This window comes from Prevotella lacticifex, from assembly GCF_019973375.1.
GTDB lineage: Bacteria > Bacteroidota > Bacteroidia > Bacteroidales > Bacteroidaceae > Prevotella > Prevotella lacticifex.
Genome location: NZ_BPTV01000003.1, coordinates 1 through 57,671, shown reverse-complemented (window position 1 = coordinate 57,671; position 57,671 = coordinate 1). Strand labels below are relative to the sequence as shown.

The 57,671-nt window shown below is 44.5% G+C and carries 55 protein-coding genes and 2 pseudogenes (1 of these 57 running past the window's edge); 26 read left to right on the top strand and 31 right to left on the bottom strand.

Annotation, left to right across the window (positions count from 1 at the left end):
* A protein-coding gene (locus LDN30_RS14135; RefSeq protein WP_223929992.1) for a mannitol dehydrogenase family protein crosses the window boundary here: on the bottom strand, positions 1-895 show its 5' portion. 692 nt of this gene lie to the left of the window's left edge; 895 of the gene's 1,587 nt are visible here — the first part of the coding sequence; the start codon lies at positions 893-895; its stop codon lies beyond the left edge, outside the window.
* A gap of 104 nt (positions 896-999) precedes the next feature.
* The gene (gene uxuA, locus LDN30_RS14130; protein WP_223928207.1) at positions 1,000-2,265 is read right to left on the bottom strand and encodes a mannonate dehydratase; all 1,266 of its coding nucleotides are present in this window, start codon (positions 2,263-2,265) and stop codon (positions 1,000-1,002) included.
* An 829-nt stretch (positions 2,266-3,094) separates the two neighbouring features.
* On the opposite strand from uxuA, the gene LDN30_RS14125 reads away from it, so the two are divergent.
* From LDN30_RS14125 to mnmE, 6 genes are all read left to right on the top strand, one after another.
* Positions 3,095-3,799 carry a glycoside hydrolase family 25 protein gene (locus tag LDN30_RS14125; protein ID WP_223929990.1) on the top strand — a complete coding sequence of 235 codons (705 nt, stop codon included), beginning with the start codon at positions 3,095-3,097 and terminating at the stop codon, positions 3,797-3,799.
* A 50-nt stretch (positions 3,800-3,849) separates the two neighbouring features.
* Positions 3,850-5,373, top strand: coding sequence for a zinc ribbon domain-containing protein (locus tag LDN30_RS14120; protein ID WP_223929988.1), 1,524 nt, complete (start codon positions 3,850-3,852; stop codon positions 5,371-5,373).
* A 30-nt stretch (positions 5,374-5,403) separates the two neighbouring features.
* Positions 5,404-6,693, top strand: a complete 1,290-nt coding sequence (gene serS / locus LDN30_RS14115) for a serine--tRNA ligase (RefSeq protein WP_223928204.1) — start codon at positions 5,404-5,406, stop codon at positions 6,691-6,693.
* Positions 6,694-6,924: 231 nt separating this feature from the next.
* Positions 6,925-9,276, top strand: a complete 2,352-nt coding sequence (locus LDN30_RS14110) for a bifunctional dihydroorotate dehydrogenase B NAD binding subunit/NADPH-dependent glutamate synthase (protein WP_223928203.1) — start codon at positions 6,925-6,927, stop codon at positions 9,274-9,276.
* A gap of 83 nt (positions 9,277-9,359) precedes the next feature.
* On the top strand, positions 9,360-10,232 hold the full coding sequence (locus tag LDN30_RS14105; RefSeq protein WP_223928202.1) for a nucleoside phosphorylase: 873 nt from the start codon (positions 9,360-9,362) through the stop codon (positions 10,230-10,232).
* Between the two features lie 262 nt (positions 10,233-10,494).
* Entirely contained in the window at positions 10,495-11,871 is a 1,377-nt protein-coding gene (gene mnmE, locus LDN30_RS14100) for a tRNA uridine-5-carboxymethylaminomethyl(34) synthesis GTPase MnmE (protein WP_223929986.1), read from the top strand.
* Positions 11,872-12,078: 207 nt separating this feature from the next.
* Here mnmE and LDN30_RS14095 read toward each other — a convergent pair whose 3' ends face one another.
* The 3 genes from LDN30_RS14095 to LDN30_RS14085 form a co-directional block, all read right to left on the bottom strand.
* Entirely contained in the window at positions 12,079-12,564 is a 486-nt protein-coding gene (locus tag LDN30_RS14095; protein ID WP_223929983.1) for a hypothetical protein, read from the bottom strand.
* Positions 12,565-12,776: 212 nt separating this feature from the next.
* Complete coding sequence (locus tag LDN30_RS14090; RefSeq protein ID WP_223929981.1) at positions 12,777-13,391, bottom strand: radical SAM protein; 615 nt, start codon at positions 13,389-13,391, stop codon at positions 12,777-12,779.
* Positions 13,392-13,394: 3 nt separating this feature from the next.
* Positions 13,395-14,351 carry a carboxypeptidase-like regulatory domain-containing protein gene (locus LDN30_RS14085; RefSeq protein ID WP_223929979.1) on the bottom strand — a complete coding sequence of 319 codons (957 nt, stop codon included), beginning with the start codon at positions 14,349-14,351 and terminating at the stop codon, positions 13,395-13,397.
* Between the two features lie 303 nt (positions 14,352-14,654).
* Here LDN30_RS14085 and LDN30_RS14080 point away from each other — a divergent pair, with 303 nt between their 5' ends.
* Both LDN30_RS14080 and LDN30_RS14075 read left to right on the top strand, forming a co-directional pair.
* On the top strand, positions 14,655-14,828 hold the full coding sequence (locus LDN30_RS14080) for a hypothetical protein (protein WP_223929977.1): 174 nt from the start codon (positions 14,655-14,657) through the stop codon (positions 14,826-14,828).
* 133 nt (positions 14,829-14,961) lie between these two features.
* Positions 14,962-15,360, top strand: coding sequence for a hypothetical protein (locus LDN30_RS14075; protein WP_223929975.1), 399 nt, complete (start codon positions 14,962-14,964; stop codon positions 15,358-15,360).
* On the opposite strand, the gene LDN30_RS14070 is transcribed toward LDN30_RS14075, so the two are convergent.
* Complete coding sequence (locus tag LDN30_RS14070; protein WP_223925404.1) at positions 15,322-16,539, bottom strand: ISL3 family transposase; 1,218 nt, start codon at positions 16,537-16,539, stop codon at positions 15,322-15,324. The two genes, LDN30_RS14075 and LDN30_RS14070, sit on opposite strands and share 39 nt — an antisense overlap.
* Positions 16,540-16,987: 448 nt before the next feature.
* Between LDN30_RS14070 and LDN30_RS14065 the strand changes: the two genes are divergently transcribed.
* Positions 16,988-18,010 carry an agmatine deiminase family protein gene (locus LDN30_RS14065; protein ID WP_223929973.1) on the top strand — a complete coding sequence of 341 codons (1,023 nt, stop codon included), beginning with the start codon at positions 16,988-16,990 and terminating at the stop codon, positions 18,008-18,010.
* 614 nt (positions 18,011-18,624) lie between these two features.
* Here the strand turns inward: LDN30_RS14065 and LDN30_RS14060 are convergent.
* Positions 18,625-20,529, bottom strand: coding sequence for an IS1634 family transposase (locus tag LDN30_RS14060; protein WP_223925324.1), 1,905 nt, complete (start codon positions 20,527-20,529; stop codon positions 18,625-18,627).
* A 110-nt stretch (positions 20,530-20,639) separates the two neighbouring features.
* Positions 20,640-21,089, bottom strand: a complete 450-nt coding sequence (locus LDN30_RS14055; RefSeq protein WP_223929972.1) for a hypothetical protein — start codon at positions 21,087-21,089, stop codon at positions 20,640-20,642.
* A 225-nt stretch (positions 21,090-21,314) separates the two neighbouring features.
* Between LDN30_RS14055 and LDN30_RS14050 the strand changes: the two genes are divergently transcribed.
* Both LDN30_RS14050 and LDN30_RS14045 read left to right on the top strand, forming a co-directional pair.
* The gene (locus tag LDN30_RS14050) at positions 21,315-21,734 is read left to right on the top strand and encodes a hypothetical protein (protein WP_223929970.1); all 420 of its coding nucleotides are present in this window, start codon (positions 21,315-21,317) and stop codon (positions 21,732-21,734) included.
* A 230-nt stretch (positions 21,735-21,964) separates the two neighbouring features.
* On the top strand, positions 21,965-22,336 hold the full coding sequence (locus tag LDN30_RS14045; protein WP_223929968.1) for a DUF2493 domain-containing protein: 372 nt from the start codon (positions 21,965-21,967) through the stop codon (positions 22,334-22,336).
* A 50-nt stretch (positions 22,337-22,386) separates the two neighbouring features.
* Here LDN30_RS14045 and LDN30_RS14040 read toward each other — a convergent pair whose 3' ends face one another.
* From LDN30_RS14040 to LDN30_RS14030, 3 genes are all read right to left on the bottom strand, one after another.
* Positions 22,387-23,250 (bottom strand): hypothetical protein, encoded by an 864-nt coding sequence (locus LDN30_RS14040; RefSeq protein WP_223929966.1) that lies wholly within the window; start codon positions 23,248-23,250, stop codon positions 22,387-22,389.
* Between the two features lie 275 nt (positions 23,251-23,525).
* Positions 23,526-24,830, bottom strand: a complete 1,305-nt coding sequence (locus LDN30_RS14035) for an IS1380 family transposase (RefSeq protein WP_223929696.1) — start codon at positions 24,828-24,830, stop codon at positions 23,526-23,528.
* Positions 24,831-25,114: 284 nt separating this feature from the next.
* Positions 25,115-26,017, bottom strand: coding sequence for a TolB family protein (locus LDN30_RS14030; protein ID WP_223929964.1), 903 nt, complete (start codon positions 26,015-26,017; stop codon positions 25,115-25,117).
* 239 nt (positions 26,018-26,256) lie between these two features.
* Between LDN30_RS14030 and LDN30_RS14025 the strand changes: the two are divergent.
* The 3 genes and pseudogenes from LDN30_RS14025 to LDN30_RS14015 all read left to right on the top strand — a co-directional run.
* Positions 26,257-27,318, top strand: a pseudogene (locus tag LDN30_RS14025) (IS1380-like element IS942 family transposase); the annotation flags it as partial.
* Between the two features lie 218 nt (positions 27,319-27,536).
* Positions 27,537-28,955 carry a transposase gene (locus tag LDN30_RS14020; protein WP_223925700.1) on the top strand — a complete coding sequence of 473 codons (1,419 nt, stop codon included), beginning with the start codon at positions 27,537-27,539 and terminating at the stop codon, positions 28,953-28,955.
* Between the two features lie 24 nt (positions 28,956-28,979).
* A pseudogene (locus LDN30_RS14015) lies at positions 28,980-29,210 on the top strand (hypothetical protein); the annotation flags it as partial.
* A gap of 227 nt (positions 29,211-29,437) precedes the next feature.
* On the opposite strand, the gene LDN30_RS14010 reads toward LDN30_RS14015, so the two are convergent.
* The gene (locus LDN30_RS14010) at positions 29,438-29,926 is read right to left on the bottom strand and encodes an exonuclease domain-containing protein (RefSeq protein ID WP_223929962.1); all 489 of its coding nucleotides are present in this window, start codon (positions 29,924-29,926) and stop codon (positions 29,438-29,440) included.
* Positions 29,927-30,116: 190 nt separating this feature from the next.
* Here LDN30_RS14010 and LDN30_RS14005 point away from each other — a divergent pair, with 190 nt between their 5' ends.
* The gene (locus LDN30_RS14005; RefSeq protein ID WP_223929960.1) at positions 30,117-30,698 is read left to right on the top strand and encodes a hypothetical protein; all 582 of its coding nucleotides are present in this window, start codon (positions 30,117-30,119) and stop codon (positions 30,696-30,698) included.
* A 304-nt stretch (positions 30,699-31,002) separates the two neighbouring features.
* Here the strand turns inward: LDN30_RS14005 and LDN30_RS14000 are convergent, their stop codons facing one another.
* Positions 31,003-32,778 (bottom strand): IS1634 family transposase, encoded by a 1,776-nt coding sequence (locus tag LDN30_RS14000; RefSeq protein ID WP_223928554.1) that lies wholly within the window; start codon positions 32,776-32,778, stop codon positions 31,003-31,005.
* A gap of 173 nt (positions 32,779-32,951) precedes the next feature.
* On the opposite strand from LDN30_RS14000, the gene LDN30_RS13995 reads away from it, so the two are divergent.
* From LDN30_RS13995 to LDN30_RS13985, 3 genes are read left to right on the top strand one after another with little or no spacing between them, the layout of a single operon-like run.
* On the top strand, positions 32,952-33,806 hold the full coding sequence (locus tag LDN30_RS13995; protein ID WP_223929958.1) for a helix-turn-helix transcriptional regulator: 855 nt from the start codon (positions 32,952-32,954) through the stop codon (positions 33,804-33,806).
* 12 nt (positions 33,807-33,818) lie between these two features.
* On the top strand, positions 33,819-34,550 hold the full coding sequence (locus LDN30_RS13990) for a hypothetical protein (RefSeq protein ID WP_223929956.1): 732 nt from the start codon (positions 33,819-33,821) through the stop codon (positions 34,548-34,550).
* A gap of 7 nt (positions 34,551-34,557) precedes the next feature.
* Positions 34,558-34,875, top strand: coding sequence for a hypothetical protein (locus LDN30_RS13985; protein WP_223929954.1), 318 nt, complete (start codon positions 34,558-34,560; stop codon positions 34,873-34,875).
* On the opposite strand, the gene LDN30_RS13980 is transcribed toward LDN30_RS13985, so the two are convergent.
* A complete protein-coding gene (locus LDN30_RS13980) occupies positions 34,872-35,603 on the bottom strand; it encodes a hypothetical protein (RefSeq protein WP_223929952.1) in 732 nt (243 codons plus the stop codon). The genes LDN30_RS13985 and LDN30_RS13980 overlap by 4 nt on opposite strands.
* Before the next feature lie 49 nt (positions 35,604-35,652).
* Positions 35,653-36,651, bottom strand: coding sequence for a virulence RhuM family protein/type II toxin-antitoxin system death-on-curing family toxin (locus tag LDN30_RS13975; protein ID WP_373316565.1), 999 nt, complete (start codon positions 36,649-36,651; stop codon positions 35,653-35,655).
* Positions 36,652-37,239: 588 nt separating this feature from the next.
* Between LDN30_RS13975 and LDN30_RS13970 the strand changes: the two genes are divergently transcribed.
* The 3 genes from LDN30_RS13970 to LDN30_RS13960 all read left to right on the top strand — a co-directional run bounded on the left by LDN30_RS13970 (position 37,240) and on the right by LDN30_RS13960 (position 39,153).
* On the top strand, positions 37,240-37,632 hold the full coding sequence (locus LDN30_RS13970; RefSeq protein WP_223928171.1) for a hypothetical protein: 393 nt from the start codon (positions 37,240-37,242) through the stop codon (positions 37,630-37,632).
* An 88-nt stretch (positions 37,633-37,720) separates the two neighbouring features.
* Positions 37,721-38,152 carry a hypothetical protein gene (locus tag LDN30_RS13965; protein ID WP_223928170.1) on the top strand — a complete coding sequence of 144 codons (432 nt, stop codon included), beginning with the start codon at positions 37,721-37,723 and terminating at the stop codon, positions 38,150-38,152.
* A 77-nt stretch (positions 38,153-38,229) separates the two neighbouring features.
* Entirely contained in the window at positions 38,230-39,153 is a 924-nt protein-coding gene (locus tag LDN30_RS13960; protein WP_223928169.1) for a helix-turn-helix transcriptional regulator, read from the top strand.
* Between the two features lie 4 nt (positions 39,154-39,157).
* On the opposite strand, the gene LDN30_RS13955 is transcribed toward LDN30_RS13960, so the two are convergent.
* From LDN30_RS13955 to LDN30_RS13905, 11 genes are all read right to left on the bottom strand, one after another.
* A complete protein-coding gene (locus tag LDN30_RS13955; protein WP_223928168.1) occupies positions 39,158-39,817 on the bottom strand; it encodes a hypothetical protein in 660 nt (219 codons plus the stop codon).
* Positions 39,818-39,853: 36 nt separating this feature from the next.
* Positions 39,854-41,509 carry an ATP-binding protein gene (locus LDN30_RS13950; protein WP_223929951.1) on the bottom strand — a complete coding sequence of 552 codons (1,656 nt, stop codon included), beginning with the start codon at positions 41,507-41,509 and terminating at the stop codon, positions 39,854-39,856.
* 107 nt (positions 41,510-41,616) lie between these two features.
* The gene (locus tag LDN30_RS13945) at positions 41,617-42,237 is read right to left on the bottom strand and encodes a hypothetical protein (RefSeq protein WP_223928166.1); all 621 of its coding nucleotides are present in this window, start codon (positions 42,235-42,237) and stop codon (positions 41,617-41,619) included.
* Positions 42,238-42,241: 4 nt separating this feature from the next.
* Positions 42,242-42,754: a hypothetical protein gene (locus tag LDN30_RS13940; RefSeq protein ID WP_223929949.1), complete on the bottom strand. Its 513-nt coding sequence runs from the start codon at positions 42,752-42,754 to the stop codon at positions 42,242-42,244.
* Positions 42,755-42,861: 107 nt separating this feature from the next.
* Complete coding sequence (locus LDN30_RS13935; RefSeq protein WP_223928164.1) at positions 42,862-43,233, bottom strand: hypothetical protein; 372 nt, start codon at positions 43,231-43,233, stop codon at positions 42,862-42,864.
* A gap of 69 nt (positions 43,234-43,302) precedes the next feature.
* Positions 43,303-43,824 carry a hypothetical protein gene (locus LDN30_RS13930; RefSeq protein ID WP_223928163.1) on the bottom strand — a complete coding sequence of 174 codons (522 nt, stop codon included), beginning with the start codon at positions 43,822-43,824 and terminating at the stop codon, positions 43,303-43,305.
* Between the two features lie 163 nt (positions 43,825-43,987).
* Positions 43,988-44,557, bottom strand: a complete 570-nt coding sequence (locus tag LDN30_RS13925) for a hypothetical protein (RefSeq protein ID WP_223928162.1) — start codon at positions 44,555-44,557, stop codon at positions 43,988-43,990.
* Positions 44,558-44,563: 6 nt separating this feature from the next.
* A complete protein-coding gene (locus tag LDN30_RS13920; RefSeq protein WP_223928161.1) occupies positions 44,564-44,782 on the bottom strand; it encodes a hypothetical protein in 219 nt (72 codons plus the stop codon).
* A 131-nt stretch (positions 44,783-44,913) separates the two neighbouring features.
* Positions 44,914-45,282 (bottom strand): DNA-processing protein DprA, encoded by a 369-nt coding sequence (locus LDN30_RS13915; protein ID WP_223928160.1) that lies wholly within the window; start codon positions 45,280-45,282, stop codon positions 44,914-44,916.
* Positions 45,283-45,800: 518 nt separating this feature from the next.
* Positions 45,801-46,547: a metallophosphoesterase gene (locus LDN30_RS13910; protein ID WP_223929947.1), complete on the bottom strand. Its 747-nt coding sequence runs from the start codon at positions 46,545-46,547 to the stop codon at positions 45,801-45,803.
* A gap of 13 nt (positions 46,548-46,560) precedes the next feature.
* The gene (locus LDN30_RS13905; RefSeq protein WP_223929946.1) at positions 46,561-47,175 is read right to left on the bottom strand and encodes a metallophosphatase domain-containing protein; all 615 of its coding nucleotides are present in this window, start codon (positions 47,173-47,175) and stop codon (positions 46,561-46,563) included.
* Positions 47,176-47,470: 295 nt separating this feature from the next.
* Between LDN30_RS13905 and LDN30_RS13900 the strand changes: the two genes are divergently transcribed.
* Positions 47,471-49,375 carry an IS1634 family transposase gene (locus LDN30_RS13900; protein ID WP_223929945.1) on the top strand — a complete coding sequence of 635 codons (1,905 nt, stop codon included), beginning with the start codon at positions 47,471-47,473 and terminating at the stop codon, positions 49,373-49,375.
* 37 nt (positions 49,376-49,412) lie between these two features.
* On the opposite strand, the gene LDN30_RS13895 is transcribed toward LDN30_RS13900, so the two are convergent.
* A complete protein-coding gene (locus LDN30_RS13895; RefSeq protein ID WP_223929944.1) occupies positions 49,413-49,952 on the bottom strand; it encodes a hypothetical protein in 540 nt (179 codons plus the stop codon).
* A 120-nt stretch (positions 49,953-50,072) separates the two neighbouring features.
* On the opposite strand from LDN30_RS13895, the gene LDN30_RS13890 reads away from it, so the two are divergent.
* Together LDN30_RS13890 and LDN30_RS13885 are read left to right on the top strand one after the other, a co-directional pair.
* On the top strand, positions 50,073-50,513 hold the full coding sequence (locus tag LDN30_RS13890; protein ID WP_223925203.1) for an ISAon1 family transposase N-terminal region protein: 441 nt from the start codon (positions 50,073-50,075) through the stop codon (positions 50,511-50,513).
* Positions 50,491-51,543, top strand: coding sequence for a transposase (locus LDN30_RS13885; protein WP_223925205.1), 1,053 nt, complete (start codon positions 50,491-50,493; stop codon positions 51,541-51,543). Before LDN30_RS13890 ends, LDN30_RS13885 begins: the two co-directional genes overlap by 23 nt.
* A gap of 69 nt (positions 51,544-51,612) precedes the next feature.
* Here the strand turns inward: LDN30_RS13885 and LDN30_RS13880 are convergent, their stop codons facing one another.
* The 4 genes from LDN30_RS13880 to LDN30_RS13865 form a co-directional block, all read right to left on the bottom strand.
* Complete coding sequence (locus tag LDN30_RS13880) at positions 51,613-52,974, bottom strand: MBL fold metallo-hydrolase (RefSeq protein WP_223929943.1); 1,362 nt, start codon at positions 52,972-52,974, stop codon at positions 51,613-51,615.
* Between the two features lie 2 nt (positions 52,975-52,976).
* Positions 52,977-53,510 (bottom strand): hypothetical protein, encoded by a 534-nt coding sequence (locus LDN30_RS13875; protein WP_223929942.1) that lies wholly within the window; start codon positions 53,508-53,510, stop codon positions 52,977-52,979.
* Positions 53,511-53,576: 66 nt separating this feature from the next.
* A complete protein-coding gene (locus LDN30_RS13870; protein WP_223929941.1) occupies positions 53,577-54,614 on the bottom strand; it encodes a hypothetical protein in 1,038 nt (345 codons plus the stop codon).
* Positions 54,595-55,515, bottom strand: a complete 921-nt coding sequence (locus LDN30_RS13865) for a helix-turn-helix transcriptional regulator (RefSeq protein ID WP_223929940.1) — start codon at positions 55,513-55,515, stop codon at positions 54,595-54,597. Before LDN30_RS13865 ends, LDN30_RS13870 begins: the two co-directional genes overlap by 20 nt.
* A gap of 643 nt (positions 55,516-56,158) precedes the next feature.
* Between LDN30_RS13865 and LDN30_RS13860 the strand changes: the two genes are divergently transcribed.
* Together LDN30_RS13860 and LDN30_RS13855 are read left to right on the top strand one after the other, a co-directional pair.
* Entirely contained in the window at positions 56,159-56,599 is a 441-nt protein-coding gene (locus tag LDN30_RS13860; RefSeq protein WP_223925203.1) for an ISAon1 family transposase N-terminal region protein, read from the top strand.
* Positions 56,577-57,629, top strand: a complete 1,053-nt coding sequence (locus LDN30_RS13855; protein WP_223925205.1) for a transposase — start codon at positions 56,577-56,579, stop codon at positions 57,627-57,629. The genes LDN30_RS13860 and LDN30_RS13855 overlap by 23 nt, the downstream gene beginning before the upstream one ends.
* Positions 57,630-57,671 lie beyond the last annotated feature (42 nt).

Here is a 57,671-nt window from a genome sequence, read left to right as displayed (position 1 = left end):
CGAGATTGAGTGGCGGACGCCCGTTGGTGTAGTGATCCTCGACGACGAGATACTGTGTCTCCTCTGAGTTGACGAATGGTGCTGTGAAAGTGTGACGGGCAGTCTCAATATAGTTGTTGTCGTCAAACCCGTCGGCGGCGAGCAACTCCTTGACTTTCTCATGTGGACGTGGCGTAATTTTGTCTATCATCGACCAAGGGAAGGTTATCTTGCTCTCATCTTTGAGATAGTCCAGAAAGGCCGCAGGCACCAGGCCGTCGTTGGCCCACCTCCCGGCATAGGCCATAACCCCGGCTTTCACCTTATCGCCATTGTGGGAGCAGTTGTCCATGCTCTGAACGGTTAACGGCAGTTGTCCGGCCTTGAAACGCTCGTAAAGAAGAGCACACACCTTGCCCATTGCGAAGACGGGCTCCATGCCACGGGCGAGGTCGGCATCGTTGTAACTGTAGCCTTTCTCGGTGATAGTGAAGGAAATCATCTCAAGCGAGGGATTGCGGAATATCTCGACGAGACGGCTCCAGTCGTCTGATTGCATGTCGGCTTTCAGCGATTCAGTGACCGATGCTATTACTTTCTTCTCTACTGTTCCCGCCGACTGCAGGCTTACCAGCAGCGACAGGTTGTCGTAGGGACGGTAGGCTTTGTCGATAACCTCATAGTCGAATGTCTCGGCCACGATAACACCACGGTCGTATTTTCCGGTGTTCAGCACGTCCTGCAATATGGCAGCCGGAAAGGCGCGGAAGATGTTTCCGCCACCAAAGTGTACCCATGTGGGATTATCGTGCGTCTTCTGACGTACTGCGGCAATGTCGAACTTAGGAAGTTCATAGCCTTTGGTCTCCCACTCTGCCCTATTGAAATCTTTTTTCAGTATGTCTGTAAGTTTCATTTTTTTCTATGTGTAAGTTATATTATGTGCCCAAAGGAATGCTTATTCTATATATTCATGATGTAACTATATTATGCTTTCCATAAGGCAGTTACCGGTTTTCGTTAATCAAAGAATCCAGGCTGATGGAACGGCTTTCCCAACTCGCGGTCTACGGTAGCTATGATTCCCTGTACCTGTCCCATAGCGAACATACGTCCGAGGAAAGAGTATCCTGCGTTGTAGCCTCTGGCCTCGTCGCCGAGCATTGTCATTCCATGGTCAACACGCATCGGGAGATGCTCGATAACTGGATCTTCGGCTCGTCTCATCTCTTCCTTTTCGAAGATTCGTGCCAGTTCGATGATATCGGCACGTCCACCGAGATGGCTTGCTTCGGTGAAATCGCCGTTGTCGAAAACGTGGCATGAGCGCAGGTGCACAAACCATGTGCGTGAAGCGTACTTGCGTGCCAGTTCCACGACGTTGTTCTGAGCCCCTGCCGACAGACTTCCAGCGCAGAAAGTGAGACCGTTGTGGGGATCGTCGACGGCATGGAGGAACCAGTCGATATCGGCATCGCTTGTTACGATGCGCGGCAATCCGAGAATCTGGAATGGAGGATCGTCGGGATGGACACACATATACATGCTGCACTCGTTGCACACCGGCATAATTGCCTCGAGGAAGTACTTCATGTTGGCCCGCAGTTCATCGCGGCCGATACCTTTATATAATGCGAGGAGCTGACGGAAGAGTTCTATTGGGTGCTCATCGTCCTCACGGAAGTTGCCGCTGACAAATCCCTGAGTCTTAATGACAATATTCTCGACAAGCTGGTGCTCAGCCTCGGGAGTCATCGTCTCACGTAGTTTGTCGACCTCCTTGAGAATGTCGCGTCCGTTGGGTTTGCCGTCGGGACCGAGCACCTGGAACTTCGCCCAGTCGTCGCGCGCGCCGTCACGTTTTAGGATATAGATGTCGAAATAGGCGAACTCCGGGATACTGAAGTAGAGGTTGTAGGTGCCGTTGGGGTTGAGATGAAGCAGATCGGTGCGAGCCCAGTCGAGTACCGGCATGAAATTGTAGCATACGGTGTGAATTCCCTCAGCAGCGAGGTTGCGCAGACTCTGCTTGTAAATTTCAATCTGGCTGTCGCGGTCAGGACCACCATATTTTATTGTTTCCGTCACCGGCAGCGACTCGACAACAGACCAGCGCATACCGTAGCCCTCGATATACGTTTTAAGATCGTGAATTTTCTCGCGTGTCCACACCTCCCCGAGCGGGACATCGTGAAGAGCTGTAACGATGCCTTCAACTCCGATTTGTTTCAGCATGGCAAGTGTAATCTTATCGTTCTTGCCAAACCATCTCCATGTCTTTTCCATTGATTTATTGATTAGTTTTGTTCTTGATTTATCAGCCTTTTAGTTTAGCTATTGCAAAGATAGTAATAATGATATACTATGTGTGACTAAATGAATTAAAAAAACTAAAATGACACAAATGAAAACATATTTGAAAGGGTCGTGTCAATTTTCAAAGCCATGTCTCATGTTTTTTGTGGTGTGCTTAATCTTTTTGTGGGTTGTGGCGACATCAAGGCACTTGTCATCAATATGATTCTTCAATAGCGAACACTATTTTTGGAGAAGCGAGGAGCGACAATAGAATGGTGAAATATAATGTAAAAGTAATTCATATTTTACCGGTCCTTCATTTGTCTTTGTATATCATTGATTCTCAGACGGTTACTAATACATGCTATTTTGCGTTGTAAAACGGTTCGTTTTAGGACGCGAAACGGTCCATTTGGCGAGCCGAAATGGACCGTTTGGGAAGCCCAAATGGACCGTTTGGGAATCGTGTAAATATATTTCAATATTGGTTTGTTGTAGCGTTGCTGTTACTGAGTCATGAGGATGGCTGATAGAGCGCCATGCCATCGATTAATCTATGCATCCATAGAATTCGCCAAGAGGCCTTCAACCGGAGAGATATATGGGAAGTACCTAAACCTGATCCATCATCTTTAGGTAGCGGTTAGTTTGTTGGCTATCAGAAGATTACAATAAATAAACTTCCTCGTGAAAAGCCTATATTTTGCGTCCATTATGCCATGACAGTCAATAATTAAATGAAAGAGCTGTAAATCTTCAACTTAAAAAATGTTTTTTTATTTTGTTTTGTCTGCATTTTGCAGTACCTTTGCAAATTATGAAAACGAACATTAGAAGAATATTTTCAGCTATAATATTATTCGTGTCCTGCGCGCTCAGTGCAAGTGCGCAGTATTACATACAATGTGAGGATACCTGCAACCATATCCACGGCCTTGATATGAGCCATTATCAGGGCAACGTGTGGTGGGAGACTGTAGGTGCCAACAGTAAGATGTACTATGTATACCTCAAGGCCAGTGAGGGTGGTGATAATATCGACAGGCGTTATCTTGAGAACATTACCCTGGCGCGCCGTTATGGGCTGAAGGTCGGTTCCTACCACTTCTACCGTCCCACGAAGCCACAGGCTGAGCAAGTGCGCAACTTCCGCACCCAATGCCGTCCGCAGGATCAGGACCTCGTGCCGATGGTCGATATCGAGACGACCGGAGGACTGGGCCGTGCCGAGCTCTGCGACTCGCTCCATAAATTTCTGCGTCTGCTCGAGAGGGAGTACAGGCAGAAACCTCTTATATACACCTATGAGAGTTTCTACAATAGTTATCTGACCAATCAGTTGGGAGGATATAAACTCTTCATTGCCAAGTATAACAGTCAAAAACCGGTGCTCCGTGACGGTCGCGATGTCTTTGCGTGGCAGTACACATCGAAAGGACGTATCAATGGTGTCACCGGCTACGTTGACAAGTCGCGTCTTATGGGCCGGCATAGTATGAGGGAGATAAGATTCCGACATTGAAGTCGGTGGGATGAAAAATTTTTGAGAATCGAATAATATAATTAAGCACCATGATAATCAAATGTCCTGAATGTGGTCATCAGATTTCCGACAAGGCTCCGGTATGTCCGAGCTGCGGAGTGGAGATAGCAGGGAAGATTGTCCGCTGCCCTAATTGTGGCGAGATTCACTTTATCAGTGATGGCATCTGTCCCAACTGTCATCATAGCTTGCTTGCCACGGTTAATGACAGCAGGTCGTCTGTCGCACATGAGCCGTCTTCGGCCGACAGCAGTGAGGATGCTCTTGCTGAGGAGCAGGCCATCGCGGAGGAAGAGAATGAGATTGCCGCGAAGGAGAGCAGGCAGAAAACGCAAGAGGTTTCGGCCGAGCCCGTGATGCCCGGTGACTCTGCTGACGAAGAGCCTATCAGTGCTGTGCCCCTGACGAATGCCACGAGCGGTGACAAAGAGCCGGTGCGTCCGCTGACCGACAGCGGCATGGCTGAGGCACATCCTTTAGACAGCAATAAGGCTGGTGATAGCCCCAAAAAGCCCGCTGGTACTTCAAAGGTCAACCGTCGGTCTCTGATAATTTCGCTCATCGTAGCTGCTGTTATCTGTCTTGTAGTTCTTTTTCTATACAGTAACGCCAAGCAGGACAATGAAAACAGTGAGTATCTGCAGGCTATAGAGAGCAGGGATCCGAATATCCTTAAATCGTATCTTGACACCTACAGTGATGCACCGCAGGAACATCGCGACTCAGTGATGGCTCTACTCAATGCGATTGCGGCATCAGATCCTGAATGGGAGAAAGTAAAATCGTCGAACGACGCTAATGCGCTGCGCCAGTATCTCGCTCAGAACCCGAAGTCGGAGCACCGGCAGGAGGCTATGGCGATGATTGACGAACTCGACTGGAAAGCCGCTCTGCAGACCCATGATTTCGCCAATTATCTGTCGTTGCACCAGAACGGCCGGCATGCGCCCGAAGCTGTCGACTCGGTTAAGATGACTATGGACATGCCGGCATCAGGCGATGATAAGCGGAAGGCTGTCAGTGCCATACGCTCTTTCCTCGTAGCCATCAATGCGCATAATGCCGACAGGGTCAAGAACTGTTTCGCGTCGCATCTCGAATTCTTTAATGAGAAATCGTCGGTCGACAACAGTGAGGCCGTGAACTATATGGCAATTATTTACAAAAACGCCGAGCGCCTTAACTGGCACGTCGATGATGCCGATGCTGCCAAGGTTACGAAAGTGGGCAACGGTGCATCAGCAAAATACTCACTGACAATGCCGGCCCGCTTGTCGGTTAACTACACATCGGGCAATAATGTCCAGGCCGGGTATAACATTCAGGCCAAAATCGACGGTTCAGGGCACATCACAGCCATAAGACTTATAAAGCAGGCCGACGGAGTGAGCGCCATTGAGAAGAAACCCGCAGCTACCGAAAAGAAATCGGAGAGCACGGACAAGAAACCTGCTAAAGACGTGAAGAAATCGTCGACGAAAGAGAAGAAATCGACGGCGACGAACAAGAAAAAGTCGAATTCGGATACGAAGAGTTCGGGAAAGAAAAAATAATAAAAACAACATAATAAAAAATCATCGGTTATGCTTACACTAAAGCAAATCAGTGAGGACACTGAAAAGGTAATTAAGGGACTGGAGAAGAAACACTTCGCCGGTGCCCGCGAGGCAATTGAGAAAGTACTGGAGTACGATAAGATTCGCCGTGAGTCGCAGCAGAAACTCGACGCCAATAAAGCCGAGCAGAACCGCCTCTCCAAGCAGATTGGCGGACTAATGAAAGAGGGCAAGCGCGATGAGGCTGCTAAGGTGAAAGACCAGGTGGCTGAACTGAAGGCCGCCGACAAGGCTCTGACGGAGGTCATGGACAAGGCTCAGAGCGATATGACAAACGAGTTGCTCGATATTCCAAATATTCCTAACGACAAAGTTCCGGAGGGTAAGGATGCGTCGAGCAATGTGGTTATTAAGGAAGATGTCACCAATCTGCCTAAGTTGGGCGATGATGCTCTTTGTCACTGGGATCTGTTGAAGAAGTTCAACCTCGTCGATTTCGACCTTGGCGTGAAGATTACCGGTGCAGGCTTCCCTGTATATATAGGTAAGATGGCCCGATTCCAGCGCGCTCTTGAGGCTTTCTTCCTCGATGAGGCACGAAAGGCTGGCTATACAGAGATTCAGCCTCCTTACGTCGTTAATCAGGCCTCGGGCTATGGCACCGGACAGCTCCCCGACAAAGAGGGACAGATGTACCACGCTAATGTCGACGACCTTTATCTTATCCCTACTGCCGAGGTGCCGGTAACGAACTTGTTCCGCAATGAAATCCTCGACGAGAAACAGCTCCCGCTGAAGTATTGCGCATATTCGGCTTGCTTCCGCCGTGAGGCTGGTTCGTACGGAAAGGATGTACGTGGACTGAACCGTCTGCATCAGTTCGATAAAGTCGAAATCGTACGTGTCGACACTCCGGAGCACTCCTATGCTTCTTGGCACGAAATGCTCGACCATGTGGAGGGACTCTTGAAGAAGTTGGAGCTGCCTTACCATCTACTGCTGCTCTGTGGCGGCGATATGAGCTTTACGTCGTCTATCTGTGTCGACTTCGAGACATACTCAGCAGCTCAGAAACGCTGGCTTGAGGTCTCGTCGGTATCCAACTTCGAGAGCTATCAGGCCAATCGTCTGCACTGCCGTTTCCGTCGTAACGATACTAAGAAGATTGAACTCTGCCACACCCTCAACGGCTCTGCTCTTGCTCTGCCGCGTATTGTGGCCACTATTATCGAGAACAACCAGACACCTGAGGGCATCCGTGTGCCTAAGGTGCTCGTACCGTATTGCGGTTTCGAGATGCTCGACGACAAGATGTAAACAAACAATCGACAATATGCAGCACAGTACTTTAGCAGCTACTGTGCCGCATATTCCCCTTTGTTTATGCGATTCCTCTTTGTCAGCTGCACCTGCGAACTACATATCTTTGCGGTCACAAACAAACAGTAAGACAAGAAGAGACAAGCTCTGCCCCACCCTCTTTATACAAATGCTGACGCTGCCATGCGGCGCTGCTCTTTTTTTAACCTAACCAAGAACTGCCAAACAATGAACAAGATTCTATCAAAACAACAATTCTCCGAGAAAGTCTTTTGCCTCACGGTGGAAGCACCTCTCATCGCCCGTAGCTGTCGTCCGGGACAGTTCATCATCGTACGTGTAGACAAAAACAGTGAGCGGGTGCCATATACTATTGCCAAGAGCGATACCGTGAAGGGTACTCTAACACTTGTTGTCCAGGAAGTCGGGCTTTCATCGACGAAACTCTGCCGCTTGGATGCGGGCGATTATGTGCTCGACATCGTCGGACCACTTGGCAATCCGTCACCAATAGAGAAATTCGGAACTGTAGTATGCGCAGGTGGTGGTATAGGTATTGCTGCTATTCTGCCAATACTCACAGCACTGAAGAAAGCCGGTAATAAAGTGGTATCGGTGCTTGCGGGAAGAACGAAGGAACTGATTATAATGGAGGATGATGTCCGGCAGAACTCCGATGAGGTGATAATCATGACCGACGACGGCTCTTATGGCAGTAAGGGCGTAGTCACGGTAGGAGTTGAACAGGTTATAAAACGCGAGCATGTTGACCGGGTCATTGCCATCGGTCCCCCAATGATGATGAAGTTTACTTCACTTCTGGCTCAGAAATACGGAATCGCCAATACGGTGTCGCTCAACACGATTATGGTTGACGGTACCGGTATGTGTGGTGCCTGCCGTCTAACTATCGGTGGAAAAACACGTTTCGTATGCATCGACGGACCGGAATTCAACGGTGATCTTGTCGACTGGGACGAGATGCTCAAGCGAATGAGCACATTTAAAAGATGTGAAAAGGAGGAAATTGAACACTATGCTGAACATATTCCTGCCGATGAAGGACAGAAACCGGCAACTGCTGATGTTAAGTCTGCCGACAGCGAGTCAGCTCCTGAGGAGGTTTCCGCTGACGACCTCACTGACCGCAACGCTCCATGGCGCGTAGAATTGCGCAAGGCAATGAAACCTAAGGAGCGGACAGCTATTGAAAGGGTTAAGATGCCGGAACTCGACCCTGTTTATAGAGCAACGACACGTACTGAGGAGGTGAATAAAGGACTCACACCGGAGATGGCTGTGCGTGAGGCTCACCGTTGCCTCGACTGTGCAAAACCGTCTTGTGTTGAGGGCTGTCCGGTTAATATCCACATCCCAGACTTTATAAAGAATATTGAACGGGGCAATTTCTTGGGAGCTGCTGAGGTGCTCAAGATGACATCGGCACTGCCGGCTGTCTGCGGGCGTGTATGTCCACAGGAAAAACAGTGCGAGAGCAAGTGCATCCACCTGAAGATGAATGAACCTGCTGTGGCTATCGGCTATCTCGAACGTTTCGCCGCCGACTATGAGCGTGAGAGCGGTAAGGCGGTTCTTCCAAAGGTGGCACCGGGCAACGGCATCAAGGTCGCTGTAGTAGGATCGGGACCTTCTGGACTTTCTTTCGCCGGCGACATGGTGAAGAAAGGATACGAAGTGTATGTCTTTGAGGCTCTCCACGAGATTGGCGGTGTGCTTAAATACGGAATACCCGAATTCAGGCTTCCAAATAAGATTGTCGACGTTGAAGTTGATAACCTCCGCCGCATGGGTGTCCATTTCCTTACCGATACCATTGTCGGAAAGACAATATCTGTAAGTCAGCTTGAGGAAAAGGGATTTAAGGGCATATTCGTCGGCTCCGGAGCCGGACTGCCTAACTTCATGAATATTCCTGGAGAGAACTTTATCAACGTGATGTCGTCCAACGAGTATCTCACTCGTGTAAATCTCATGGACGCCGCCAATCCTGCCACCGATACACCTATTAATATAGGTAAGAAAGTCGTAGTCGTGGGTGGCGGCAATACTGCCATGGACTCTTGTCGTACAGCAAAACGCCTTGGTGCCGATGTCACTCTCGTGTACCGTCGCTCTGAGGCTGAGATGCCGGCACGACTTGAAGAGGTGAAACATGCCAAGGAGGAGGAAATTCGCTTCCTTACTCTTCACAATCCGAAAGAGTATCTTGCTGACGATGAAGGACGCGTACGTGCGGCAGTGCTCGATGTCATGGAGCTCGGCGAGCCCGACAGCAGTGGAAGACGGCGTCCGGTGGCCACAGGAAAAACGGAAACCGTAGAATGCGATCAAGTCATCGTTGCCATAGGCGTGTCGCCAAATCCTCTCGTACCAAAGAGTATAAAAGGCCTCGAGCTTGGAAGAAAGAACACCATCGTTGTCGACGACAACATGCAGAGTTCACAGCCGGATATCTTTGCCGGAGGCGACATCGTTCGTGGAGGCGCAACCGTAATCCTCGCTATGGGCGACGGACGGAGAGCAGCAGCCGCTATGGATGCAAAACTGTCTTCAAAGTGATTCATTAATCAGTCCCGGCGATGCCGACTCATGGACGGCTTCGTCGGGAAATATAATATCTTACCAATAAATATCTGAATGACATGGCACAACAATTTCCACCTTCTGAACTGATAATCAACGACGATGGCTCTATTTTCCATCTTCATGTAAAACCAAAGCATCTGGCCGATAAAATTATTCTTGTTGGAGACCCGGGGAGAGTAGCCCTTGTTGCCTCTCATTTCGACTCTGTCGAGAGTGAGGTTCAGAGCCGCGAGTTCCACTCTATCACAGGCAAATACCGGGGAAAGCGCATTATGGCTCAATCGACGGGCATTGGATGCGATAATATCGATATCGTCATGAACGAACTCGATGCCTTGGCAAATATTGACTTCGAAACACGTACTGAGAAAGCCGAACATCGTAAGCTTACACTCGTACGTGTAGGTACATGTGGTGGGCTGCAGCCTGAGACACCGGAAGGAACATACATAGCCAGCGTAAAGAGCATAGGATTCGACGGTCTGCTCAACTTCTACGCAGGGCGCAACGAAGCGTCTGACCTTGACTTCGAAAAAGAATTTAAACGACAGGTAGAATGGAATCCGCAGTTGGGCAATCCTTACGTGGCTACCGAGGACCCGGTTCTCACCGACCGTATTGCCGGTAACGATATGGTGAGGGGCGTGACCATTGCTTGTGGAGGATTCTTCGGACCACAAGGACGACAGCTACGTTTGCCATTGGCTGATCCAAACCTTAATCAAAAGATTGAGAACTTTGAGTATAAAGGGCTGAAAATAACCAATTTCGAAATGGAATCGTCTGCACTCGCCGGACTCGCTACGCTTATGGGACATTCTGCAACCACGTGTTGTATGGTCATCGCCAACCGTAGGGCTCATCGGGCAAATACCGGCTATAAGTCGACAATTGACGGTCTGATTCGGATGGTTCTTGACAGAATTTAATTCTTGATAAAGTGGCTTAAATCGTTTGTCCCGCTTTTTCCAGGGTCATGGTTTTGGCCGACAATATTTTAGTGTAGGTGTTGGGGCGCTATGCCCCACCCTGCACTCTGTCGATTAACAATCAACCAGCCTTGAGACGCATTACTAATGTTGTCATGGTGGAAATAAATTCTATAATGGAAATGGATTTCTTCCATACTAAAGACTGGATGTTCTGAAATTAATTAACAATAAGTCTCGTAGTAGATTTAATCTCTGATAAATGAAGAAAGATACTATTTCAGCTCTCGCGACTCCAGTAGGCGGAGCTATTTGCGTAATAAGGCTCAGTGGTCCTGACGCAATATCTATTGCTGACACAATATTCTCACGGGATATTGCCACAGCAAAGGCTAACACTCTCCACTATGGTGAGATTATGGATGATGACCGTTGCGTAGTTGATGACGTCATTATTGCTGTATATCGAGCTCCCCATAGTTACACTGGCGAAGATAGTATCGAAATATCTTGTCATGGTTCAGCCTATATCGTCCAGCAGATTCTGATACTTCTCGAGGCTCATGGTGCGCGTCCAGCAGAACCTGGTGAATATACTCGGCGAGCATATCTTAATGGGAAAATGGACTTGTCGCAGGCTGAGGCTGTCGCTGACCTTATCGCTTCTACGAATAAGGCGCAGCACGATTTGGCTATAAGTCAGCTGAAAGGGCATTTTAGTAAAGAACTTGACAATCTCAGGGAGCAACTCTTGAAACTAACATCTCTGCTTGAGCTTGAACTCGATTTCTCCGACCATGAAGAGCTGGAGTTTGCCGACAGAAGGGAGCTCGACACTTTGGCACACGAAATCGACAACCACATCCTTAACCTTGCCGACAGCTTCAAGACGGGAAACGCCGTGAAAAACGGAATACCCGTGGCTATCGTCGGAAAGACGAATGTCGGAAAGTCGACACTGCTCAACGCATTGCTACATGAAGACAGGGCGATAGTCTCAGACGTACATGGCACGACAAGGGACATCATAGAAGACACTACGACCATCAACGGGCTGCTCTTCCGTTTCATTGATACCGCAGGGCTGAGGAAGACCGACGACACCATAGAGCGCATTGGCATCGACCGGGCATTATCTACAATTAACAGGGCAATGGTTGTCCTGTGGGTCATCGACGGAATGCCGACACCGGAGGAACTCAACGACATACAAAATCGATGCAAAGACAAACACCTCATAATAGTCGTCAACAAGACTGATATCGATAAAGACGCATCGCAAGCCACATGCTCCTTCATAGCATCTTCCACACCAACTACAACGATAATAAAAATATCTGCAAAGAAAGGCAACGGCATCCAACAATTGGAGGATGCCATTTACAATAGCCTCAGCCTGGCAGAGACCACATCTGCCGACGTTGTCGTCTCAAGCGCACGCCACTATACTATCCTCATGAAGGCTCACGACCACCTGTCGGCAGTCATCGACAAACTTTCTGCCGGCATATCAGCCGATTTGCTGGCAGAGGACCTCAAGCTTGTCATTGACGACCTCGCCTCCATCACAGGGCAGGACAGAATAGAAAGTCAGGAAACCCTGAATTTCATATTCAAAAATTTTTGCATAGGCAAATAGCTTCTCTTTGGCTTTAATGTACGAAAAAAGGGATTGTCGCTTAGACAATCCCTATCAGTTCCTTTTATAGTGCAGTCTGACCTTGCCATCAATGCAGTGCGGATACTGGAAAATCGTATCTGCTTATCTCCCTATAATATCTGTGTTCAGCGTCCTTGCAATAATACAGGCCGATGTTGTCTATCGTGATTGTGATGTTGAAGTACTTCACTTTTGTCTTGATGCTTTCAAAGTCTTCACGCGAGAGCTTCCTCTTGAGGCGTTTGGTGATGGTAAAGTGTATCCTCGCCGGATTGATGGTGGTGTCGTCTTGCCCTCAAGTGGTTTGCCGATGACATCATAGAGCATGGTGCAAAGATCTGTCAGGGCTGGCGGCATGACCGACGGCTTGGACTTCTTCTTGTCCTCTTTCGAAAGGTCACCATCGTTCATAAGAAAGTCTCTGAAATCGGCCGGAATGGGCTCAACCTTTTTCTCAACGCTTACATCAGTGATGTTGTAGTCGGCACGATGGATGAAGTCAAGAATGTACTTCTTTATTCTGACATCTACCATCATCTTGCGCCCCGCATAGTTGGACATCAGTGTCCTTGGGTCTATCAAGGGCATCGTGTGGCGGCGCATCCAGTCTCGCGCCTCATCGATTGGTCCCAACGAGCAGTTCACCATGTTCCTGGCTGCGAAAAAAGACATATTTGGCAGACACTTGATCGTGATCTCGTCAACGACAGTGCTGCTCACTTTTAACACGGCAAGGTTGAACTTGCGTACTTTTTTCTTAACGAGCAAATGTTTGAGGTCGTTTTCTTAGAAGAATCAATCTCGTTATATAATGAAAAATCAAAGTGTGAAAATGCTTCCATACTGCGAAAGTACGGAAGCATTTGTATGGGGAAAAGCCAAGATTATTTTATAACATAACGGAAGATGTCAAAGCGAGAAAAGCCAATGCTTTCGAGAATTTCCCTGCTTTTGATTTGATTGCTTCTATTGTTGTAGTTTTTTATGAGCGGAATTCTGATAATGGTCTTATCTGCATACCCATTGTCTACAAGCCATTTGAGATTGGCTAATACAAAAGAGTTGTCCTTGCCTGTGTATTGCTTGTAAATAAACTCGTCCATATCTTTGATGTCAATCACTAAAAGGTCAGCAAATTGAGCAACTTTAAAGATATTTTTGTTCGGTACATTCAATGAAGATTCTATGGTGATTTTCCATTCCTCTGGCATTTTTCGAGTAAACTCACTTATAAAATCAGCGTACAGCAGTGGCTCACCACCACCAAAAGTAACTCCTCCACCCGTAGCCAAAAAATAAATATTGTCAGGCATCAAGCGTTCTATCAGTTTATCAACAGTAAGCTTACATTCTGGAGATTCTTTGAAGCATTGGGCGTTTATGCAATATGCACATCTAAGTGGACATTCATGAAATGCAACGAGAGTAGTGATGCCTTCACCGTCTGTAGCCAAGCGGTGACGGTCAATTCCTATCAATGGTGCTTCTAATGGTGGCATAAGTTACTTTAGCATAATATCTATTGGTATCATAATTTTCGCACATGTCGGCTTGCCGTCTTTTAAGGCTGGCTTCCATTTAGGCATCGCTTTTACAAGTCGTAACACTTCCTCTTTCATCTCTTGAGGACAAATTGTTATGACTTTAACATCGGCAAGACTGCCATCACCCAACACATAGAAAGAAACATTTATGCGCTGCTGATATGCTCCTTGTAAAGTTTCAGGTACACATAAATTTTGTTCTACAAAATGTAGCAGGGCACTGTTGCCGCCAGGATAGAATGGCCCTGTGTCAAAATCTTTATTTTCAACAACCATTTTTCCTTCCTGTTTTTTCTTGCGACGCTTCTTTGTTTTAGACTTTTGTGGTGTAACTACAACCATTTCTCCTAAAAGATTATCGTCTTCTTCCGTTAGGCAAAGCGTGTTAAAGCCTTTCAAGTCCAGTTCGCTGAATGAATAGACCTTGTTTTTATAACCAATATATTCCAATCGTAGCGTGGAATCCCTTGGAAAGGTAACAGAAAAGTTTCCGTCAATGTCTGTAATGCTGCCGGGGCGTTTGTTTCCTACAACAATAATTACACCAGCAATAGGGGTTCCGTCAGCATCTTTCACACATCCATTGATTGTAACTTGTGCTCTTGTTGGCAGAGAGTCTGCTGCGATTACTTCATTATCAATAGGTACAGACGGTGACGGAGTTTGGGCATATACATTGTATGGGGTCGCCAAAATGCCAATGGCAACACCTGTAACACAAACAGCCTCTCCCATGCGTTTGCGTAAAGACAATTCCGACTCTATATATTTTCTTTCAGTCTCGCATGCTGGACATGATCCACTGCAATGTCCTTTGAAGTGACAAACTCTTGGCTCGTATGCGATGCCATTCATGTCAGCAATCTTTTTTCTGACAGCTTTCAGTACGTCGCAAATTTTTCTACCCCTATCCATACTAATTATTATTAGTCAATGGCAAAGATAACAATTTTTCTTAGAAAAAGTAGCCTCCAGCTTGCTTTTTATTTTTATAACCATGGTCTTCAAAGAATTTGACAGTTTCTGAGTTTTTCCATTCAGCGAATCCGTTGCCTTTTGCTAAACGTATGCTGTTGACAATGTCGATGATGCTTGGTATCGGATATTCACCGATGCGGAGGATGGAGAACTCTATGGCGAAGATGCGTTGGTAGAGGCGACGGTAACGGTCGGAGTTGTCGAGGGAATCCCATGCGGAGAGGATGTTGGCGGTGTGAGATGAGGCTGGAGAACGGCACGTCCGGCATCATCCGCTTTCCCTTTGAGCGCATTGCGGCGGAATATCCCCACACAGCCCTCGTGCGCTTCAACCGCCAGTCCATGCCCCTCGTGACGGGCATCAAGGACCTCACCGTGTTTGACGGATGCGAGGAGATCATGAAACTGAGGTGAGACACAATGCGGATAATTCGAATGATTTTTCTTTGGCGCTTAATTTTTGATTTCAAAAAGTTGGCTAAAGATTTGGAAACTCAAAATCCTTTTCATACCTTTATCGACGATATTAATAATAAGACTTTAAATTATGCCAAATTATGAATTAGCTACTACAACAGAGCAACTGCGAGAGTTCCTTTCGAAAGTTGTGCCTAAATGTGATGATGTTGATTGTAATGAGTTGTTCAAAGTTATAGCGAACAGCCTTATAAAGAACTTTGCCGTAAAGAAAGGTTCTGAACTTTATCGTTTTACCGATATTGAGTTCTATTACTATGATTCTCAGATAGATGATTATAGGGATGATAACGAGAACAAAAAGGTTACATATCCACGTACTTGTAAACAAGGTCAATGGTTCTTTCATAATAGCGGAATTGATCTGACTTTTAATAGTGATGCCGATAAAGGTGGTTCTTCCGCTTTTCCCGTTGGTAGGTATGCCTGTCTATTCAGTTTTGACTGTCTCGTCTTTCATGCCAAGTAATAGTAATTTGAAGTATTCGTCATCTCTGTAACCAAACGCTTTCCTCTTCAACACTTTCACCTTGTTGTTTGTCCCCTCAAGAACCGCATTGGTCATTTTGCAGTCATACCATGCGAGTATTCCAGTTCTTTTCGCCAGTAGCGTATTAGCCACTTTAATCATAGCCGTCAGTTTGCTTTCTCTTGCTCTGGCGCACCAGTACTCAAGTTGCTCTTCTCCTTCAGCCTTGCTTTTCTGCATCCATATTTGGCATAAGTCCTCCTTCAGATAGTATGCCTCAAAGAGAGGCTTGTTCGTATTCAGAATATTGTCAAAACGTTTTCTTGACTCCTCATCGAACTTGTCCAATGACTTTGACAGCAGCATCCATCTCGTGCCCTTTATTAGCTTTCTCTTCTCTATGTCATTTTCCTGATTCCATACGCTGCGGCGAACTTTGTCAACAGCGTCGTTGACGAGTTCTACGACATGGAACTTGTCATATACATGCTTGGCCTGAGGAGCATTCTGTGCCACAGATGAAATGTAGGCGGCAGACATGTCAGAGGTAACGAGTTCTATCTTGATATTATTGCGCTTAACCTTTTTCCAAAACGCTGTAAGAGAGTCACTTCCTTTGCCGTCACCCACATGTATTATCCGTCCTGTATCAAGGTCTACGACGATGGTCTTATATACATGACCCTTCCTGACGGCAAACTCATCTATTCCAATCTTCGTTACTTTTGATATGTCAGGATGGGAATATTTCTTTTTGAGATAATCCTTGTGTATGTCCTTTACCATATCCCAGCCAACGCCAAGATGCTTCGCAACGTCTGTAATGGTGCCACCAAGCCTTAGCAAGTCCAATACATAACGCTGAAATCTGTATGTATAACTGACATTTCCGCGGGTGAAAGGTATGTCTGACTGATGAACCTTTCCACACGCCTTACACTGGTATCTCTGGACTGTAAGATAAAGGAACGTCCTCTTGCTGCCTATAGGAAGGTTGTGTATCATGCGGTGAATAACACCATACCGTATAACTTCAGTACAACCACAATGAGGGCAAGTCACTTTTTTTATTGGAATACTTTTGAGTTTTAGAATAATTGAGTTATCTTTGTACTCAGTAGCGTGGTAATGATAACTGCGGTCTATACCGAAACCATGATATAAGAAGCTTAGTTCCATGTGCTATATATTTGATTTGTGGTGAATACAAATATATAAACGGAATTAGGCTTCTTTTTGTATTTAGGACCTACAAAAATCGGTCCTACCAACGAGAAAAGCGGAAGAACCATAAAGGTTATGGTGGTGGTATTTTGATTCGCGGATTACGGAAAGAGGAAGCTAATAAGACTCTTAATGGCCCGAAGAACTGCTATAATGAACTCTATGAAGTATATGAGGATGCATTTTCTCCATCGGCACCTTACATTGTGGCTTCTAATCATATTGAATATTCCGTAAAGTCGGATAAACGATACAATCTTAACGACCGTAATAATCGTTTGTGGAGATTTCATGTAGTAAATAAGTAATTAAACGTTGTATGCAAGTCAATTTCAATTCAAATAAAGTTTATTTCTCTCCATACTTAAGGGCTTACAAGTGCTGGAAAAATATTAAGAAGACATTGGACGATAACAACGTCCCTTATGGTTTGTTGCCTGGCACAAAAGATGTTTGGGTTAGAGACTTTATGCCTATTGAAATGGCTGACAACTCTTTCGTATCTTACTTATACAGACCTGATTATCTTAAGAATGATAAGGGATATATCACTTCTGATGTTGATGGTTGTTATGATTTTACTGACTCGACAGTCCGTAAGACTCCTATCGCAATTGATGGTGGTAATGTCATCCGTTGTGGAGACAAGATAATCATGACCGATAAGATATTCAAGGAGAATGGCTGTACTTCGCCGAAGATGTTGCCGAAGATGTTAGAAGAGGCTTTTCAGGCAGAACTGATACTTATACCATGGGATACGGGTGAGAAATTCGGACATGCTGATGGTATGGTTCGTTATGTAGGACATGACCATATACTCTTGAATGATTATAAGGATGTTGATGAGGCTTTTCGTCAGCAACTGCTGTCTTTATTGTTACCGCACTTCAAAACTATAGATGAGCTTTGTTATGGTAAGTCATATCGCAGCTATAGTTGGGCTCACTTAAACTTCTTGCAAGTTGGCAATCATATCTTTGTTCCTCTTGTCGACAAGCATAGTGATGATCTTGCTATAGAGCAGATTCAGAATGTCTACGGCGAGGATTATGACGTTAAGGGAATAGAGACGACTGGAATTGTCCGTAAAGGCGGTGCTCTTAATTGTGTGTCATGGAATATCCATGAGGATAAGACTCCAATATATGAAAGTCTTTACGATAGACAGGCACATGAAGTTTATAACTGGTTGTTAAAGCAGAGTGAATATATAGGTTCTGTAGCCGACTTATACAAGAAAGTAATCCTTGGTGATGATATGGTCGTTGCCACAGATGAATACTCGGAACATTGCATTGTTATGCTATACGAAAGGCTCTTTGATTTGATAAATAAAGGGCATGAAATAAAAATAGTTGATGATTCTGAAAAAGGACGATGGGGTATATTTTACAATTTAGATTTTCACTTTAAGGTAAAATAGAATTCTTCTTTGTAATTAGAATCTTAGGATAAAAAATGTCCGCATTAGAGTCACCTTTGAAACTCTAATGCGGACATAATGTATTATTAACCTAGTCAATTATACTTTTTGCCAAGTGTGTAGCCAGTAAATATTACGGATAAGGACGAACGGAGAGTCGTAACCATACGCCCTCCGTTTAAAACTTTATCTTGTGGTAATAATTCATTTATATTGCGTGCCAAATGGAAAAATGCCGTCAAATTACTATATCTGATGTTTAAAGATCCTTTATAATGATGTCAATTGCCTTTATCATCGGATAATATTGATGTCGTCTCTGTATTGCTCCGGGATGATTGATTCGATATGATAGAGGAATATTGTTATCGTTGAAGTTCAATTTATCAAAACAGATGTTCGCAGGATTATTCAAGAAAGAAAACTCTTCCTTGTCCAGGCAGTTCTCTTTAGAGAAACTTCCTAAATTGTACTCTATCTTGTCATCATAATTAGGACCAGTTAGGAAGATTATAAGATCTGGCTTCAAGATGTTCACTTCTTCCTTAACCCAACTTTGACATCGTATTTTGCTTAGTTGTTCTGTATCAGCAATTTAGTGTTTTTAAAAAGTCCTACTGTGTTCTACAGATTTTTATTTTTTTAAATGGCACTTTACTGATTTTCAACAACTCGTAGATTTCAGCTGCACTATCTGTAGGCACACTGCACAGTCTGGTCTCGACAGCCTCTCCAAGCGCATTTACTGCTGTGGTAGTAACTGCTTTTTGAGTCTTCATGATCCGCATGATCTCCGACCAGTACGGTGTCGAACGCTCCCGCCCATGCTCATCCTTGCCTTGCTTTCGCCGGGCAACCTTCATCTGATGGCGCACGGTGTTTACTATCCAGTAAGCCAGCAGCCCTAAGAAAAGGTGTGCGTCTGCCCTATTGTCAGTCTGGTGGTATATGGGCCTGAGGCTGAGGTCGGTTTTGAGCTGCCGGTTGGAGCATTCTATTTCACGTATAAGATTATAGTAGTTCCAGGTCGTTTCCTCATCTAATTTCTTCACATTGGTTCTGAGGAAGTATGTTCCGTATTCCACCTTGTCCGGGATGTTGACCTCCCATGTCATAGAAGCGACTTTGTCGTGTCCGTCATCCTCAACTTTTATATTGTAATATCGGCTTATAGAGGGATATTTTCCTTGCAGGGCACCGATCCTGTTTTGTACCTTGCCGTAGTTTTTTATCCCGTGTTTTGATTGGGTACTCTTTCTGATTTTTTTCAACCCTTCCTCAAAACGCTCACGGAATTTGCGGTTCATGGATTCTTCCTTCAACGCTTTTGCAGGAGAGTCTATTTTGAGGTAACAGTCGTCATTCTTGGCCGTTGTTACGCGTTGAAGCGTTATCTCGCGCTTCAAGCAATCGCAAACTGTGACTTTGGGAGCATTCTCGGGGGTGGTGTATTCGGTAAGAGCTTTGCGGGATACACAAAGATAGTTGTATCCTTTGTCCCTTATAGTCTTGAGGTTATCTTCAGTTGAGATACCTGCGTCAATGACTACAAGCACTCCCTCGTTATCGGGACATTTGGCCGGATTCTCAGCAATAAGCTCGTCCACCATGTTGGGAAGTGACTTTGGATCGGCGGTATTGCCTTCCAGTACCGCACTGTAACGTATGAAGCCGTCAGTATTGATGCATAGCGCGAGGACAAGCAGCTTGCAGTCGCTGCGTTTCTCCTTTGAACGGCCAAAGGCAGCCTTCTTGCTGCCGGTCTTGCGTCCCTCAAAATAAAAGTTGGTGAGATCGAAGAGCATAATGCGGTTGGTCGGTTTGAAGAGGTCATCGGTCTTGTGGCAAAGATACTTCTCAAGCTTATCCTTTATGGAATAAAGGTCATCGGCAACTCGATATATCCTCCTTGGAGTTATTTTGGCCATAGGAAGGTCAAGGAGTTCGCACACTGCAGAGTTCTCTTTTATAATGGATATTGACTTTAATTCGGACGGAGTATAGGCCGCCCTCGTAATAAGATGGGCCAAAGTGACCTTCACCTTGTCCTCAGACCATCCCAAAGAACGGAGAAATGTATCCAGACCAAGTTTACGAATCGTTTGCAGGCATAGCCATTCGCAGCCGACTTCCCTTGCGTCTGTATGCCTCATAGTGTCAACATCTATCCGTTTCCTGGCCTTGGACTTGCTTCTCTCGTAGGCGTTGCCCACAATATCAAGTTTTTCCTCCTCGACAAGTCTGGCCCAGTACGCATGCACTCTGTCACGAACCACTTCCGAGTAACCTTGCAGTTTCTCATCCCAAAGTTGGACATCCTTCTGGTGATTGTACAGATACGTCAGTCCACGCGCAACATCTCTTATCTGCTCTGGGGATAGGTCATGTATAAACCCGACATTGAGCAATATCAAAGTACATACCCTACCGCTGGCATCGCGATAGGACTCCTTCAGACGGTAATACTTCTCGTCTTTACACGTCTGTGGGTTGTAACGTATTTGGGACGTAAAATTCATGCCGCAAAGATAAGCAATCCCTACGACATTGCTGTGTTCTACATTGCGATTTTGAGCAGTTTGACCACGCAAACCCCTATAAACACTGGAAAAAATTCTGAAAAAAAACATTAGAGCGTCAAACTTGGGTTAAAGACAGGGAAATACTTATGAGCTTCTTCATCTATCACTCTATTATAGCCTTTTCTTCTTTTCTTTCCTATTTTTACTATATTGTTAACAATGAATCCTTTATTAGCATTTTGTGTTGCTAGACGATTTATGAAATTCCAAAAAGGACTATTATATCCCATCCTTTTCTCCTTATTTACAAAATCATTGTAGCATTTGGTTATAGTTCCTACCGTAGAACGTTTAACCAGCTCTGGATCGTAATTATGAGTTTCTTTTCCATTCCAGCAATTCGTTTCTTGACCACAGAACATTACTTTTTTAGTGGCATTCTCATACCGTTTACTTACACTTATCATAAATGGAAAAGCAGAATCTTTCCCAATTACGATTTCATCACGAGTCTTGTCCCAATGCTGTTGATACAGCCCCTTTAATTGTTCATTCATACTCATGGTTATAAATCTTAGTTTTAATTGTTTAAGAGGAAAGAATTATGCCTCTGTAAAAGCATATCTTCCCAATTTCAAATACGTTCTAGTTGTTGGCTACAAATTTAGGCGTTTCTCTTGTAAAATACAAATATATCATTCTTTTTTCTAATATTTTTGAGTTGGGTAGCGTTTTGTTACATCCTACGGTTACCTTTGCATCTCAATTTAAATGATTAAGCTATGAACAAGAAAGATGTAAGCAACAAGATTGTTGGTAAAGATGAGGTTGAAAGGCTGATTTCGGACTATGAGCATAAGGATGCGGGCATGACGGGTAAACTTAGTTATCTGAGGGATGCTGGTACTATAGCCAAGGTGAGGATTTTTTCGTTTCCGGAGGATGGGGAGTCGCGTGTAAGTGCTATTGAAAGACAGTACAAGGAGTACGCTCTGATGAAGCCGGGAAATTATACTCGTTTTACTTTCTGCATTGAGTATGCGATGAGCCATCCGCTTATGATGGATGAGGAACAGAGGCTGAGGAATTTCTGTGGAAGTATTATTTCTGATGGTAGTCGTTTGTCAGTTTACACTGCAGTGAATGAAAGTTTGGAGGATAAGACCTCCTTACCATTATTGCCAGTAAATAGAGACATGTGATGAGCAGAAGTAGAAAGAAGGTGATATGCATCACTTGGGTTGGCTGTAAATCTCAGAAACGAGGGAAGCGGAAGAGTAATCGGCGGTTCAGACGAAAGGAACATCAATGCATGACGAGCCAGTCGTTTGACAATTTGCCAGTGCGTCCAATAGAACTTATGGATACCTGGGATTTGGGTGGCGATGGGAAGGTAAAAACTTTTGTTTTTGTAAAATAAATCCAGATTCTTATGGACAAGGAAATTTATGGAATTATTATAGCTGGAGGTAGAGACTTTGACGATTATAGCCTCTTGCAATCAAAATGTCTTCCGATTATCGAAAGGCAGATGGTTAATCACGACGTCATTATTATGTCTGGGCATGCAAAAGGTGCAGACATGCTTGGCGAAAGGTTTGCTGAAGAACATGGACTTAAGCTTGAAGTTTATCCGGCAGACTGGAAAGCACACTATCGTAGTGCCGGATTCCGTCGTAATGAGCAAATGGGTGACATTGCCAATGGTCTCATTGCCTTTTGGGATGGTGAAAGCCATGGAACCAAGCACATGATAGAATATGCCAAGAGTAAAGGTCTTGATGTTAATGTTGTTAGATATTAAGTTGCTCTTAAATAAGGGACATGCGACTGATTATCACATGCCCCTCAAAATTATTTATTCCTATGCGATATTAGAAATTCTGGATGATCAATCAAAAATTTATGATAGGTCTCAACGTCCTGATCGTATAATTCCTGATCAGACACACCAGTATAGCTTAAATGGTATGAATCGATAGCCAACTTATTCCTTTTAGCATCGTAATACAGATCGCTATATTTAGAACCTAAATACTCGAAATTATATCCATGATTCTGCAAAAAATCTAAGGAATAGTTTGCTTTGTCTTTATGATACCCAGCCTGAGTTGATCCGCAACATACGAAAATGTCAGCGTCAACATTTTCAATTTGTTGTTCAAGGAATTTCTCATACTCCTTTAAAGCATTCTGAAACAGTTCATCTGGGCATGAAGCAGAACCGCCTTCCTTCTTACAATTAATGTGAGCAAGAGGGAACGAGTCAAGGAATTTAACTACATCTGACTCATGGCTCTGAATAAAATTCAAGGCGACATCTTTGTCGTCTGTCGTATTAGCCAATCCATATGCAATATAGGCCATGCGTTTGCCAAACGAATTATGGTATTTTGATAAGACATGGTCTTCTTTGTCGCTATTCTTCTCTCTGAAAGAATTAATGCGACTATCCCATGCTCCGCCGTCTCCGACATTCTGGTCCTTAGTTAGAAACAGAATTCTTATGGGAGCATTATCCCATAATTCATTCTCTACAGTGTCATTGTCGCTCTCTTTTCTGACCCAATTGTCAGATCCTCCTTCACGGTAAACTTCGCCTTTAAAAAGGATACCGTCCCATGAAAAATTGTCGGCATTGCCACCATTCTTTTCGAAAGCCTTTTGCCATTCGTCAAGAATTCTTTGGTTTTCAGCCATGTAATTTTTTGTACTCATATTATTTGTTTATATACCACAAAAATATCGCTATGGAAGTCATAAAAACTTGCTTAGTAATATTGAGATCTATGTTTTAATAAGTTATCGGTTGTAAATTTACCCTCAATTCCGCAACCCTACTAATAGTCTCAGGCCATTGCGGTCAAAACCGCCCAGAATGCAATTTCTCTTGTTCAAACTGGCTTTTTGCCATATCCTAACTGATATGAGCGCATAAAGCCCCCTTGCCCCCATTAGGGATATTAAATTGTTAACCCTCCAAAACGTTTGGCTCATCCGTAGCTGGCGTTGAAAATTGTCCAGTAGTGCAACCATCTGTTCTTAGTGTAGATATTCAGAGTCCATTGCCTGGCGACACGGACCCATTTAGCCGGAACAACAATGAAGGCAAAGACAAAGCGCTTAAGGCGACTTTTCATGTCTATGCCGGGGAAAATGGCGCTGACCTTTGACAACAAGTACTGATAGAAATTCTTCAGCATGGCGGTAAAGAGAAGGAACACCGTGTTGTCCTCCATGGTTGAGAACGGAAGATGTGCCCAACCGAAGTCGTTATTCTGAACGTCGAAATTCTTTTCACAAGCGCCTCGTTGATTGTACTTGTCAATGACCTGCTCTTCGGTGCTGTTATGGTCGCTGGTCAGTATGGCGCGGTACATATATTCCATGCCGGGCAGGAACCGCTCTCCCTGTTCTGCGTCCATCTTGGTGCGCTGCACTACAAGCCGTAAATGCCAGTCGGAAAGGAATTCGGTGAATTCAAATGATGCGACGTCCATATCCTGGCCATTTACCGACGTGTGACGCCAATCCTTGCACTGTTCATACATCTGCCTGCGGTCAGCACAGCTGCTGGCACGGAGGTAAAACGTCTCTGTCCGAAGAAAGAGCTCCTCAACAAGTTCCTTGATGAACGAGCCGCAATCGGCACGGAACATGCGCACATAAAGTCCGTGAGCCTCGATATTGTCCAGCATGCGTGTCAGCTCTTCCACTTGCTCAAACTTGACATTCGAGTTGCCCTGCCTGTTTTCAATGCCGATTATCAGCGGACCGGATGTCATCACGCCCGGGAAGTAGCCGCGCTGTTTTTTATAGGAATACAGCGCGTCGCTTTTCTCAGCGGGGATGAACTCGTTGTCAAAGTCGACATCAATGCCCTGCCCCTTTTTCAGAAGGCCAAGCAGCAATGCCATGTCAAGCATCAAGGAGTTTAGTTTCATGGCAGGATCATGCGCATATACATTGCCAGCTTTACTCGTATAGGCTATACTCATGGCGCTCAGCTCCTTCAGCCCACGGGCGATGGTGTCAGAACTTGGTATCCTCGCATCTGGGGCAGTGCTCAGATACTTGTTCAATATGGTTGTAATATCCTCTATGTGGTCACCGCCGCAGAGATATATGCAGAATAGCGCAAGCATAATATCGCTGTACTGGTAGCCATAGTTCGCACAGCGGAGATTAAGCCGCCCGTCTACCAGTTTGTCCAGTCCTGCGCGTTTAAATTCGTTCATAGCATAAAAAATTCCGCCGTAGGGGACTATGTTATCATATTTTATTGCTACTTTTGCCATGTCATTTAGAATTGAACTATTTTTGTTTTGAGACCATAAAGTTAGTGAAAATTCTGCAAATGGCAAAACTCTGGGGAACTTATTGTTCCTCAGAGACTTATAAAAAATATTAATAAAGAATTGCGCAATTAGTTGCGGAATTAAGGGTGCAAAGATAATGGAAACATACGGATTGGCAAAGAAAAGGGAATGTTTTTTATTCGGAAAAGCCCCGCAGCTTTTGTGTTTGACACCTAAAGCTACGGGGCTTATCCTTGTATTCTCGAATTAAAGAAAAGAAAAGATTATTCATACTTGAATCGCCAGATCTGATAATTGCCAGCCTCATTACCACGGTCGGAAACGAAATAGATGTAGCCGTCAGTAGTCCAGTAAGGCTGTCCGTCATAAGAGTTATTGATGGTGAGCTGTGTAAGATTGTTGCCGTCGGTATCAACCACATAGAGGTCGGCATCCTTCTTGTCCTTCTTCGCCGACTGGAAGATAAGCCGCTTGCCGTCAGGACTCCATCTAGGATTGAGCGCGAAGCCCTTCTTTGCATCGGTTATCTGTACCTGCTCACTACCATCTATTTTCATAACCCAGATACTTGTACTCTTGGCATCGCTCGAATATTTGACGTAAGCTATGCTCTTTCCGTCAGGCGAGAAGCATGGTGAATATCCATTTCCGAGCAGAGTTGTTTCACCGGTTTTGAGATTCTTCATCCAGATCTCACTGTTCTCAACAACAACGGTATTTCCACCGAACCCGAAGAGGAATGTAGCCCAGTTTGCCTTACGGTAATACGTGTAGGCAATCTTGTCATAAACTATCAAGTCGCCTTCCTTGTTGAAACTCGGACTGCTCTCGTAAGCATCACTGCTTTCTGTAACCTGCGAGAGAGCCTTGCCCTTGTTGTCGAACATAGTATAGATGTCCGATGTGTAAGCTCCGTCCTGCTGGCAGCTGAATGCGAGCTTGTCAGTGTTCTTGTTGTAGCAAGGATAGCGGTTGTTGTTCTTGCCGCTAGTCTTCTGTGACATACTGGCTGAGAAAGGATTCTCCTTCTTATAGATGTTGTAGTACCTCTTATTCTCACGCACAGAGAAGTACAGCGGAGAGCCGTCGTCACCACCGAATGGATCAAGACAAGGTTCCTGATTGTCAGTAACCTGAGTAAGGGTTGCCAGATTTTCTCCGGTCATAGTAATAGCGAACCGCTTTTTTGCTTGAGTTGTCAGTGCAACACTAACAAGCATAATCATTAATAGAGCCTTTTTCATGTTAGTCTTTCAGTTAGAATTAATCCTTAATTCCGCAACACTATAGTTTAACATTATTTATAAGTGCCTGAGCAACAAAAAGTTGCCCAGGATTTTGCCATGTCAGAATTTTCACTTACCTTAGTGTTGCGAAAAGAAGACAAGCAAAACTCTAATATGACATGGCAAAGATACAAATAAAATCTGAGAAACTCACTCCTTTTGGAGGAATTTTTTCTATTATGGAGCAATTTGATGCTCTTTTAGCTCAAACCATAGATTCCACCTTGGGATTGAGATGCACTATGTTTGGTTATCAATATAGCGAAATTCTACGCTCTCTGATGTGCGTATATCTTTGTGGCGGCTCATGTATTGAGGATGTTACAACTCACTTGATGAAACATTTGTCTCTTCATCCAACTCTTCGCACTTGCAGCGCAGACACCATATTGCGTGCTATCGAAGAACTGACTTGTAAGAACATCACCTATAAATCTGCTTCTGGCAACTCCTATGATTTCAATACTGCAGACAAGATGAACTGCTTATTGATCAAAGCCCTGCTTGCTACTGGTCAATTGAAATCCGGTCAAGAGTATGATTTTGACTTTGACCATCAGTTCATTGAAACAGAGAAGCATGATGCAAAACCAACCTACAAGAAGTTCCTGGGCTATAGTCCAGGTGTGGCAGTCATTAACGACATGATTGTCGGTATTGAAAATAGAGACGGCAACACAAACGTGCGCTTCAACCAAAGAGAGACTTTGGAAAGAATCTTCAAGCGACTGGAGGCATCAGAAGTATATATATCCCGTGCCCGCATGGATTGCGGCTCATGCTCGGAGGAAATCGTAGATATGGTAGAGGCTCATTGCAGGCATTTTTATATTCGTGCCAACAGATGCTCTTCCTTCTACGATTCCATGTTTGCCTTGACTGGATGGAAAACTGTTGAAATCAACGGTATTGAATTTGAGCTGAATTCCATCCTTGTTGAGAAATGGAAAGGAAAACCGTATCGTCTTGTCATACAGAGACAAAGGCGAATAGATGGAGACCTTGACATTTGGGAAGGCGAATATACCTACAGATGTATACTGACTAACGATTACAAGTCGAGTGCAAGAGACATCGTGGAATTCTACAATCTTCGTGGTGGCAAGGAACGCATCTTCGATGACATGAACAATGGCTTTGGCTGGAATCGATTGCCAAAATCGTTCATGGCACAGAATACTAAAGAAACCTCCATTTGAGACACTATACAATTTGGCCCTTGCTTTGCCGTTTCTGGCTTAGCAAGGGCTTTCTTTCGTAGAAAGCCCGTTTAAACTTCCCCTTGTTTTAGTCTCTGCATAATTATTTTTGCCAATATTATTGGTAATTTCTTGCAGATATGGCCATTTATTTGTACCTTTGTATAGTTCTTTTAATTATATAGATACTATACATATTTATGGCTATTCCAGAAGAGATATTGTCAGTCGCCCGCCCCAAAAGTACGATAGTCCGACAGAGAGGCAGTCGTTTTGTCGTCATAAAAAGGACGAGCAAAAGAATTAACGGGAAGCCTGTCCCCGTAGACATAGGAACGGTAGGAGAAATTGTAAACGGAAAGTTTGTCGAGGGCTCGTATATGCGCAAGAAAAATCGAGTGGATATAAAAGATTATGGAGAGGTGGCTCTCTGTGACAAGTACGGCAGTGGACTTCTTCAAGAACTCGCCAAGGTTTGGAATCTCGACGATGCGAAGTGCCTCTATATCATAGCCTTGCTCCGTGCTTCATATGGAGACATCATGAACCGTGACTTGCAGGTACAGTACCTCTGCTCATTTGCATCAGAGATGTATCCGGGAGTGCATTTGTCTGAGACGGCAGTGTCCGGATTCCTTATGGAGATAGGCAAGGCATACTCCCTTATCTGTGAGTTCATGCGCAATAGAGTGAATACATTTACCGGCGGTAACATGGTCATTGACGGCATGCTCAAGGACTACAATGCCAAGACGGGGAGCCTCTCGGAGTTCTCGCGCAAGGGGGCTAAGAAGGGCTCCAAGGACATCAGCCTGCTGTATGCCTTCAACCCATTGACGCGTGAGCCCATCGCGGCAAAACCTTACGCAGGCAACATGCTGGATCAGACGGCGATAGACGACTTTGTAGCGGAGTATGAGATTAAGAACGGTCTGATGGTCTTCGACAAGGGCTTCTACAACAACAAGTTGTTTGAGAAAGTCGATAAGATGGAAGGACTGGCATACCTGATACCATTGAAGCAGAACTCGGCGTTCATAAAGAATTACAAGATGGATGAGCCGACAATGCCATTGAAAGACTATAAGGACGGCACGATTCTCTACAAGAAGCAAAAAATGTCAAATGGCAAGTACCTCTACTCTTTCCGCGACCCGAAAGCTGCTTCCGAACAGGAGATCGGATATGTGCAGAATGCCAACAAGAAAGATAATTTCAAGGCAGAAAGCTATGCCGAGAAGAAAGGCCTTTTCGGCCTGATTGTCTTCAAGTCAAAAGCTGACCTTGACCCATTGACCGTCTATTTGGCCTATTCCCAGCGATGGTCTGTGGAGACTCTGTTCTGGCTATACAAGAATATCGTTGACCGTGACACGGTAAACGTGCATTCCGACTACAGCGTATATGCCACTGAACTGATAAATTTCCTTTCCGTCGTCATAACGACAAGGGTTAAGAATGAGTTTGTCAAGCTGGGACTAAACAAGAAATATTCTTACAAGGCTATATTCAGATACCTTTCAAAATACAAGAAGGTGAGAACCAAAGATGGCGGAAAATGGGGTACGGCAACCATGCTTAAATATATAGAAGAGTTAGTGGCTATGCTTGGTGTATAGTGTCTCAAATGGAGGTTTCTTTAGAATACTGTATTCCTGCTTATGACAGCTCTCATCAGAAACTTCTACAAAGCTATTATGCAGAGATTGAAAACCCATGAATTTGGATTGCGTGCCACCAGCAGAATCAAGACCTTTGTTTTCAAGTTCATCTCTGTTCCTGCGAAATGGATTAAGACATCACGTAGGCATGTATTGAATATTTACTCAGACAACAATGCTTATGCCAACCTGTTCAAGACAGACTTTGGTTAAAGACCATGCTTTTCTGGTTAAACCAGCGTATTACCTCAAGTCGCTTTATGGGGTAAGGGGATTTTGTGTCTGCGACATTTCTGTTGTGCAAGAAATATGTACAATAAAATGAATTTTGTCGCTTTGCAAGCAAAATCCCACTAAACCCTATAGGTTGCGGATTTGAGGTTTACATAGTAAATTTTATTCTACCAAATGTTTTGAGAAATATTTTATGTTTTTCAGATTTACAGAATCTTTAATGCTATGGCAGCGCACGCTTCTGCATCGGCAAGGGCGTGATGATGGTTCTTAAGGTCGTAACCGCAACGCTCGGCGATAATGTCGAGGTTATGATGACCACCCGGCCATACCTGGCGAGATTTTATAAGGGTGCAGTAGAACGGATAGTCGGGATAGTCCATCTGATACATTCGGAAGACAGCCTTGAGGCATGTCTCGTCGAAAGCCTTGTTATGGGCTACAAGCGGCAGTCCTTCTATCTTAGGCTCAATCTGTTTCCAGACATCGGGGAAGATTGGAGCTTCCTCAGTATCTTCACGGCAGAGTCCATTGACACTGGAACATACATAATTATAATAGTCCGGTTCGGGATGGATAAGAGAGTAGAACTGGTCTACTTTCTTGCCATCCCGGACAATTACCACGCCAACTGAGCAGACGCTTGTCCGCTCAAAGTTGGCTGTCTCGAAGTCGATTGCTGCAAAATCTTTCATTTCTTCTTTGTCGTTCGTATGCTGCAAAGATACAAGTATATTATTACAAAACGGGTTACAGTAAAAAAATATTTTTCAAAAGAAGGAAATTATTTTGTTGTGAGTAGAGATTTGTTACAGTCGGCGGTTAACTTTGCTGCCGATGTTGGAAGTGATAACTTGATAAAGAAAATTCTTAAATGTCACGTTTATGAAGAGGATAAAATGGAACGAACCTGAATTTATCAAGCCGCTGGATACTCTTCTCTCGGCAGAGATTACAGGTCCTGACAAACTCGTATTGCAAAAGGAGGAACAGAGTCTTCCCAATCCTTTTACAATAGAAGTTCTGAAGCATGACACAGACTACAAAAAGATTGATGAGTTGTCTTATAGGTTTGCGTATGGCTCTCAGACTATTCATATATCAAGAGACGATGTCCTTTCTTTCTTTTCACAGTTGTCGGTTGTCATTGATACTATTTCTGATAAAGGCGTTGAGAAGAAAGAACGTGTGACGAATTTACTTTTGAAAATGGTTCAATTTCAGGAGCCAATACATTCGTTCAGCAATGCCATTATCCTTGTACAGACATCCTCGGCAGATGCAATAGGAATGGAGGAACTTGACTCGATTATGAACTTTATTGTTGGCAATCTTGCCAAATCTGCATCAGTGAAATATGGAATAGGCACAAGAGATTATCTCAATCAACGGATACGTCTTTTGATAGCTTTAAACAAGCCAATTAAAATGCCGAAAATGTTTATGTACCATAAAAATAATTCTTAGCTGTAACCAGAAATGTAACTATCTCTTTGTAACTTTGCGGCAAAAACTTAAGAAATGATGAAATATCAATGGCTTTCTCGCTTAATGGCGCGTTCAGTAATATTACTGATAAATATGTATGCAGTTGTCCTTTGTATATACTATTTTTGGAGGCACCCGTCGGATGGTGTACATTTTTATAGGGGAAACAAGGAGAAACGTAGAAATCAATTGTTGAGTTTGTATGGACAATTATTAAAAGCATAAACTATTATGGCAGCAAACTTGATTTCTGAATTTTCAATTAATTTGTAGCGATAATCTTCTAAGACTCGTTTTTCTTTGGCCTTCCTCTTTTTCTACCTACCTTTTTCGACTTGTATCCCGGTTCACACCCGGCTGGGATGTCAAGCCCAAAAGCCTTCGCAATCTCTACCTGCTTCCCGACAAAAGGTGTTATCTTGGTGGTATGCCCCTGTCGCTCGATACATCTTATGTTCCTCATCTCGTCAAGCATGTCCAGTGAAGAGGCGAACATGCTGTGAAGGCCTGTCGTCTTCCAGATGTGTCTAATATATGATCCTATGACTAATCCGACGAACAAGATGAACAGCCTGCCGGTCTTACCGTCCTCGCTCCAATTTCTTTGTCTGTCAGAGCACATCTCCGTCTTCATCTGCTGGAAGTACTTTTCCTGCTCGTCTCTCAATTTGTAGTGAGCCAGAGCTTGTGGCGCTGTCAAATCCAGCCCGAGCGTTACAATGGCGACAAACCCTAAAAGTCTGAGTGAGTCGTTGTACTTCTTCTCGTTCTTCTCAAACGACACGACATGCCTTTTCTTGTCCAGTTTTACGTCAAACATGCAGAAGTCCCTTTTGAGTGTCTCATCGTCAGGGGCTTCCTCTTTGCCATCAATCATCTGCTGAAGACTGCTTCTCTGCCCTTCGACTTTCATGTCTATGTTGATTTGCCCCTCGCTTCTCCACGAGGGATTGAAGAACAGATTCAGGCGCATCTTGCTTGCTGTCTTTTCGGACTTGCCCTTTCCATGTACCTTGTAGTCAATGTCGTACTGTTTGTAATACAGCTTGCTGTCAAGGTCTATCTCCATTCCGTCCGGACGGACATTGAAGTCTCCAAGGCTGTCTATTTTGTCGCTGATAAACTTGTGGCCGGTCTTCATACACATTATAGCGGGCTGGTCATGAAGAATGTTGTCCTCAAGGATTTGCACTGTCCCATAGCCCCTGTCCGTTATCATTACGTAATTCGTAAAACCGGCACAGCGCAGGTCAGACTGGATGACACCCATAGTGCGTGAGTCAGGGATGTTACCGGGAAACGACCTGTAATAGATGGGCATGTGGTTGCTGAGAGTATAGACTACAACTTCATTCGTCTGCGCCAAGGCAATGTTCTCCTTGTTGTGCCCCCAGCGTATGTCGGCCAGACTGCTCCCGTAAGCCGACCTGCTTGTGGAGTCAACAGCACAGAGCTCCATCTTTCCAATTCTTTCTGAACGAAGGCGCAACAAGGCCTGGCGGTCTTTCTCAGTGATTGACTGCGTAAGACGGGTGATGTCTCCCGGAGACATTTCGCGCGCGGACGGAGTCTTGGTGTATCTCTGCCAGCGAGCGAGCCTGCTGTAAGAATAGCTGGAAATATAGGGGAACATGGCAAGCGTCATGATGTCATCCACTTTCTCCTTGTTTCCCTCGAACACTTTCTCCAGATCCTCGCGTATCTTAGTCTTCTCCGCAACTCTTTCCATAAGCCACACGTCGCCATACAGACGGTTCTGCGCATCTCCATTGTAGGTGGGTCTCCCTGCTTTCCTCGTACTTGGCAAAGAGTCCAGTTCACTCAAATCCCATTCCTGTGGGAATAACAATTTCTTTCGCTCAGCAGGCGACATGTAGAGGTACACCTTGCCCGGAATGAACTTCAGGCTTTCGGTCACTGTGCCTAAATGAATGCTTTTGTTCATGCGCTTACCGGTTGCCTCGTTCGTCACACGTGGACGTAGTGTAGCATATCTATATCCGTTATTGATGTGAAGCGTCACCTTGTGAGCAGTCTCATCGCTTATAGGTCTTGCCATTATACTATATCATTGATTACCGCTACAAATGTAACAATAATAAGTGAAATGGCAAAACATAACAAACTAAATATTTACTGATTTATAGATAATTAGCTTTAGAGTGGGTATTATCGCTACAAATTAATCGAAAATTCAGATTGATTGGACGATACATTTGGGAAATAAGTGAGTTGAGGCGCTCGCACCATGGACTTACGCTAAATGAACTTAATGAGCGTTGGGAAAGAAGCAGCCTCTATGACGGCAGGGAGATTATCCGGAAGACTTGGTACTCACATCGCGAGCAGATTGCATCGCAGTTAGGCATTATCATAGAATGTGATAAGCGGACTAACCGTTATTACATTGCCTACGAAGATACTATTGGCAGGCCGGATATTCAGAACTGGCTGCTCAACAGCTTTGCGGTAGGAAACATGCTCATGCAGGGCAAAGACTTGAAAGGGCGTATCTCATACGAACGAATTCCTTCTGGCTATGATTATCTCACGGATATAATTGAGGCGATGCGGGAGAATCGGATTATCAGCATCTCCTATCAGAGCTATTGGAAGGATGAGCCGTCGGAGTTCGAACTTATGCCGTACGCACTCAAGGTGTTCAAGCAACGTTGGTATCTCGTCGGGGCTAATGTGGCTTTTGAAGGCATCCGTATCTATGGGCTTGACCGTATCAAGAACATAGAGATAACTCAGCAGAAGTTCAAGATGCCGAAGAGCTTTGATGTCGAGGAACTCTTCGAGCCTTACTATGGCGTATCGCTTGTTGATGGAGAGGTGGAAAAAGTCCGCATCAAGGTCTATGACAATCAGGCGAAGTACTTCCGCTCTCTGAAACTTCATGAGTCGCAGGAAGAGATAAAGACGACACCTGAGTATTCAATTTTCGAGTATCACATCAAACCGACGTTTGAGTTTGAGCAGGAGTTGCTGTCTCATGGTGAGAGCGTTGAAGTGCTAGAGCCCGCATATCTGCGTGAACGTATCAAGAAGAGATTGGAATGGTCGTTAGAGCATTATAAATAATATCTTGGTATTATGACCGTTGAAGAAATATTTAAGTTGCCGGACATTATAGATATTGAGAAGCAAATCCTTGATGCACAAAGAGATATTGAAACTGGATGTGGCAATGAAGATTGCCATGCTGCTGTGATCAGGGAACTTATTCGCTTAAGGAAGAAGTTTTTGGACAGAGAGTTCGTAATGAATGGTAATTATAAATCTCTGCTGGCTGATTTCAATAACGCTTTGAGAGATGCGCTAGTCAGCATACGCAAGAAGGCCATCAAAATCTATAATGGTGTCAAACTTGCTGATACAGATGACAGTTTCGCTGTTATAGGTAAGTGCTTCTTGGGCTATCAATATTCTTCTATCCATCCGGTGCAGTCTATTCGAGCAAAGAAGATATGGGCAGTGCTGAATAATTCTCTTGACGATTATAATTTTCATTACGAAGATGGAGTAACTGGAATTAGTGGTTGGAAATATCCTGAGGGTGACAATTTTGATACAGAGAATTACATGCTCTATCTAAATAACGATGCAGACAACTGGAATGACTGGTTTGTAGATAAGGATGCGACAAAAGACATGAATTTAATTCATCCTGTCCATTTCCTTTTGGACCATACACGCTTTTCTATTTTTGATTTGCTATGGGTCCGTGACTTTAATGTTGAGATAACGGTAGAGACTGATTACGATACCTACAGCGAATATTCAGAATACGATGATCTTGACTGGACCAAGTGCGACTATTTATAACAGAGGTATGGGTAAACTGAAGAAAAAATTTACAGAAGAACAAGAGTGGAGCTATAAGCATGACTTTCCATTTGAGGAAGTGTGCGGAACGTATCATGTCTTGGCTAAACTCATAGCGCCAAGACTAAGGCGCTTCAAGGCTCTTGATAAACATGGGAATGCTCCTGGATTCAAAGGCATAGCTGAGTGGAATAATGGTATCCAGAAAATGACAGATGCCTTTGAATTGCTTGAGGACACAAAGGCTTTGTCTGATGAAGAAAACAAAAAAGTTGCGGAAGGACTTACCTTATTCTGCAAGTACTTCCGCTATCTATGGGATTAATATTTCAGTGGCTCAAAATGCAGCATTGCAACATATGATTCACTCTTCGGCAATTCTCTGGCGAGGATAGAAAGATGCGTCTCTGTATTTACATCTAACATGGTGTCCATCTTGTTAATGGGCTTCATGACTTTTGCCAGGAGCTGCCCTTTGATGGAATGAGAGCCTATTGTCAGAACATTTTTGCCATTCAAGAGGAATTTGCGTGGTATTTTCTTGATCCTGCGCCTTAAGTCGGAATCCAGTTTGATTTTGCAGATAGACAGCTCATTCCTGCCTCTGACGCTGATCTTCCAGTCGTTGTAATCAAAGCATACGAGACCATTCCCCGACAAAATATCATGATAGTACAATTGGAAGAGATTCTTCAGCGTGGTGTACTGATATTTTTGAGGGATCCATAGGTACGAGAAGACACCTTCCCATTTATTTGGGGCTGGCTTTGCGCCAATATCGAAGACAAATATGTTTTCGCGAGGCATTTTTTCATCTGAATATTCCTTGGGCAAGTTGGATATATCAACGTTGTCATCGGCCAGGACAAGCAGGTACTTTACTTTCTCGTATCCTTTTTCGATGGTCAGCAAATCTTCTGCGAACCAATTTCCAAGGTCCAGTTTCAGATGCTTCAATACACGATTTGCCTTTTCGCCAAGTGCTATCAGATGGTGGAAAGTATCTTTTTCCACTTGATCATCGAAATTGAAAACAACATTTGAATCTTCCATAGTCTTTTGATTTTGAATGGTGTAATGTTTAACTTTGAGAGTCTTGCTATTAGATACTGGTATGTCCTATCAGGTTGACTACCACTTTAACCATTGTGTCCTTCTCCTCCGGTCGGCTTTCTGCTATCAGTAATGTGAGAGCAACGAGTGTGGCATCATCAATGCGCTTGTTATGCATGTCGTCATAGAGAATGCCGTTCTCATTCATAAACCAAAGGAACAGAGTGGCGGCAATACGCTTATTGCCGTCACTGAAGCTGTGGTTCTTGGTAATGAGATAAAGGAGCATGGCCGCCTTCTCCTCTACTGTTGGATAGAGTTCCTGACCGCCGAAGGTCTGATATATCTGTCCGATGCTGCTCTTGAAACTGTCGTCCTTCTGATTGGCGAACAGGTCGTTACCACCGAACTTTTCACGGAGCTCTTCAAGGACTTTCATGGCTCCTTCATAAGTGGCATGGAACTTCTCTTCCGTAGAACTCTCCGGAATTGTTAGTCGTTGGTAGTCATAATCGTCAAGACGGTCAAGGGCATAAGTGTAATCGACAACGACATCAAGAAGTGCATTGCGGACATCTGTGGTGAGGTCTTCAAGTTTGACGGTTCTTGCCATAGAACGAACTAGCTGAACCATCTGCTGATAGTTCTTCTCACGAATGCGCTGGTTGATGGCATAGCCTTTGATGAGGTAGTCCTTTAAAACGCTGTTTGCCCAACGTCTAAATTCAACACCGCGTTTACTCTTTACACGGTAACCAACGGAAATAATCACATCAAGATTATAATATTCGACGTTTCGAGTTACTTGGCGAGTGCCCTCTTTTTGAACTGTCGCAAATTTTGCGACAGTTGCAATTCCGTCATTTAGTTCTTCCTTTAAGGCATTATTTATATGCTTGCCAATAGTTTTGACGTCGCGGTCAAATAGCTCTGCTAATTGCTGGCGGTTCAACCATACCGTTTCACCTTCCAGCTTTACGTCAAGTTGGGTATGTCCATCTTTTGATTGGTATATGACAATTTTGTTGTTGAGTTCGTTTGTTTCCATATTTGTCATTATGAGTTCGAATGCAAAGGTACAACGAGAACGTTACAAATTGGGTTACACTGCTATAAAAATTTGCTTGATACTAAAGAAATTTCTTCCAAGCATCAAAAGTATGAGATTTCAAACTGCTCAGAAACTTTTACATAATCGACGAAACTGTCGCCATTGTATTCTATACGCAGACCTTCGTAATCTTTAGGGACGTATAGCTTTCCAGTAACAAAGTTCCATTTGGGCTTACCGTAATCGTATGACTTGCCGGATAGAAGCAACTTCATTGATATTGGGTCAACTTCCCCAAAAGCCACCACCGATACAGGTGTCGTTTGGCAACAGCAAGTCTTTATGCATCTGTACGCTGCCAATGCGCAGATGACCATCGAGTGTAAGTATGAATTTTGGTTCCATCAGAATTGTATTTTGTCTTGTGGGATAATGTCTTTCTCTGTAATCTTTCTTCCAAAGTGTGCGTACTTTCTTTTTGTCTTTATGTAAAGCTTAAAAGTAAAGTGGCTCTGTAACTGACTGGTTTACAATACCACTTTACTTGCGACTTTACATAACGTGTGGCTTTCCATAAAATACGTTATGTTACATAACGTATTCAGAGTCCTTAAAAACGATCTGGATATCAGACCGGTATACCACAAAAGCGACGAAGGCATCAAGGCCCATCTTCATCTGGCCATCCTCGCCTATTGGGTCGTATCCACTGCAAGATACATGTTGCGCAGGGGAGGTATCAAGGCGGAATGGTGGTCTCTGCGGCCTGTCATGAACAAGCAGATAGTAGCCACCAGCACAGCCAGTCTGAGCAACGGAGAAAAGATTGCAGTAAGAAAATGCAGTGAGCCGGAAGATGATTTACTACAGATATACGACACGCTCAAGGTCGGCCACATTCCGATAAAGGCAAGAAAATTTGTGTGGACCCAAAAAGCGGATTTCAAAAAAAGCGAATCTTGGAAATCAGGGGGTTAGCTGAAATATAGCTGCAATGTGGGTTGAGGTGTGCAGTTTTTTGTTACTACCTGCCGCTATCTTTGCGGTCGTTTTTAATAATGGAATTATGATGGATAATAAAAACAAGAAGTTCGATGTCAGCAATAAGATTGTTGGCAGGGATGAAGTGGAACGACTTATAGAGGATTACGGGCATAAAGGCTCAGGGCTGAGTATGGAAGAGAAGCTTGGTTACCTTCGTAATGAAAAGACTATTGTGAAGGTCAGGATAATCTCTTTCCCATTATCTGATGAGTCGCGTGTTAATGCTATTTTGCGGGAGTATAAAGACTATTCTCAATTTAAGCCGGAGAATTACACTCGCTTTGTATTTTGCCTTGAATACTCTATGAGTCATCCGTTGCTGATGGATGAGGAACAGAGAGTTCGTGATTTCTGTTCCGGTATTTGTCCGGCAGAAGACAAGGTCTTGTTTTATACTGCTGAGAATGATTCTTTGAAAGATAAGCTGTTGTTGACGATTATTGCCAGCCGATAATAATTTTCTTCTCGGTGTAACGCAGAATCTCCCAACCTATTTGTAACTTTGTGGTCGACTTTAAATACTATAAAACTATGGCAAAGAACCTTTTGGCCCAGTATATATGGGAGATAAATGAGCTGAACCGCTCGGAGCATGGACTGACGCTTACCGAACTCAATGAGCGTTGGCTGAGGAATGATAAGTTGAACGACCGTAAGATTCCGCTTATCCGTAAGACTTGGTATGCTCATCGGCAGGAGATTTTTTATCAATTTGGTATAGACATTGAGTGCAATAAGCGGACGAACAAATATTACATCAAGTATAAGGAATCGATTGGACAACCGGATATTCAGAACTGGCTGCTCAACAGCTTTGCTGTCGGAAATATGCTTTTGCAGGGGAAGGACATGAAGGGGCGGATTCTGTATGAGAATGTTCCGTCGGGATATGATTATCTTACTGACCTTATCGAAGCCATGAGGGAGAATAAGATTATTCAGATAACCTATTGTGGCTTTTGGTCGGGCAAGAAGGCGACCTTTGAGTTGAAGCCTTATTGCCTTAAGGTCTTTAAGCAGCGTTGGTATATCATTGCAGGTAATGTTTCTTATGAGAGTACGTGGATTTATGCCCTTGACAGAATTGAGGATCTTGAGATTACTACGAAAAAGTTTAAGTTGCCTAAAGGCTTTGATGCTGAGAGGTTCTTTGCGCCTTACTATGGCGTTTCGATAACTGAGGATGATGAGACGACCGTGCGGTTGAAAGTCTATGGCAAGCAGGTGATGTATATCCGCTTGCTGAAAATCCATGAGTCGCAGGAAGAGATAAAGACGACTCCTGAGTATTCAATTTTCGAGTATCACATCAAGCCGACGTTCGAGTTTGAGCAGGAACTGCTGTCTCATGGCGAGGATGTGGAAGTTCTTGAGCCAGACTATCTGCGTAAAAGAATAGAAGACCATATAGTCAGGATGGGTCGGCGGTATGGCCTTCAATTGAAGGAGAAATGATGAATTAATCTGTGGCAAGTACCGATAAGGCTATGGTGTTGCCTGGCATTGTCGGTATTTGATAGAATCCCCATTTTATCTCTGTATTGTTTTTATCAGTCAGTTTATTAATGAAGTCGTTGAGTGCTGACATTTGATTCTCACCGGGGTTGGAATTGTCCTCAATGATAATCATATATTTTTGAAATGACTTTATGTCAACTCCCTGATTGTCAATACGCTCTATAGCCAAGCCAATGGCATTTGCCAGGCTCCCGTTATCGTCAGCACCTGTTGTAAACCATGCGCGTTTGTTGCCAATCAGTATAGTCCTGATGTCGTTGACATCCATATTTATAAGTCCGTGGTTGTTGACGATACGCTTTAGGAATTCTGCCAATTCGGTTGCTTCCTCTTTAGATTGCGCAACAATCCAAGAATCAATGTTGAACATTATTGACTTGTCGAAAGTCCAGTTATACCGGTTGGCAATGAACACGGCAATGACGAAGATGTGATGGTCCTTTAATTTCTGGACTATCGAGTGCAGTTGTACTTCCCAATCATTTTCGTTACCATCGACAATGATAACGGCAATTCTTGTCGTCGAGTCAAACGTGGTGCCATTTGCATTGAGCACAACAAGTTCGTTGGTGGTATTTGCCTCTGATAAATTCTTTTCCATAATCTTATTCTGTTTAAAAGTTCATTCTGTTTTTGATCATCCCACTTGATGGAATCCGATGGAGTGCTTCTCTTTCTTTATTGATTCCTGCTGGCAGAAGGCGTCGAGAGTCTGTAAGGTGACGGTCTCGGTGCCCTTCAGAATTGTCTCGATGGTGTAATGTCGGGCGATATTCTCAATCTGTCCGCCACTGAAGTCATACTTCTGTGCCAGTGAGTTGACAGTGCTGTTGTCAAGCTCCGGAATCATAGTATGCCAGATCTTTGCACGTGACAGGGTGCCTGGTCGGTCGAATTGAATCTTGTAGAGGAATCGGCGCTCAAAGGCACGGTCCATATTCGATTGCAGGTTTGTCGTGGCAATGAGAATGCCATTGAGGTTCTCCATCTCCTGAAGGATGATGTTCTGCATTGTATTCTCCATCTTGTCGGCAGCAGAGTCGTGGTTCATGGTGCGCTTTCCAATGATTGCGTCAGCTTCATTGAACAGCAGAATTGGAGTCCGGCGGGCATCCTTGACTAGTCCGGCATAACGGGTAAAGATTCCCTTGACGTTCTTCTCACTCTCGCCAACCCACATACTGCGGACTTGCGGAATGTCGACAACCATAACGTCCCTGCCGGTAAGCTTTGCCAACTGATAGACAGTCTCAGTCTTGCCAGTTCCCGGTGTTCCATAGAACAAGCATGTGAAACCACTATGGAATCCTTTCTTCTTCATTCGCTGACAGATTTCCTTGTAGTGCTTCTCCTGCAATAGGTTTTTGAGTTCATTCACTTGACTTTCAACGGATGACGGGAAGAAAAGTTCCTTTGCCTTGATGTCCTTATGCTTGATGACATCGCTTGCGCTCTTGCCATTCTGTACAGAACGGATGTCCAACTCGCCAAGAATGTTGCGCTTCGCCTGCTCGGTCAGCTTAAAGCTTTCCTTGTTGACAAAGCCGCCGTCATTGGTGTGCTCGACCATCTTTGTTGTAATTAGGATATGGCAGTCGCCATAGAGCTCGGAGCGGACGCCCATCGAAGTTCTATGATTGTCATAGAGGAACTTCAGGTCATTCCAACCGATATTGTCGTCGGCATTGTTGACAAACAGATGGCATAAGACAATGAGCAACATTTCGTCTTCCTCATTCAAGGCAAAGGAGCGTACTTTGCGGACGAATTCCAGTTCCTTGTTCACATCAAAGAGTTGGCGGACTTCCCTCACGAGATGGGCAAATGATATTTCCTCGTTGTCGCGAGATTCAAATAGCTCCTCAAGGATAAAGAACAGAGTCCTTGCCGAGACCTTCTCATATTCCTTATGGACGAACTTCGTGTTGTGCTGGAAGCAACTCAGAACGTTATCTGGTATCTTGTAAGACTTCTCACCCCAATGGTCCTTGATGCGCATAAGATACCGGTTGTCGACGAGCCATTCCACATCGTTCATCAGTTCCAACTTCCGTGATGTCGGACAGTCGGTGTCATCGAAAACATCGTTAATCTCTATGTTCTTGTCGAAAGCATGGTTGATGAACCGAACCATCATAAGGCTCTGCGTGTCGGTAGTGCCCAGTTTCTCTGAGATAACGTCCAGTGCAAGCTTCATCTTCTTGACGAAGTCCTCATCGAGATCAGAGCCCTTAGCGCTTTTTGTAATGGCATCAACAGCCTGAAGCATTGTAGTGATTTTCTTTTCCTCCATATTGATAAGCTTTATTATTCTGGTGCAAAGTTAGTCCGAGGATGGGAGTTTTTGCTTCCCATCTATGAATAATTGAACAAGAATTATTAGAAGAAATATGAATTTAATTAGAATTCCGTCTCCATAGCCGTCCAGAGTCTTTCTCTAAGATGCTTGGAAACGTGTTTGAAATGCGGAAAGACGAATTGGCTTTCAATATGCGAATGTCCACCTCCAGTCAGATCATAAACCATATACTGGTCGTCCGAAATGTCCATAAACAAATCTTCACCTTCTTTTAAATGTCCATTCTTAATGGCCCTTTCACGTAAGTAATTCACACGCTCTACAGAACTTGGTTCACCGCCAACGATTGCAAGCCGTAAATAGCCGTTCTCCAAGACCTCTACAATATCTCCGTGCTTGAAGCGGATTTTATCTTTTGGTCTGCCGCGGTACACCTTGTCACGGTCTACAAAATTCCTTTCATAGAACGAACCGTCTTTAAGGTAAGTCTGGATTGATATTATATCGAGTCCGCAATCGCTGTCGATTTCCCATTCCGTGATAATATAGCATAGTGTATCACATACAGGTTTCGACTCTTCTTCAATATCAACAGATGATGCCATGTCTTGCTTGGCTTTCTCCAATGTTGAATGGTAACCTAAAGTCCAGCGCGTTGTCTTCCTTATCGGATAACGCTTGCCATTTATGCAGAATTCCTCAAGTTGAAAAACCGTGTTCATTTTACTATCCTCTTTTATTTTTGCTCCTTTGGTATAGCTCCAACTTTGCTTTTAGTTTTTGCCAGAGCGCCTTCGTTACTTTCTTGAATGGAGTCATGACGAATACGGCCGTAACTTGCTTGTACCCATTGTCAAGGAAGCAGATAACGTATTTGTCATTGTCCATTGTCAGCTTTATGCCGTCATTATCTCTATGGAACTTGGCGACTTCTTCCTCTGTATATGGCAGTTTTGCCACGATGCCGAGTTTAGTCTTGTTTTCGAAATAATCAAACACGTCGACTATATCACCGATATGAAACTTTATTCTTACACTTGGTCTGCCGTGGTAAGTCTTTTCGGCATCGCAGTCAATGTAATCAACCAGCTTTCCTTCTGGGTTATATATCCTGACAGAGTTGAAGTTGATCCAGTCAATATCGCCTTGGTCGAAATTAATTTCCGTGACGATGAAGAACAAAACTTCTTTGGTATAGAGTCCTCCATTTAGAGGAAATCCTTGCTTGGCTTTCTCCAATGAAGTGAAGTAGCCATATTGCATCGTGCAGGTCTTTCTTGCAGGATAGCGTCCTCCTTCCAACAGAACGGTCTCGACTCTGAATATTGTCTTCAGTTTATTCCTTTTTATACCTTACCGAATATTTTCTCGTAATCGTCTTTGTTGAGCATAGAGATAAGCTCGTCACGAGTAAGCAGCTGTGGTGGCTCCTCAAAGGAGTTCCAGCGTGATGTACACTCGAAGCTGCCGTCCTTATCGACAATCATGGCAATCAAGGAGAGTCCGTAATCATCTTTCGGGTATCCTTCGCCTTTTGCCCTGTGGACACGTGGCATATCGCTACGGATAAGGACAAAGAGCCGTTTTCCGCCTTGCAGGTAATACTCCATTGCAACATCGGAGAAGACGATGCACCACTCGGTATAGCCAGCGTATGGCATGAGTTCATCATAGTTGTCGATTCTTACTACTGTGTATTTCTTCTTGTTTAAATCCATCCTTTCTTTATTTTTTGTTTTTTAATGGCAAGCGAGTCTGTTGTGGCTCGCTTGCGTGGTTTGTTGTAGTCAGGCGTATAGGTCAATGGTGTTGTAGCAAACTTTGTCCTGGCTTACGAAGTGGCTGATTTCGCGTTCTTGTCGGCGGTAGTGGGCTTCCTCTTCGGATGTGCTCCGGCGGACGAGTCTCTGTAGTGCCTCTTGCTTGCTGATGACCAGGCGGATTGTGAGGCGGAAGCAATAGCGGTGGTTTACTTCGTAGAGCCAGCCCTGTCCTTTCTCGAAGCACTCAGTGACGGCTTTTTCGAGGCTCTTGAATGCCCACGGCGTGAGTTTCTCGTGGCGACGGAGACCGAGGAAGAGAAAGTAGTCGGCATATCCTGTGGTTACCTCGTCCTCATGGAGCCATGCCTCGAAGTTCTTGAAGAATTCCTCGTCCGACTCGCCTTTCTCTTGTTTGAACTCATAGGCTGCTGTGTCCGTTCCTCCGGCGAGGTAGTCGATTTCCATCGGGCTTAGGATTGGCTTGCCGTACACCTTGATGCTCTCCAGATACTCCTTGAAATTCTGCTCAACTTTTGTCGTTTTCATATCGTTTTGTTTTTAACTGTTTACAAGTTATCTAATACGAAGAAGAAAATTTGACAAAGTTGTTGTGTGCGGGCACAGTGCTGTTTTAACATTTCGATTTTAGTTATTTTAAATATTGAATACAGATATTTAGTTAAAAATATGTTGTAGAGCTACTTTTAGGTTATTTGCCATTCATTAAATTCCAGCCATTGATGTAGCGTACGACCACTCCGTAATCCTGTGGAATGACTTCGACTATTCTTCTCAGCATAAACTCATCAGAGTCGTATTTGCCTTCAATATCTTTCTGGACAAAGGTGAAGACGGCGGGGTATTTCCCAAGCAGGTCGTCAGTCATTCCAATCGGCTCATAGAATATGTCGTCTTTCATTTTGTGGCATGTCTCAATGTACAGGTCTCTATTGGCAATAGTGTCTTGTGGGTCGGAGTAGATTATCATGTCAATGGCAACGAGTACGTTTCCTCTTGATACCGTGGCTACTATAATATCCTTACCATTCAGCCAACTGTCGAAAGAGTCATACACGAGCATTGCGAATGAAGCATAGAATTTACCGGCAAGAAAGTGAGGATGGACCTCTTCAAATCCATACCCATTCTTCAGTTTTGACTCAAATACAGATGTCTTGCCCGATACGGTCATGCCGAGCATGAACCGAGTCAGTTTCTGTGCCGGTGATACTGTGCTGAACAGTGCCACCAGCAATAGGAGTGTTATTAGTCTCTTCATAATCTTCTAGCTGAACTTAACCTCAAAAATTCCGCAGTTGCCATTAACTTTAATGTTGAGACTGTCGTAACACCCGTCCATGTCTGCCAGTTCAGAGATGGCATGGCCAAGGTCTCTGAGTGATTTGAACTTCACCTCTACCGTATTGCCATACTGCATTGCGCTGGTGAACGGATGGTTGTTGTTACATGTCTGGATTACTCTTGCGATTAAATGTCCTCTCATAGTTTTATTGTTTTAATGGTCTATATTATAGATGTGTTGCAAAGATAGTCCCGATGTGTGCGAAATATAAGCACACGCCGGAAAATCTTCCTTAGTTTGATCCGAAAGGAAGGGGCTAATGCCCCGACCGCTCAGATTTCGATCACGTAGAGCCGCTTGTTCAACTTCTTGGCTTTCTTGATGGAGTCGACGGTGCCTCTCGAAACCTCGCCGTCCTGATAGCCCTTCAGTGGAAAGGCAGCCACGAAATCGGCATAGGCAATGATTTTCGTGTTTCTGACGAGGGGCGCGCCTTTTCCGTCCTTCTTGTAGTCAGGCTTGAACTCCTTGTACTTGAGCTTGCACTCCGTAGCGAGTTTTTTGCCGTAGCTGTCGATTCCGCGGGCTCCACCGGAAACGATCGTGTCAGCGTGCTTGAACCACCACTTGGAAAGGATTATCTCCTTCCATTCGTCATAAGAGATGCTCGGCTCTCTTGTTCCAACGATTGCTAATCTCATTTTTATTGATTTTTTTTTTCAAAGAACTATAATTCTCAATACGAAGAGCTAAATTTGTTAAGCTGTTGTGTGCGTACACAGAAAATCAAATTTAAATCTTTTAACTTGGTGAAAGGTAAATTTACTAAATAATATGTCGTGCAGCATATAACAACTATTTTTGTCGTCTTTAATATTGGTCTTAGGTTTTGAGATTCGTGGCTGCAAAGATAACCCGTAGGTGTGCGGAAATTAAACACACGTGCAAGTTTTTTATGATGGTAGATGGATTTTCTGTCGCTTGTGTCAGTAAACGAAAATAGAGGAAATAAGTTTACAAGAATTCAGCATGTGCCAAATTTGGGCGCAAAACACTATGTTTTAGCTTCCAATCGGGTATCTTTTACAAGGCGAAAGATACCCGATTGGAACTCAATTTGGTATGTTTTGTGAATTAGTTGATTATCTGTTAGTTATAAGTATGTTGTCGTTGGTTTCTAGTTTTGATTTTTTCTGACAAAAAATAGGTTGGCAATATTTTATATCCTATGGAAAGTCATGTCAGCTGTCAAAGCAAACGCTTGGCGGCAGTCGAGCATTGCGAAGCGGTTGTTTATGACCGGATTCTTCTCTTGCTGGGTGTGTCCGAATATCTGGTAGTCGTAATTTGGGATAGGAAGTACACTTCCGTCGTCTGTAAAATGGTCGCTTAGGTCAGCATAAATACAGCTGCCAGTGTCGTCATATCCACCGCGTGCCCAACTGGCATCACTTAATGACAGCCATCCTCCTTCTGAATAAGTAAGCTTGTTGAGGTTCTCAGCCGTTAGGTCACCGATAAGGTTCTTGTGCACATTGTACCAACTTGGTATTACGCCGGCATGGGTAAACAGAATCCGTTTGTTGACGATAACCATGTCGTATGCCAGACTGTGCGTGAAATTCGGAATACTTGTAAGAAGGCTGCGGATTTTATCGGCATAGTAACGGCTCTTGCGTACACCTCCGATATGCTTGTCGAATATCCAGTTGATATAATGTGCGTCATGGTTGCCGATAAGCATCACGACTTCTTTGCCGTTACTCTTCAGAGTCTTTACAGCTTCCATCAATTGCTGAAAGTTATCAATGGCTTCTGGTACAGAGATATGCTCGAATTTATAGGGATCGAAGAAGTCGCCGAGGAAGATATATGTGTCGGTCTCCCAGCCACAGTCCTTGCACAGCACTGACTTCCAGAAGTCCCTGCCGTGTATTTCGGGGAATATGATGCCTTCGGCTAGCATTATGACAGACGTGCTAAATTTTATAAGTTAAATACTTGATTTCCTTTAGTTTATAGTGTTCATCAACGACTGCGGCATTGGAGAAGGCTGTGCCGAACTGCTCTATGCTTCCGTATGCATTATGGTCGTGGCCGAACAGATGCAGCTTAGGCTTTACGTTAATGACTCTGGTATACAGAAAGTAATCGCCGTAATGATAGCTCGCCTGTCCTTTATACTCTCCGCCATCGAGTATTCCGTATGGTGGCTGGTGAGTAACAAGTACATCCGTGTCATCAGGTATGTCCTTGATGTGCTGCTCGTAAGTGCCGTCCATGGCATATTCCATGAACATCGGCATGCCATAGAACTTTATGCCGTCAATATCAATACCGGAGTTGCAGAAGTAGTGTACATCGTCCGGCAGTCCTTCAACCTTGTCTGCTCCATACATGCACATATCATGGTTGCCTGCGACAAACACCTTATGATTGTAAGGCAAGTCGCAGAACCACTGCATGAACTCAATCGCCTCTTTCTCTGAGCCGTCGAGGGTAAAGTCGCCTGAATGGACTATAACATCAGCGGCTGGGAGGTCGGTCAATTGATCGTGCAGTCCGTGTGTATCGGAGATGTGGAGAAGAGTCATTACTTCCAATTACTAACATCTATGTTTAAGAAGAAGATATTGTTCTCTGTTAGTGTATTTATAGACAATTCCATTTCTTTCAGAATTGTTTCATAATGGATTTGGCAATCTTTTGATGAAAGAAATAGGTCATGTACATCCATTGTAGAATCGTTCATGAAATTAACCCAAGTTTGACGCTCTAATGTTTTTTTTCAGAATTTTTTCCAGTGTTTATAGGGGTTTGCGTGGTCAAACTGCTCAAAATCGCAATGTAGAACACAGCAATGTCGTAGGGATTGCTTATCTTTGCGGCATGAATTTTACGTCCCAAATACGTTACAACCCACAGACGTGTAAAGACGAGAAGTATTACCGTCTGAAGGAATCCTATCGCGATGCCAGCGGTAGGGTATGTACTTTGATATTGCTCAATGTCGGGTTTATACATGACCTGTCCCCAGAGCAGATAAGAGATGTTGCGCGTGGACTGACGTATCTGTACAATCACCAGAAGGATGTCCAACTTTGGGATGAGAAACTGCAAGGTTACTCGGAAGTGGTTCGTGACAGAGTGCATGCGTACTGGGCCAGACTTGTCGAGGAGGAAAAACTTGATATTGTGGGCAACGCCTACGAGAGAAGCAAGTCCAAGGCCAGGAAACGGATAGATGTTGACACTATGAGGCATACAGACGCAAGGGAAGTCGGCTGCGAATGGCTATGCCTGCAAACGATTCGTAAACTTGGTCTGGATACATTTCTCCGTTCTTTGGGATGGTCTGAGGAGAAGGTGAAGGTCACTTTGGCCCATCTTATTACGAGGGCGGCCTATACTCCGTCCGAATTAAAGTCAATATCCATTATAAAAGAGAACTCTGCAGTGTGCGAACTCCTTGACCTTCCTATGGCCAAAATAACTCCAAGGAGGATATATCGAGTTGCCGATGACCTTTATTCCATAAAGGATAAGCTTGAGAAGTATCTTTGCCACAAGACCGACGACCTCTTCAAACCGACCAACCGCATTATGCTCTTCGATCTCACCAACTTTTATTTTGAGGGACGCAAGACCGGCAGCAAGAAGGCTGCCTTTGGCCGTTCAAAGGAGAAACGCAGCGACTGCAAGCTGCTTGTCCTCGCGCTATGCATCAATACTGACGGCTTCATACGTTACAGTGCGGTACTGGAAGGCAATACCGCCGATCCAAAGTCACTTCCCAACATGGTGGACGAGCTTATTGCTGAGAATCCGGCCAAATGTCCCGATAACGAGGGAGTGCTTGTAGTCATTGACGCAGGTATCTCAACTGAAGATAACCTCAAGACTATAAGGGACAAAGGATACAACTATCTTTGTGTATCCCGCAAAGCTCTTACCGAATACACCACCCCCGAGAATGCTCCCAAAGTCACAGTTTGCGATTGCTTGAAGCGCGAGATAACGCTTCAACGCGTAACAACGGCCAAGAATGACGACTGTTACCTCAAAATAGACTCTCCTGCAAAAGCGTTGAAGGAAGAATCCATGAACCGCAAATTCCGTGAGCGTTTTGAGGAAGGGTTGAAAAAAATCAGAAAGAGTACCCAATCAAAACACGGGATAAAAAACTACGGCAAGGTACAAAACAGGATCGGTGCCCTGCAAGGAAAGTATCCCTCTATAAGCCGATATTACAATATAAAAGTTGAGGATGACGGACACGACAAAGTCGCTTCTATGACATGGGAGGTCAACATCCCGGACAAGGTGGAATACGGAACATACTTCCTCAGAACCAATGTGAAGAAATTAGATGAGGAAACGACCTGGAACTACTATAATCTTATACGTGAAATAGAATGCTCCAACCGGCAGCTCAAAACCGACCTCAGCCTCAGGCCCATATACCACCAGACTGACAATAGGGCAGACGCACACCTTTTCTTAGGGCTGCTGGCTTACTGGATAGTAAACACCGTGCGCCATCAGATGAAGGTTGCCCGGCGAAAGCAAGGCAAGGATGAGCATGGGCGGGAGCGTTCGACACCGTACTGGTCGGAGATCATGCGGATCATGAAGACTCAAAAAGCAGTTACTACCACAGCAGTAAATGCGCTTGGAGAGGCTGTCGAGACCAGACTGTGCAGTGTGCCTACAGATAGTGCAGCTGAAATCTACGAGTTGTTGAAAATCAGTAAAGTGCCATTTAAAAAAATAAAAATCTGTAGAACACAGTAGGACTTTTTAAAAACACTAAATTGCTGATACAGAACAACTAAGCAAAATACGATGTCAAAGTTGGGTTAAGGAATATCATATAAACGTTATTGTATTTGGCAGAGGTAATTGATAACATCTCTTTCATCTTCCATGCAAATGCTATTCTGTTTGCCAACTGATAGTATTTACCTTCCCAATTCTTTTTAACATTTGGATAAGTCACACCAAATTTTGAGGCAACCATTGATAAAGACTGATTAATCAAGTGTTCTCCATTATGTGCTTTGGTAGAGGTTCTTGTCTCTGATTTGTGTGATTTTCCTTCGAAAAGGAACAGATCTCTTTCATTACTTACAGCAATGCCGTCCCAAACAGGTGACTGTTGAGGCCAGAATGTTTTAAAAGACTCAGAAGCCTCTTGTACGTTTCCAAAAAGAAGCTTAATAGATTCTTTGCTGTTTAATCTGTGCTCACTATAATTGTTATCCTTCTTTAAAGGAGATTTCCAATTCAGCACTTCTTTCTTGTCTAGCAACTTACTTAAATCGTCATCAATAATTGACTTGATTCTTGGGTTAGAAGTAATTTGTTGCATTCGGAATTTACTTCCTTTTTCGGCGCAGGGGGATTTTTCCGTGGATGTCCCTGCACTCGCCTAACTAAAATATAGTGAAACAGCGTTGCTGATGTCGGGAAACTATGTTACCTTTGCAGCATGGCAAAGAAACTATCGACATTCGACTACTCAACATTAGTCCGTTACATGCTGCCCGATGGCATCCTTGATTACTTCGAGATCACTAAGATCGACGAAGAAGTTACTAACGAGAAGGACGAAACAGGCACCGTCATCCGTATTCTTCACATCTACCTTGACGAGCGCGACCTGCGTGACAAGGTCTGGCATGACCTTCAGCCCAACGGTTTCACGGAGCCTCGCTTGTTCAATGACTTCCCACAACGCGAGCATAAAGTTCTGCTGCATGTCCGTCGCCGTCGTTGGTTGGACGGAGACGGTCACAACGTCGTCCTTGAAACCCTGCCTCTTGTGGCAGAGGGAACCTGCTACTCTGTAGAGTTTGCGGATTTCTTAAAAAAAATGGTTGGATGCCTTCCCAGTGACGGCCCAATGCGTGGGGCGCTTCTTCCGGACTGACGGGAAGTACCTCGGGCGTGCCTACAAGGAGCATCTGAGTGGCTTTACGGACTGGGACCAGAAGGAGCATGCCGGTGAGTGGGTGCTTCAAGAGAAGAACATGGGCGAGCGACTGTGCATAGACGAGACGATGCTTCACCATGACCTGATCACGTTCCTCTCCAACAGGGACGGACACTGCAAGAAGGGAACACTCATAGCTGCAGTCAAGGGCACGACCGTTGCTGACGTGACGAAGCATTTTGACGAGATACAAGAAGAGAGCCGAAATAAAGTCAAGGAGGTGTCGATGGACTTCTCCGACAGCATGATGGGCATTGTCAAGAAGTCCTTCCCACAGGCAGAGATAGTTATAGACCATTTCCATGTCATCCAGCTTTATACGACCAGGGGACTTGATGCGATGCGCATGAAGCTCAAGCGCACCAACACGACCGAGGTCAAGAGAGAGGAGCGGGAGTTCAGAAAGCAACAAGAGAAGCGGGCCAAGGCAAGGGACAGGTACGCCGAGACCCATGAGGTCAAGAAGAGCAAGAACGGCAAACGCCTCGGCAGGCCGCGCAAGCGGAAGAATGAAAAGTTTGAGCCGAAGAAACTCAGCAATGGAGAGACCAAAGCCGACTTGCTGACGCACGTAAGATACCCGCTGACGAAAAACCACAATGACTGGACTGACTTCCAGAAGGAGGAAATGCGCCTGCTCTTTGAGATTGAGCCAAAGATGAAGGCTGCATACGGTCTGCTCTGCGCCCTGCGCAACATCTTCAGCAAGAAAAAGGACAGGAAGAGTGCAAAGAAAGCGCTCCATAAGTGGTACAAGAATGTCGGAAGAACCCGCATTCGGGAAATCATATCAGTACGTGACACCATCAAGGCCAAAGAGGAGTATGTGCTAAACTTCTTCAACAACAGGTCAACGAATGCGCCAGCCGAGTCGCTCAACTCAAAGATTAAGGGACTGCGTGCTCAGGTGCATGGGGTCAGTGACCTTCCCTTCTTCATGTTCCGCTGTTTCACGATATTTGGTTAGGCGAGTGCAGGGGGCATCCACGGAAAAATCCCCCTGCGCCCCTTTTTCAGCTTTACTCATAATCGTTATTTAGTTATGTGAATACGTATTTTTACTCAAATAGAGTGATTTTATGGTTGCATCCTTGTCCTTATGTATTCCGATGACTTCTTTCGGATTAATGATTTCAATGACCTGCTTAAGAGTTGCTCTGTCAGCATGTCCGGAGGTGTGGATGTCAACAACATTCGGAAAGAGGTCGCGGAAGGCTTTGTACGACTTGTTGTGCTCTACTTGCTCAGGGATTTTGTAGTAGCCGTCCCAGTTAGAGTAGATAAGCAATGTCTCTGACGGATCAAGCGAATCACGGAGTTGCTTTGCCTTATGGTAGGCACTTGCTCCCAAAGCCATGACGAAGCCATCTTTCTTCAGGGTTGCTGAGGCTGTTTTGCCTCTGTATAGAGTGGGTTCAAAATGAAAGAGTTTTCTCTTTTGTCCCATTCGGCGAGTAAAGATTGCCATTGTCTTCAGCATGAACTCTGAGCAGACGTAGAGGTTCTTTTCAGAGAACTCACAGGCACGCTGTACTGCCGCAAGACGGTCGATGTCGGTGGCGGAGCAAAGGACGAAGACATACTTGAAGGCTTTCATCACGTGAGCCATCTTGTCGGACACTTCCTCCTCGGTAATGTTCACCTTGTCCTGGTTGAGCATCGTGCCCTCGATGATGAGAGTGTCGATGTTGGTTGCATAGGCTTTCAGCATTGCGAAGAGGTTGCCGCTGAATCCGTGGTTGCGGAAATCGCCGGTATGCCAGATGCGCTTGCCGTCTGCCTCTATCAGAAACATGGATGCGTCGAAGATGGAGTGGTTGCAATAGAATGGAGTTATTGAAATGTCGCCAATGTGTATAGCCTGCGGTTTCTGCCTTTTGGCTGGTCGCTCCCAAGTCTTGAAGTTCTTTAGCTTGTCTATTAACCGTTTGTCCTCGTTGATTATTTCTTCATAGTACTCTTTAGTTAGTTCTATGTCGGCTTTTTTCAAGGATTTTTTGTGCGATTCTGCTATCAGCTCGTATTTGGTAAGGATAATTTCCCTTGTTCCGTCGCTCATGTATTGTGGAACATCATCAGGCACGTACATGAACAGTCCGATATGGTCCTCGTGTCCGTGGGTGTAGAATACAGCCTCGTGTTCCTTCTTGTTCTGGACAAACAGGTTCTTGACCATTTCATCGTCCTCTTCTGGTAACGTCGGTTCTGCGTTAACTATCGTTGATTGTAGGCTGCGCTCGGCAGAGCCAAAACTCGTTTTATCTTTGCTCTCGCTTGCACTACAATTGCCCGGCAAGTTCTGTCCCATGTCGATGAAGACGCGGGATGTTTCAGTCCAGATTTCTGTTATGCAGCCTCCGATTTGGTTGAGGGCGCGGTGTACTTTTATCTTTACCATACTTATTCGGGCTTAATTCGATGGATGTTTACACGGACGTTCTGCAGTTTTATTACCGGGTGGTAAGCCATGACGATTGACTCATAGCCGTGTGCCTTTGCCCAGTCGCCGACTTTCATCCAGACTTCGTTGTCGTAGTAGAGGTCAACTCTCAGCATTCTGTCGTTCTCGTCTTCAGGTGCCTTTGTGATAGGGTCTTTTGCTTTTAGAGTGCCATCATCATTTACTGGGTTGATGGTCGTTATACCGTAGATGTAGGCGATAATGCAGCCGTTGAGAGAGTTCTTGTCTTCGGCGGGTGATGCATTCAAGTCTTGCTTTACACCTTTGATTATCTCTGCAAGGTCGTTGAGACCTTTTACCCAGTCGCGTTTTACAATCGTGTCGATCTCTGCCTGAAGAGCGGCGTTGTCCATGCTCAGATTTGGCAGAACTTTCTTTAGCTGCCACTCGACCTGAAACTTGAAGGCATCTACCTTTGTTCGCTCTGCCAGTGCGGCTTTTCGCTTCGTGTCTGACTTTTTCTTTTTACTCATAGTCCAATTGTTTTGGTTTCCGGATGCAAAGATAATGTCTATGAGTGCAAAATATAAGCACAGATGCTATTTCTTTATGGCTTCAAGCAAGGTTCCTGAGAATTGGTCAGGATTTCCTTGTGCATCAGTAGAGAAATAGAGTGTATATGGATGAAGTATAACGTTCAATCCTTCTATTTCTATTGGTGAAAGTTCTCCTTCAGTTGAATAACCTAAAGGCATCAATGAAACAACGTCTAGGTCAATATGGTCTAAGGTGTTTATGTCTTTGCGAAAACCAAAGATGTTAAACCATTCCTTTCCACATGAGGTAAGACAAAGCAACTTTGCAATAAAAGTGGCGTATATCAAAGCTTGTTCTATTACTTCCACTTGTGGCTCCTTAGCTATATTCTGATCCTTTAACTCTATGATTGCGAGCCTTGGATAGTTTTCGCCTTCATGACGAATATGGGCTAAGATGTCTATGCCACCACCCTGAGCACCAATATTACCCTTTCCATTGTCAATAATGGAAATTTGTGGATTGTGAGTGCTTCCCTTTAATGGTGTTGTAAGCTGAAAGAATTTATCACCCAATCTCACAGGTTGTATATTGCAGAGTTTTTTGTTTTCAGCCCTAGTCTTCTTAGAGAATTCCTTTAACAAGAAACTCTCTAAACGATGTTCCGGACTTTTTACGTTAACTTTTTCATTAGACTCTAAACCGTAATAGAATTTACGGAAGTTTTGCGAATTCTTTCCTTTCGACCAGTCTTCTTTTTTAAGTTCTTTACTATCAACAAAGCCTAATTTGTTTTTGGCATTGTCAGACTGATCTTTAGTAACATAAAGATCCTTTCTACCTGTCTTAACATTGACTCTGATTTCACCGACACTCTGACCAGCAAATCTTAAATCAAACAACTTAATATTGCTTGAATCTTTAACACTGCCAATCTTGCTATAAACAACGAGTGGCTTTTGGACACGGAATGATTTTCCAGCATCTTTATACGACTTTCTATTATCCTGGAGCTCCTTGGCATATCTTTCATATACCAGCTCCCATTTAGGATTTCCATCTAGGATCTTTAGAGTCGCATTAACAATTTCTTTGTTCATAATTGTATGTATGATTTAAAGAATTAAGTTCTATTTTAATTTGTGCTCTCAAACTTGATGGTTCTAAGACCTCTACGGATTTCCCTTTGCCTAGAATTTTTAGAACTAACTCGTGGTTGATGTTGAGTTTATACTCGAAGTCAACATACTTGTCAGTTGCCTTAATCTCTTTCTGCGACCAATGTAGAGGAAGTGAGCGCAGGTAGTCAGCCATAACTGGAGAAGAGCGGATGACGACCTTTTGAGGCTTATCCTCTTCATTCACCCAGATGCCGACGCTGTTCATGAAATAGTCCTTGGCAGAGAAGTCCTTTGGTACGGTAAATTTCTTCTTTGTTGTCTCAAGGAACTGGATTCTGTCGAGTGCTATTGTGCGAATACCATTGCTTTCAATGAGATAGCCAAGGATATACCAGCGCTGACGGACTACCTTCATTGCGTAAGGCTGGAAATGACAGTCGTAAGGCTCGGGATGCTTATAGGATTGGTAGATGAGGTGAAGCTCATTGTTGTCCTTTAAAGCACTGATGATGTCTTTGAGATATTCCGTTCCGCCCGGTATTTCCTCAAGTAGTATGCGGTCGTGCATGTTCTTTGCGTCGCCAACGATGTCAGCAATGTTGAAGGAGTTGAGCATCCACTCAAGCATTGAGTCCTGTTCTTTCGGACTGGTCTTGACGACATAATAGCGGTAGCCGTCTGCAACATCGCATTCTATTTTTACGGGGAAAAGTTCCTCTATGGCATCCTTGTGACCATGGAAAGTTCGCAATGACAATTCTGAGTCGTCATCGTTGAGATATGAGTCCTTCCATTTACTCTGGAGTTCCTTGAACGACAGCTTCTTATATCTGAGAAGCGTGTTCAGCAGCCATAGTTGTCGTTTGACAGGTCGGTTCATAAGTGGTTCTTGTTATTTCTGTGAGCAAAGTTAGTTATTCTATATGCCAAAAACAAGCATACCGCCAATTATTTTTTCAAAAAAGTGAAGATTGTTTGTTTAGAGCGTATTATCTGGCAGTGGGTAGGGTAGCCCATCGTCAAAAATCGGGCTGTTCTCCCACTCGTCTTTGTCGCTTTTCAATGGTAGTGAAGGCTTGCTCTCCCACTCGCTTATATTCCAGCAAGCAATCCAATTGCCAAGAGAATGACCATTGCAATTGCGATGTACCTGAGGATATGCTGATATAGTGAGAAGATACTACCCTTTCCTACTGCCTTTAAAATCATGCTGTCCATAACCGTGTCGTTTTTTGTTAGCCTTGCTTGCTAAGCAGAGCTTTATATTATCTGCTTGCAAAGGAATATGAACGATAATACAAAGTCGTTACAAAGGCATGAAAATTTAGATACACGATTTAAAGTTATTGCCCATATCAAAATTTGTTTATTTGCAAATTTAATTGGGTATTTCGTGAAAAATAATCAAAATAGCGATTTAAAAAGGCGCAGGGGGATTTTTCCGTGGATGTCCCTGCACTCGCCTAACTAAAATATAGTGAAACAGCGTTGCTGATGTCGGGAAACTATGTTACCTTTGCAGCATGGCAAAGAAACTATCGACATTCGACTACTCAACATTAGTCCGTTACATGCTGCCCGATGGCATCCTTGATTACTTCGAGATCACTAAGATCGACGAAGAAGTTACTAACGAGAAGGACGAAACAGGCACCGTCATCCGTATTCTTCACATCTACCTTGACGAGCGCGACCTGCGTGACAAGGTCTGGCATGACCTTCAGCCCAACGGTTTCACGGAGCCTCGCTTGTTCAATGACTTCCCACAACGCGAGCATAAAGTTCTGCTGCATGTCCGTCGCCGTCGTTGGTTGGACGGAGACGGTCACAACGTCGTCCTTGAAACCCTGCCTCTTGTGGCAGAGGGAACCTGCTACTCTGTAGAGTTTGCGGATTTCTTAAAAAAAATGGTTGGATGCCTTCCCAGTGACGGCCCAATGCGTGGGGCGCTTCTTCCGGACTGACGGGAAGTACCTCGGGCGTGCCTACAAGGAGCATCTGAGTGGCTTTACGGACTGGGACCAGAAGGAGCATGCCGGTGAGTGGGTGCTTCAAGAGAAGAACATGGGCGAGCGACTGTGCATAGACGAGACGATGCTTCACCATGACCTGATCACGTTCCTCTCCAACAGGGACGGACACTGCAAGAAGGGAACACTCATAGCTGCAGTCAAGGGCACGACCGTTGCTGACGTGACGAAGCATTTTGACGAGATACAAGAAGAGAGCCGAAATAAAGTCAAGGAGGTGTCGATGGACTTCTCCGACAGCATGATGGGCATTGTCAAGAAGTCCTTCCCACAGGCAGAGATAGTTATAGACCATTTCCATGTCATCCAGCTTTATACGACCAGGGGACTTGATGCGATGCGCATGAAGCTCAAGCGCACCAACACGACCGAGGTCAAGAGAGAGGAGCGGGAGTTCAGAAAGCAGCAAGAGAAGCGGGCCAAGGCAAGGGACAGGTACGCCGAGACCCATGAGGTCAAGAAGAGCAAGAACGGCAAACGCCTCGGCAGGCCGCGCAAGCGGAAGAATGAAAAGTTTGAGCCGAAGAAACTCAGCAATGGAGAGACCAAAGCCGACTTGCTGACGCACGTAAGATACCCGCTGACGAAAAACCACAATGACTGGACTGACTTCCAGAAGGAGGAAATGCGCCTGCTCTTTGAGATTGAGCCAAAGATGAAGGCTGCATACGGTCTGCTCTGCGCCCTGCGCAACATCTTCAGCAAGAAAAAGGACAGGAAGAGTGCAAAGAAAGCGCTCCATAAGTGGTACAAGAATGTCGGAAGAACCCGCATTCGGGAAATCATATCAGTACGTGACACCATCAAGGCCAAAGAGGAGTATGTGCTAAACTTCTTCAACAACAGGTCAACGAATGCGCCAGCCGAGTCGCTCAACTCAAAGATTAAGGGACTGCGTGCTCAGGTGCATGGGGTCAGTGACCTTCCCTTCTTCATGTTCCGCTGTTTCACGATATTTGGTTAGGCGAGTGCAGGGGGCATCCACGGAAAAATCCCCCTGCGCCGA

Excerpts from the sequence above, each read along its gene's own strand:
- uxuA (WP_223928207.1), bottom strand. The coding sequence starts at position 2,265 with ATGGAAAAGACATGGAGATGGTTTGGCAAGAACGATAAGATTACACTT.
- LDN30_RS14125 (WP_223929990.1), top strand. The coding sequence starts at position 3,095 with ATGAAAACGAACATTAGAAGAATATTTTCAGCTATAATATTATTCGTG.
- LDN30_RS14120 (WP_223929988.1), top strand. The coding sequence starts at position 3,850 with ATGATAATCAAATGTCCTGAATGTGGTCATCAGATTTCCGACAAGGCT.
- serS (WP_223928204.1), top strand. The coding sequence starts at position 5,404 with ATGCTTACACTAAAGCAAATCAGTGAGGACACTGAAAAGGTAATTAAG.
- LDN30_RS14110 (WP_223928203.1), top strand. The coding sequence starts at position 6,925 with ATGAACAAGATTCTATCAAAACAACAATTCTCCGAGAAAGTCTTTTGC.
- LDN30_RS14105 (WP_223928202.1), top strand. The coding sequence starts at position 9,360 with ATGGCACAACAATTTCCACCTTCTGAACTGATAATCAACGACGATGGC.
- mnmE (WP_223929986.1), top strand. The coding sequence starts at position 10,495 with ATGAAGAAAGATACTATTTCAGCTCTCGCGACTCCAGTAGGCGGAGCT.
- LDN30_RS14095 (WP_223929983.1), bottom strand. The coding sequence starts at position 12,564 with ATGTCTTTTTTCGCAGCCAGGAACATGGTGAACTGCTCGTTGGGACCA.
- LDN30_RS14090 (WP_223929981.1), bottom strand. The coding sequence starts at position 13,391 with ATGCCACCATTAGAAGCACCATTGATAGGAATTGACCGTCACCGCTTG.
- LDN30_RS14085 (WP_223929979.1), bottom strand. The coding sequence starts at position 14,351 with ATGGATAGGGGTAGAAAAATTTGCGACGTACTGAAAGCTGTCAGAAAA.
- LDN30_RS14080 (WP_223929977.1), top strand. The coding sequence starts at position 14,655 with ATGAGGCTGGAGAACGGCACGTCCGGCATCATCCGCTTTCCCTTTGAG.
- LDN30_RS14075 (WP_223929975.1), top strand. The coding sequence starts at position 14,962 with ATGCCAAATTATGAATTAGCTACTACAACAGAGCAACTGCGAGAGTTC.
- LDN30_RS14070 (WP_223925404.1), bottom strand. The coding sequence starts at position 16,539 with ATGGAACTAAGCTTCTTATATCATGGTTTCGGTATAGACCGCAGTTAT.
- LDN30_RS14060 (WP_223925324.1), bottom strand. The coding sequence starts at position 20,529 with ATGAATTTTACGTCCCAAATACGTTACAACCCACAGACGTGTAAAGAC.
- LDN30_RS14055 (WP_223929972.1), bottom strand. The coding sequence starts at position 21,089 with ATGAATGAACAATTAAAGGGGCTGTATCAACAGCATTGGGACAAGACT.
- LDN30_RS14050 (WP_223929970.1), top strand. The coding sequence starts at position 21,315 with ATGAACAAGAAAGATGTAAGCAACAAGATTGTTGGTAAAGATGAGGTT.
- LDN30_RS14045 (WP_223929968.1), top strand. The coding sequence starts at position 21,965 with ATGGACAAGGAAATTTATGGAATTATTATAGCTGGAGGTAGAGACTTT.
- LDN30_RS14040 (WP_223929966.1), bottom strand. The coding sequence starts at position 23,250 with ATGAGTACAAAAAATTACATGGCTGAAAACCAAAGAATTCTTGACGAA.
- LDN30_RS14035 (WP_223929696.1), bottom strand. The coding sequence starts at position 24,830 with ATGGCAAAAGTAGCAATAAAATATGATAACATAGTCCCCTACGGCGGA.
- LDN30_RS14030 (WP_223929964.1), bottom strand. The coding sequence starts at position 26,017 with ATGACCGGAGAAAATCTGGCAACCCTTACTCAGGTTACTGACAATCAG.
- LDN30_RS14020 (WP_223925700.1), top strand. The coding sequence starts at position 27,537 with ATGGCTATTCCAGAAGAGATATTGTCAGTCGCCCGCCCCAAAAGTACG.
- LDN30_RS14010 (WP_223929962.1), bottom strand. The coding sequence starts at position 29,926 with ATGAAAGATTTTGCAGCAATCGACTTCGAGACAGCCAACTTTGAGCGG.
- LDN30_RS14005 (WP_223929960.1), top strand. The coding sequence starts at position 30,117 with ATGAAGAGGATAAAATGGAACGAACCTGAATTTATCAAGCCGCTGGAT.
- LDN30_RS14000 (WP_223928554.1), bottom strand. The coding sequence starts at position 32,778 with ATGGCAAGACCTATAAGCGATGAGACTGCTCACAAGGTGACGCTTCAC.
- LDN30_RS13990 (WP_223929956.1), top strand. The coding sequence starts at position 33,819 with ATGACCGTTGAAGAAATATTTAAGTTGCCGGACATTATAGATATTGAG.
- LDN30_RS13985 (WP_223929954.1), top strand. The coding sequence starts at position 34,558 with ATGGGTAAACTGAAGAAAAAATTTACAGAAGAACAAGAGTGGAGCTAT.
- LDN30_RS13980 (WP_223929952.1), bottom strand. The coding sequence starts at position 35,603 with ATGGAAGATTCAAATGTTGTTTTCAATTTCGATGATCAAGTGGAAAAA.
- LDN30_RS13975 (WP_373316565.1), bottom strand. The coding sequence starts at position 36,651 with ATGGAAACAAACGAACTCAACAACAAAATTGTCATATACCAATCAAAA.
- LDN30_RS13970 (WP_223928171.1), top strand. The coding sequence starts at position 37,240 with ATGTTACATAACGTATTCAGAGTCCTTAAAAACGATCTGGATATCAGA.
- LDN30_RS13965 (WP_223928170.1), top strand. The coding sequence starts at position 37,721 with ATGATGGATAATAAAAACAAGAAGTTCGATGTCAGCAATAAGATTGTT.
- LDN30_RS13960 (WP_223928169.1), top strand. The coding sequence starts at position 38,230 with ATGGCAAAGAACCTTTTGGCCCAGTATATATGGGAGATAAATGAGCTG.
- LDN30_RS13955 (WP_223928168.1), bottom strand. The coding sequence starts at position 39,817 with ATGGAAAAGAATTTATCAGAGGCAAATACCACCAACGAACTTGTTGTG.
- LDN30_RS13950 (WP_223929951.1), bottom strand. The coding sequence starts at position 41,509 with ATGGAGGAAAAGAAAATCACTACAATGCTTCAGGCTGTTGATGCCATT.
- LDN30_RS13945 (WP_223928166.1), bottom strand. The coding sequence starts at position 42,237 with ATGAACACGGTTTTTCAACTTGAGGAATTCTGCATAAATGGCAAGCGT.
- LDN30_RS13935 (WP_223928164.1), bottom strand. The coding sequence starts at position 43,233 with ATGGATTTAAACAAGAAGAAATACACAGTAGTAAGAATCGACAACTAT.
- LDN30_RS13930 (WP_223928163.1), bottom strand. The coding sequence starts at position 43,824 with ATGAAAACGACAAAAGTTGAGCAGAATTTCAAGGAGTATCTGGAGAGC.
- LDN30_RS13925 (WP_223928162.1), bottom strand. The coding sequence starts at position 44,557 with ATGAAGAGACTAATAACACTCCTATTGCTGGTGGCACTGTTCAGCACA.
- LDN30_RS13920 (WP_223928161.1), bottom strand. The coding sequence starts at position 44,782 with ATGAGAGGACATTTAATCGCAAGAGTAATCCAGACATGTAACAACAAC.
- LDN30_RS13915 (WP_223928160.1), bottom strand. The coding sequence starts at position 45,282 with ATGAGATTAGCAATCGTTGGAACAAGAGAGCCGAGCATCTCTTATGAC.
- LDN30_RS13910 (WP_223929947.1), bottom strand. The coding sequence starts at position 46,547 with ATGCTAGCCGAAGGCATCATATTCCCCGAAATACACGGCAGGGACTTC.
- LDN30_RS13905 (WP_223929946.1), bottom strand. The coding sequence starts at position 47,175 with ATGACTCTTCTCCACATCTCCGATACACACGGACTGCACGATCAATTG.
- LDN30_RS13900 (WP_223929945.1), top strand. The coding sequence starts at position 47,471 with ATGAATTTTACGTCCCAAATACGTTACAACCCACAGACGTGTAAAGAC.
- LDN30_RS13895 (WP_223929944.1), bottom strand. The coding sequence starts at position 49,952 with ATGCAACAAATTACTTCTAACCCAAGAATCAAGTCAATTATTGATGAC.
- LDN30_RS13890 (WP_223925203.1), top strand. The coding sequence starts at position 50,073 with ATGGCAAAGAAACTATCGACATTCGACTACTCAACATTAGTCCGTTAC.
- LDN30_RS13880 (WP_223929943.1), bottom strand. The coding sequence starts at position 52,974 with ATGGTAAAGATAAAAGTACACCGCGCCCTCAACCAAATCGGAGGCTGC.
- LDN30_RS13875 (WP_223929942.1), bottom strand. The coding sequence starts at position 53,510 with ATGAGTAAAAAGAAAAAGTCAGACACGAAGCGAAAAGCCGCACTGGCA.
- LDN30_RS13870 (WP_223929941.1), bottom strand. The coding sequence starts at position 54,614 with ATGAACAAAGAAATTGTTAATGCGACTCTAAAGATCCTAGATGGAAAT.
- LDN30_RS13865 (WP_223929940.1), bottom strand. The coding sequence starts at position 55,515 with ATGAACCGACCTGTCAAACGACAACTATGGCTGCTGAACACGCTTCTC.
- LDN30_RS13860 (WP_223925203.1), top strand. The coding sequence starts at position 56,159 with ATGGCAAAGAAACTATCGACATTCGACTACTCAACATTAGTCCGTTAC.